This is a genomic window from Luteimonas sp. TWI662 (assembly GCF_039673825.1).
Classification (GTDB): Bacteria; Pseudomonadota; Gammaproteobacteria; order Xanthomonadales; family Xanthomonadaceae; genus Luteimonas.
In genome coordinates, this window is sequence record NZ_JBDJMI010000002.1 from 224,697 (window position 1) to 269,913 (window position 45,217).

A 45,217-nucleotide genomic window follows, 5' to 3' on the forward strand; every position below is an offset into this window, starting at 1 on the left:
CGGGTCGGTCGGCGTACTGGCTCGCCATGATCGTCCCCAGGCGCGCCTGGGTGCGCCAGGGCTGGCCGGCATGCGCATAGAGATAGGCCACATGGTGGCTGGGCTCGTTGCCGTGGGCATACCAGCCGATCAAGCCGGTGATGTCCTCCATGTGCTCGAAGATCGCCGGGTCGACATCGGCCTCGAACACCGCGTCCAGCTTGTCGAGCAGCGCGTCGGCCCCACCGTGGGCGGTCGCCAGACCGGCGACGTCATGCGGCACGTACCAGGAGTACTGCCAGGCATTGCCCTCGGTGTAGTCGGTGCCGTAGCCGCTGGCGGTCGGGTCGAACGGCACCCGGAAGCTGCCGTCGCGGTTGCGGGCGCGCATGAAGCCGGTCTCAGGATCGAAGGCGTTGCGCCAGTTCGCCGCGCGCCGCGCGAAATCGCGCGCGACCGCGTCGCGCCCCATCGCCTGGGCCATGCGCGCGATCGTCCAGTCGCCGTAGGCGTATTCGAGGGTCTTGGAGGCGGCCTCGCCTTCTTCATCGATCGGCACCCAGCCCAGTTCCATGTACTGGCGCAGCCCGTCGTAGGGGCCGTAGGACGCACTGGCGGTCATCGCCTCGAGCGCGGCGTCGGCGTCGAAGCCGCGGATGCCCTTCAGATACGCGTCGGCGATCAACGGCACCGCGTGGTAGCCGATCATCGTCCAGGTCTCCTGGCCGTGGAACGACCACACCGGCAGGATCCCGTACGGGCTGTGGCGGCGGTGCGCGAGCAGCGAGTCGACGAAGTCGGCGTTGCGCTTTTCCGGCTGCACCAGGGTCAGCAGCGGATGCAGCGCGCGATAGGTGTCCCACAGCGAGAACGTCGAGTAGTGGGCGAAGCCGTCGGCGGTATGGATCGCCTGGTCCGGTCCGCGATAGCGCCCATCGACGTCCATGAACAGCGTCGGGCCCAGCAGCGTGTGGTAGAGCGCGGTGTAGGCGCTGCGGCGGTCGTGTTCGGGCGCGTCGATGTCGAGCACCGACAGCGCCTGGGTCCACTGGGCCTTCGCCTGCGCGTGCACGCGGTCGAAGTCGAAATCCGGCACTTCGGCGTCGAGGTTGGCGATCGCGCCGGCCTCGTCGACCGACGAGATCGCCACCTTGACCACGAGCGGCGCGTCGAGCTTGCCGAAATCGAGGGTGCCGACCAATTGCCGGCCCTCGATCTGCGCGCGTTCGCTCGGGGTGCGGTCGGCTGGCGGAGCGAAGCCTTTGTAGAGGATCTCGGTCTCGGTGTTGTGGAAGGCGTGGCCCTGCAGCGGACGCGAGAAGCGCATCGCGAAGTACAACTGCCGGCCCGGCGCCCAGCCGCGGGTCTGGCGAAAGCCGGTGATCGTGCCGTCGGGCATGCGCCGCAGTCGCGACCACAGGATCTTGCCCGGGTAGTCGTACATCGACGTGCGCAGGTCCAGCAGCACGCGCGCGTCCTCGCCCGCGGGGAAGGTGTAGCGATGCACACCGGCGCGGGCGCTGGCGGTCAGTTCGGCGCGCACGCGGTAATCGTCGAGCGTGACCGCGTAGTAGCCCGGCTGCGCCACCTCGTCGTCGTGGCGGAAACGCGAGGCGTAGCCGCTGCCCGGGCGATCGGGGTCGCCGCGTTCGAGCCGCTCGGGTCCGGTCGTGGGCATCAGCAGCACATCGCCGAGGTCGGAGTGGCCGGTGCCCGAAAAATGCGTGTGCGAGAAACCGACGATGCTGGTGTCGTCGTAGCGGTAGCCCGCAGCCCAGTCGTAGCCCTTCTCGCGTGGCTGGATGCGGGTGTCGGGGCTAAGCTGGACCATGCCGAAGGGCACCGTCGCGCCGGGGTAGGTATGGCCCTCGCCGCCGGTGCCGATGAACGGATCGACCGCGCGGTAGGCCTTGTCGCCCACCGTGCCCGGATCGGCCAGCGCCACCCCCGCGCCCAACAACGCGCCCATCGCCACCGTCATCGCTGCCCCCAGCCTGGCCATCGCGCCCTCGTTTGTATCGATTCAATTCGTTCGACCCTAGCACCCGATCCCGCTTTTCGCATGCTGCATTGCAAGATGCCGCCCGACTTCGGCAGCGTCACCATGTCCGACCTTCAATCGGTTCAAGGGACGATCCTGTCGGGCCGGCGGCGCACGGTGCCGCCCGAAGCCACCGCCTCCCCCATCGCACGCATGACATGGCGCGTGCGCGCCCGCCGTTCCTTTTCCAACGTCCCGACGCAGGCCACCGGAGCCGACGCATGAGCACACCCCGTTCCACGATGTCCAATTCCGCCGCAATCGCGGTGGTGAGCCTGATCTTTCTCACCTGGGGCGGCCTGACCAGCCTCAACGACGTGCTGATCCCGCATCTCAAAGCCGTGTTCTCGATGAACTACGTGCAGACGCTGCTGATCCAGTTCACGTTCTTCGGCGCGTACTTCCTGATGTCGATTCCTGCCGGCACGATCGTCTCGCGCATTGGCTACAAGGCCAGCATCGTCGTCGGCTTGCTGGTGGCCGCGGCCGGGGCGGCGCTGTTTTTCCCGGCCGCCCGGCTGCCCTCGTACGGCCTGTTCCTGACCGCGCTGTTCGTGCTGGCCTCGGGCATCACGCTGCTGCAGGTCTCCGCCAATCCCTATATCGCGTTGCTGGGCCCGCCCGAGTCCTCGCACAGCCGGCTCACCTTCGCTCAGGCGCTCAACTCGTTCGGCACGACCGCGTTCCCGTACTTCATCGGGCCGCTGATCCTGGCCGGCACGGTGCTGGGGGCGGACCAGATCGCCGCGATGCCGATGGCCGACCAGATCGCCTACCGCGCCTCGGAGGCACGCTCGGTCGAGATGCCCTACCTGATGCTGGCCGGCGGCCTGCTGTTGCTGGCGGTATTCGTGGTGACGATGCGGATTCCCTCGCTGCGCGCCGAAGGCGCATCGACCCGTGACCCGCATACCTTCCGCGAAGCACTGGCCCACCCGCACCTGCGCTGGGGCGTGCTCGGCATCTTCATGTACGTCGGCGCTGAAGTCGCGATCGGCAGCTTCCTGATCAACTACATGGCCGAGCCCGCGATCGGCGGGCTGAGCGAAGCAGCGGCCTCGCGCTTCCTGGCGTTCTACTGGGGCGGCGCGATGGTCGGCCGTTTCATCGGTGCGGCCTTGATGACCAAGATCGACGCTCGCAAACTGCTCGCGTTCGCCGCGGTCATGGTGTGCGTGCTGCTGACGGTGACGATGACCAACAGCGGCAGCATCGCGATGTGGAGCGCGTTGGCGGTGGGCCTGTTCAACTCGATCATGTTCCCGACCATCTTCACCACCGCGATCGAGCGCCTGGGCACGCTGACCAGCAAGGCCTCGAGCCTGCTGGTGATGGCGATCGTCGGCGGCGCGTTGATTCCGCTGGCGCAGGGTGCGCTGGCCGACCGCGTTGGCATCCAGCTGTCGTTCGTCATTCCGCTGGTCTGCTACGTCTACATCATCTGGTACGGGCTGCGTGGCTCGCGGGTGCGGGGCGATGCGCTCGCGCCTGCCGGCACGCCGACGCCGCGCCCGAGTGCGATGCACTGATGGATCGGACGCGACGCACCATCGCCTGCTTCGGAGAGGCGCTGATCGATTTCCGTGCCGAGTCGGCGACCGCCGGCCAGGCGCGGCGATTCGTCGAGCAGCCCGGCGGCGCACCGGCGAACGTCGCCGTCGGCGTCGCCGCGCTTGGCGGTGCGGCGCGCTTCGTCGGCATGCTGGCGCAGGACATGTTCGGCGACACCCTGGCGGCGGCGCTGCAGCGGCACGGCGTCGACACGTCGCAGGTTCGACGCACGGACGCCGCGCCGACGGCGCTGGCCTTCGTCTCGCTCGCCGACGACGGCGAGCGCAGCTTCAGCTTCTACCGCCCGCCGGCCGCGGACCTGTTGTTCACCGAACGCGACTTCGCCGACGATGCCTTCGCCGACGTGACCGTGCTGCACGCCTGCTCCAACAGCCTGACCGAGCCCGCCATCGCCCAGGCCACTTTGCACGGCATGGCACGCGCCGCACGCGAGGGCGCACTGGTGAGCTTCGATCTCAATTGGCGTCCGGCGCTGTGGTCGGCCGGAACCGATCCGACGCCGACGCTGTGGCGCGCGCTCACACACGCCCACCTGGTCAAGCTCAGCGCCGAGGAACTGACGTTCCTTGCGGGCGACGGCGACCCCGCCGCGACCGTGGGGCGCATTCTGGAAACGGCCGATGTGCTCGTCGTCACCGACGGCGCCGCGCCGATCCGCTGGTGGACGCGCACGAGCGCCGGGACGGCGCCGACGTTTGCGGTCTGCGCCGTGGACACGACCGCTGCCGGCGATGCCTTCGTCGCCGGGCTGCTGTGGCGACTGGCCGACCGCGCGGTCGATGCCGGCAGCCTGGCCGCCGCCTTCGACACTCCCGCGCTGCGCGCCGATCTGCTGGCGCACGCCGCGGCCGCCGGCGCGCTGGCCACCACCCGACACGGCGCCTTCGACGCGATGCCCGCGCGCGAGGCCGTCGACCGCCTGCTCGAGACCGCTGAATGATGTTGCCTGCAACGCCTGTTCCCGACTTCACCTCGCCCCAGACGCTGCGCGCGCACATCGCCGACACGATGGCGTTCTACCGTCCGCGTGCGCTCGACCCGGCCGGCGGCTTCTTCCATAACTTCCGCGACGACGGCACGGTCTACGACCGCAGCCACCGTCACTTGGTCAGCAGCACCCGCTTCGTCTACGACTTCGCGATGGCCGCCGTCGAGTTCGCGGATGGGCCCGATGCCGACCGCGACCGCGCCGCGGCTCTGCACGGCCTGCGCTTCCTGCACGAGGTCCATCGCGACCCGGCGAGCGGCGGCTACGCCTGGACCCTGCGCGACGGCGCGGCCGAAGACCGAACCCATCACAGCTACGGGCTGGCGTTCGTGCTGCTGGCGCAGGCGAGCGCACGCAAGGCCGGCCTCGACACCGCGGCCGCGATGGACGAGACCTGGGACCTGCTCGAGCAGCACGCCTGGGACCCGGTGCAGGGGCTGTACCGCGACGAGGCCGACGCACAGTGGCGCTACGCGCCCTATCGCGGCCAGAACGCCAACATGCATCTGTGCGAGGCACTGATCGCCGCGCACGAGGCCGGCGGCGACGATCGCTATCTGTCGCGCGCCCAGGTCCTGGCCGACCACATGACCCGGCGCCAGGCCGCCTTGTCGGGCGGCCTGGTCTGGGAGCATTGGCACGCGGACTGGTCGGTCGACTGGGACTATCACCGCGACGACCCCAAGCACCTGTTCCGGCCCTGGGGCTTCCAGCCCGGCCACCAGGTCGAATGGGCCAAGCTGTTGCTGTCGCTGCGCGCGCACCTGGGGCCCGATGCGCCCGACTGGCTGCTGCCGACCGCACGCCATCTTTACGACACGGCCCTGGCCCATGGCTGGGACGCCACGCACGGCGGCATCGTCTACGGCTTCGCGCCGCAGGCGCTGCGCGACAGCTCGCCCTACCCCGACGCGCCGCCGCCGGACCTGGCGGCCGCCCCGATGTTCTGGTGCGACGACGACAAGTATTTCTGGGTCCAGGCCGAGGCCATCGCGGCGGCCTGGCGGCTGTACGAGGCCACGGGCGAGGTGCGCTACCGCGACGACTACCTGCGCCTGTGGGCCTACGCCTGGGACCATTTCGTCGATCACGCGCATGGTGCCTGGTACCGCATCCTCGACCGTCGTAACGGCAAGTACGACGATCTCAAGAGCCCCGCGGGCAAGACCGACTATCACACGATGGGCGCCTGCCACGACGTGCTGGCAGTGATGCGCGGGCACACGCGCCGACGCTGACGCCGTTTCAGCTGCGCAAGTCCATGCTGCAGTGCACACCACGCACGGCCACGAACCCGCCTGCCTGCGCAGCCGCCAAGCGGGCGCATCACGCCGCGTCGCGAACGAGTTGACAGCGCTGTCAAAGCCAAGCTAAATGCGCCCCTCGAGCGCGTCCCGATACGCGACGCGCCACTACGCCCTTGGGAGGGGATCCGATGTACACACCGCACCCGCGGCGCGCCCTGTGCTGCGCCATCGCCACCGCGCTGGCCTTCGGCGCCCTGCCGGCCGCCGCCCAGACCACGGCGCCGTCGACCGCCGCCGACAGGGACGAGGCGAAGACGCTCGACTCTGTGATCGTCACCGTCGAGCGCCGCGAGCAGGACCTGCAGAAGTACGCCGGTACCGCGCAGGCGATCTCCGGTGACGATGCCCGCGCCCTCGGCATCAACAACGAACTGCGCAATATCCAAACGGTCGTGCCCGGCCTGAGCATGGCCAACCAGGAAGGCAACCTGGAGATCTTCATCCGCGGCGTGGGTTCGGCCAACAACACCGAACTGGGCGATCCGGGCGCGGCGCCGCATATCAACGGCGCCTACATCGCGCGTCCGCGCGGCCTGGGCGGCATGTTCTACGACGTCGAGCGCGTCGAGATCAACAAGGGCCCGCAGGGCACGCTGCGCGGGCGCAACGCGCTCGCCGGCTCGCTCAACATCGTCACCAAGCGCCCGGATCTCGAGGCGTTCGGCGGCTATGTGCAGCTCGAGGCCGGCAACCGCGACCACCAGGCCGGCGAATTCGCGCTCAACCTGCCGCTCGGCGGCTGGGCGGCGCTGCGCTTTGCCGGCTACAAGGTCGAGAAGGACAGCTCGTTCCGCAATGCGGGCGACCCGCGCCTCGATCCGGCCGGCATCCAGAACGAGAAGGGCGGCCGCGTGTCGTTCCTCTACCAGCCCGACGACAAGCTCAGCGTCTTCGCGATGGCCGACATGGGCAAGGAAGGCGGCACCGGCTATCCGGGCGCGAACATCTGGACCGCAGCCTGCGGCAGCGCCGACCCCGACACCTGCCCCAACAGCCCCGGCCTGTCGCCCGACGATCTCGACCTGCGCAACGTGGTCTATCGCGGCCCGCAGGGCAAGCTCGACAGCACCAACTGGGGCGCGATGGCCAACGTGAGCTACGACTTCGGCCCGATCGTCGCCGAGTACAACACCAGCTACCGCGACGTCGACTACCGCCAGACCAATGCGGCCAGTGAAGGCATTCTGTGGCCGGGTCGCGACGTCAGTCCGCGCGGACCGAACAATCCGGACGGCTTCGACTACGACAACTTCTCGACCCAGTACTGGGAGACGCTGTCGCAGTCGACGACCCACGAACTGCGTCTGTCTTCGTCGGGCGATGGCCGCTTCCAGTGGACCGGCGGCGCGTTCCACTTCAACGAAGACCAGCAGGTTGGCTACCTGTCGCTGACCGACAAGGGCACCTGGTTCTCGGGCACCGAGTTCACGATGCCACGCGTCAACGGGCGCTCCACCGCGCTGTTCGCCGACGGCACCTTCGAAGTCAACGACCGCACCCGCCTCAAGGCCGGTGTGCGCCGCACCCGCGAGGCCAAGTCGCGTTACGGCATCGGTGGCAACTGGGCAATTGGACTGATCGATGCTGACGGCAACAGCGTACCGACGCGGTTGGGGACGGAAGGTTTCGCGCCAGCTTTCATGAAGCGCCCGAACTTCGACGTGACCGGCTTGACCTCGCAGGCGGACATGGCCCGTTTCCTGCTGCAGGGCATCCTGCGGCATGGACAACGCGACAACATTGCCAACCAGATCGGCGGCGTAGCCAACGGCGGCGCTTTCGGCTGCGACACCTCCACCCCGGACTGCCGCTACAGCGTCGCGACGGTCAACTCGATCCCCTCCCAGCAGTTCGGCGAAAGCCGTTTCCAGTTCAACGACTGGCGCGCCGGCGTGGAGTTCGACCTGACCGACGACCACATGCTCTACGCCACGGTGTCCACCGGCCACAAGTCCGGCGGCTTCAACGACACCTTCGACGTCAACGTGATCCCGGAAACCTTCAGCCCCGAGTCGATCAAGGCCTACGAGATCGGCAGCAAGATGAGCCACCGCTGGTTCGGGCGCCCGGGCAACTTCAACGTCAGCGCGTTCTACTACGACTACACCGATCAGGTGTTCCAGGACCTGGCCGTGATTTCGCTCAACCCCGAGGGTGAGCCGGCCGGTTACTCGCTGGTCAACCGCAACATCGGCCGCTCGGCCATCTACGGCATCGAGGCCGAAAGCGTGACGCGTTTCGGCGCCGGCTTCATGCTGCACATCAACGCGCTGGCGCTCGACAGCGAAATCAAGGAAGGCACTGTCGGCGACGCGCGCAGCCAGAACTACGCCGAGGGCGGCGTCACATCGCTGATCGACCTGACCGGCAACGAGCTGCCGCTCGCCTCGCGCTTCACCGGCAACATCCGCCTGCAGCAGATGACCGAGCTGTCGTTCGGCTCGCTCGACTGGCAGTTGCTGGCGTCCTACCGCTCGGCCTACTACCTGACCCAGTACAACAACCGCGACGTGACGTACGTGGATCAGGCCGGGAACTTCGTGCGGCAGGAAAGCGCGGCCGAGGCCGGCTTCCCCGATCGCCAGCGCGGCGAGGTCACGCTCAATGCCGGCATCGGGCTCACCTCGCTCGACGGGCGCTGGCGTTACGAGCTCTACGGCAGCAACCTGCTCAACAACGATGTATCGCAGAAGGCGCTCGTCGGATCGCGGCTCAACATCCGCTTCCTCAATGATGCGCGCGCCTACGGCCTGCGCGTGCGTTACCAGTTCTGAGCCGGGCCGGCGGCATCGCCGGCCACATCAGGAGTCGCGCCCTGCGCCCGGGTTATCGGGCGCAGGCGCGCGCGGCACGAACGGCAGCGCGTTGTGCGCATGCGTGGCGGCAATCGCCGCGTGACCGACCGCGACCGAGATCTGGTTGAGGCCGCTGACCACATCGCCGACCGCATACAGCCCGGGCACCCGGGTCTGCTGGTGCGCATCGACCTCCAACGCGCCGGTGTCGTCGCTCTCCAGGCGCAGCCCGGTCGGCAGCGACGGGCCGCCCTCGTAGCCCAGGTACGGATAAACGGTGTCGAAGCGGTGCACCTCGCCTTCCGGCGTGCGGTAGCGGCAGTGCCGGCCATCGAACTCAAGCGTCCCGCCGGGCGGCAGTACGAGGGCGCCGAGCCCCTTCGCCTGTGCGATGGCCTCGTGCGCGACGTCATCGTCGGTGGGCAGCAGCGCAATGCGCGCAGAATAGCTGCGCAGGAAGGCAGCATGCCCGCCGATCACGGCCCCTGGACCGTAGATCGCGATCGCTTGGTCGCAGGCCTCGTAGGCATCGCAGATCGCGCACAGGCGCAGCGCGCCGCAGGCGATCGCCGCTTCGGCCCAAGGGACCTCGGGCAAGCGATCGGCCAGCCCGGTGGCGAGGATGACCTTGCGGGCGCGCCAGCGCCTGCCGGCCGCGGCGACGACGAATGCCTCGCCCTCCCGCGCGATCGTGTCCACGCAGCCGGTGGTGATCTCGACCGCGAACGCCTCGGCCTGTTCGCGCATGCGACGCAACAGCCCGGTGCCGGACACGCCTTGTGGGAATCCCGGGCAATTGTGGCTCTCGGGAATGTAGCGCGCCCGGCTGCGCCCGCCATCGATGACGACCACGCTGCGCAGAAAGCGGCGCAGATAGGTCGCCGCAGTCAGGCCCGCCGGCCCGCCGCCCACCACCGCGACATCGATGTCTTGGATCATCTGCAGGCTCCCGGACGGGCAGTCGAGACTGACGAGGGCGGCGTGCACCGCCGGTGAGCGCCGCCGCCCCTGCGGGCGGCCCCCTGCAGAGCGCGCAGCACCCCGTTGACAACGCTGTCAGTCTCCCTTCCTAATGCGCTCTGGCCCACGGCGTGTTCCGCGCGCGGTGCGCTGCCCACAATTCGATCGACTTTCGTGAGATCCCTTGGGAGGGGAAGATCCATGAAGCCATTCCGTGCCGCGCCCAAGCCGCGGTTGCTGACGTCCGCCCTGTTACTCGCCATCGCCTCGCCGACGCTTGCCCAGGTCGCCGATCCGTCGCCCGATGCCACCGAACTCGACGCCGTCGTCGTGACCGGCATCCGCGGCAGCCTGACCTCGTCGATGAACCTCAAGCGCGACTCGCAGGGCATCGTCGACGGCATCGTCGCCGAGGACATCGGCAAGTTCCCCGATACCAACCTGGCCGAGTCGCTGCAGCGCATCTCGGGCGTGTCGATTGACCGCACCGCCAGCGGCGAGGGCTCGAAAGTCACCGTCCGCGGCGTCGGCCCGGACTTCAACCTGGTGTTGCTCAACGGTCGCCAGATGCCGGCCTCCAACCTGGGCCCGGGCGGCGGCGGCACGTCCAGCTCGCGCGCCTTCGACTTCGCCAACCTCGCGTCCGAGGCGGTGTCGGAGATCGAAGTGTTCAAGAGCAGCCGCGCCTCGACTCCGACCGGCGGCATCGGCGCGACGATCAACGTCAAGACCGCCCGCCCGCTCGACAATCCGGGCGCCCATGCCAACATCGGCCTCAAGGCCGTGCACGACACCTCGGTCGAGAACCTGCCCGACGCCTATCCGGGCAGCAAGTTCACCGGCGAACTGTCGGGCATCTTCAGCAACACCTCGGCCGACGGCCGCTTCGGCATCGCGCTGAGCGGCAGCTACCAGGAACGCGATTCGGGCTACAGCCAGGCCTCGGTGGCCGACGGCTGGGCGACGATGCGCGGCGACGACACCGCCGCCTGGAACCGCCTGCCGCTGCCGGGCGAGCCGGGCTACGACCGCATCACCAACCGACCCGGCCCGGACACGATCTATGCCCGGCCGCAGAACACCGGCTACAGCGTCAACGGCGTGCAGCGCCAGCGCACCAACGGCCAGGCCACATTCCAGTGGCAGCCGCTCGACAACCTGCGCACCACGCTCGACTACACCTATGCCGAGAACAAGGTGCAGCAGCAGCGCAACGAGCTGTCGGTGTGGTTCAACTACGGTCCCGGCGACAGCGCGTGGACCGATGGCCCGATCGCCGCGCCGATCTACTACGGCGAGGACAACGTCTCGTTCGACGACGACGGCAACCCGCGCTACGCCGATATCGCGATGGGTGGCATGGAGCTGGCCACACGCAACACCCTCGAATCCACCGGCTTCAACGTCGAATGGGACGCCACCGACGCGCTGAAGCTGCGCTTCGACTATCACAACTCCACCGCCGAATCTCGCCCAGACAGCCCCTACGGCTCGGCCGGCGTGCTCGGCACCGCCGCGTTCCAGCGCGCGTCGACCTCGGTCGACTACAGCGGCGAGTTCCCGATCTTGACCATCGGTCTGCCGCCGGGCGTTTCGCAGATCAACCCGTCGGATGTCGTGGTCACCGGCTCAGTCTTTCAGAACAGCTACAACAAGTCCGAGGTCGAGCAGTTCCAGGCGGGCGGCCGCTTCGAGTTCCAGAACTACTCCAACCTCGACTTCGGCGTATCGCTGACCGAGGTCAACAACCGGTCTGCGTCGGCGGTGACCCAGCGCGACACCTGGGGCGGCCTCGGCAGCCCTGGCGATTACGACGACAGCATCTTCTACGCCGACGACATGGCGCGCTACTTCGACGCCTTCCGCGGCCACAACGATCCGCGCTTCACCGGCCGCTTCATGATGTTCGACTTCGACCGGCTGCGGCAGCGCGCGGCCGAAGTCGCTGGCGACGATGCGTACTACCGTGCGCCGACCGAGTTCACCGACGATCTTCGCACCGAGGAAAAATCCAAGTCGGCCTATGTGCAGTGGAGCAGCACGTTCGACTGGTCGATGCCGTTGAAGGTCGCCGCCGGCGTCCGCTACGAGGAGACCGATGTCACCTCCGAGGCCCTGTCCCGCGTGGCCAACAGCATCAGCTGGGATTCGGCCAACGAGCTCTATGTCGTCTACGACGGCGAGCGCCAGTTCATCAGTCAGACCGGCAAGTACGATCATTTCCTGCCGAGCCTCGACCTGAGCCTGGAGGTCGCGCCGAACATGGTGCTGCGCGGCAGCTACAGCCAGACCATCGGACGGCCCGGCTGGCAGCAGATCCAGGGCGGCCTGAGCCTGGCCAACATCGTGCGTGTCGACGGTGGCGACGGCTCCCAGGGCAACCCGGCGCTCGAGCCTTTGAAATCGACCAACTTCGACCTGTCGTTCGAGTGGTACTACGGCGAAGCGAGCTATGTATCTGTGGGCTGGTTCCGCAAGAACATCAAGAACTTCATCAGCGACACGATCGTGCGCGACACGCCGTTCAACCTGCACACCCCGGTCGGCGGCACGTACTGGAACAACGCGGTCGCCAATGGCTGCGGCAACACCGACCTGGTCTGCATCCGCAATTACATCTTCCTGAACCACGCAGGCGACCCGGGCGTCAACTACACCGGCGTCAACGCCAATGGCGAGCGGACCGGCAGCATCGTCGGTCTGCCGGGCGACCCGATCGCCGGCTTCGACATCAGCACGCCGGCCAACCAGCGCTCGGATTCGCTCGACGGCTGGGAGTTCAACGTCCAGCACATGTTCGGAGAGAGCGGCTTCGGCGTGTCGGCGAATTACACGATCGTCGATTCAGGGCTGACGTTCGACGATGCCAGCCTTGGGACGCAGTATCCGATGATCGGCCTGAGCGATTCGGCCAACGTCGTCGCGTTCTACGACAAGAACCGGTGGCAGGTCCGCGCGGCCTACAACTGGCGCGACGAGTTCCTGTCGGGCATCGGCGGTCAGGGGCCCAACCCGAACTACACCGAGGCCTACGGCCAGCTCGACCTCAACGTGAGCTACCAAGTCAACGACCAGCTCTCGCTGCATGCCGAAGCGATCAACCTGACCGACGAAACCTATCGCGTGCATGCCCGCCACACGAACATGCTCCGGTTCGCGACCCAGACCGGACCGCGCTACATGTTCGGACTGCGCTATCGTTTCTGACGGTCGCCCCGGTACGGCGCACGGCTGCAAGCCGCGCGCCGTACCGACCGCCCGCCGTCCCGATATCGCGCAGGTCCCGGAGATGCCCCGACACGTCCCGCTCGACAGCATCGAACACCGCACGCTGGGCGTAGAGACCGCGCGCGGTGCTTCGCTGGGCGATGGCGTGATGCTGGCGCAGACCTTTCCCGGCGAGTTCCGCGACATCCAGGCGCACTACCCGATCGTGTTCCACCAGGATGCGCAGGACCGCATCCAGCCGTTGGCCTTGTTCGGTCTGGAGCGAGGGTACAACGTCTTCCTCGTCGACGGGCGATGGGACGCGGCCTACATCCCACTGGCGATGGAGCGCCAACCGTTCCTGATCGGTCACAGCGAGGCGGGCCCGACGATCCACGTCGATCTCGACAGTCCTCGATTACGCACGGATGGCGGACAGCCGCTGTTTCTCGAGCACGGCGGCTTGAGCCCGTTGCTTGCGCGCGTGCAGACGGTACTGCAAGCGCTTCACGACGGGCTGGCGACGGTGCCCGGGTTCGTCGCTGCATTGGCCGCCCATCAGTTGCTCGAGCCCCTCGCACTGGAGGTCCGGCTCGACAGCGGCCGCACGCTGCGGCTCGACGGCCTGCTGACGATCGCCGAGGACCGCGTCCGCAGCTTGGCGCCCGATACCGCCGGCCAGTTGCACGCCGCCGGTCACCTGGAGGCCATCCACATGGCGATGGCCTCGATGTCGCGACTGCGCGACCTCATCGACCGGACCAACCGTACCGATGGCCTGGTCCGCTGACCCCATCGCCGAGCGGCAGGATCTGCGTCCGGACGCGCTTCCGGACGAGATCCTGCGCAGCCAGACGCCGGTCGTGCTGCGTGGCCTGGTTGCGGACTGGCCGCTGGTGCGCGCCGCACGCGAAAGCGCGCAGGCCGCTGCCGGCTACCTGGCCGATCTTGCGCGCGAAGACGCGCCGCCGGTGGTCGTCACAGTCGGGCCACCGGAGATCGCGGGCCGCTTCTTCTACACCCCATCGCTTGACGGCTTCAACTTCAGGCGCGAGCAGGTGCCGCTGCCGGTGGTGCTGCGCACGCTGCTGAACTATCTCGACGATCCCGCGCCACCCGCGATCTATGTGGCCTCGACGACGATCGACACCTGGCTGCCGGGATTGCGCGGCGACAACGTCGTCGGGCTGGGCGAACGCACACCGCTGGCGAGCATCTGGATCGGCAATCGCACGCGCATTGCCGCACACCAGGACCTGCCCGACAACCTGGCCTGTGTGGCCGCGGGCCGGCGGCGGGTCACCCTGTTTCCGCCCGACCAGCTCGCCAATCTGTATGTCGGTCCGCTCGACCTGACCCCGGCCGGCCAGCCGATCAGCCTGGTCGACTTCGCGGCGCCCGACCTTCAGCGCTTCCCCCGCTTCGCCGAGGCCATGCGCCATGCGCAGGTGGCCGAGCTCGCGGCCGGAGATGCGGTACTGATTCCGTCGATGTGGTGGCACCACATGGAGGGCCTGGAGCCCTTCAACGTGCTGGTGAACTACTGGTGGCGCCAATCGCCGGGTTGGATGGACACACCGATGGATGCGCTGATGCATGCGCTGCTGAGCGTGCGCGACCTGCCGCCGGCGCAACGGGCGATCTGGCGCGAGGTGTTCGAGCATTACGTCTTCGCCCCCGGCGACGCCACCGCCGCGCACATTCCCGATGCCGCACGCGGGGCGCTCGCCCCCCTGGATGCGGAACGCGCGCGCAGACTGCGTGCGCGGCTGCTGCAACGCCTCAACCGCTAAGGAGCGTCATGTCGCCATCGTCGCCGTCCGAGTCCTTATTGCCGCAGACACCCGTGCGGCGGGTCGTGATCGCCGGCGGTGGCACAGCCGGATGGATGGCCGCCGCCGCAATCTGCAAGCTGCTCGGCCGCACATTGGAGGTCACGCTGGTCGAGTCGGAGGATATCGGCACCATCGGCGTGGGCGAGGCGACGATTCCGACGATGCTCACGTTCCACCGGCTGCTCGGGATCGACGAGCAGGCCTTCATGGCGGCCTCGCAGGCGACGATCAAGCTCGGTATCTCCTTCGAGGGCTGGCGCAACACCGACCATCGCTATCTCCACTCGTTCGGCATCACCGGCAAGGACCACTGGAGCGCGGGGTTCCAGCATTTCTGGATGCGCGGCCGCGAGCGCGGCCTGGCCGAGGACTATCCGGCCTACTGCATCGAACTGCAGGCCGCGCTGCGGCACCGATTCGCCCATCTGTCCGACTACCGGATGAACTACGCCTACCATCTTGATGCCGGACGGTATGCCCGCTTCCTGCGCGGCATCAGCGAGACGCACGGCTGCAGGCGTATCGAGGGCCGGATCGGCGAGGTCGTCGCCGACCCGGACTCGGGCCTGATCCGCGCGCTGCAGCTGACCGACGGCCGCACGATCGAAGGCGACCTGTTCGTCGATTGCACCGGCTTTCGCGCGCTGCTGATCGGGCAGACGCTCGGCGTCGGCTTCGAGGACTGGTCGCACTGGCTGCTCAACGACAGCGCGATCGCGACCCAGACCGCGGCGGTCCGCCCGCCAGCCCCATACACGCGTGCGATCGCCGAGCCCTGGGGCTGGCAATGGCGCATCGCGCTGCAGCACCGCATGGGCAACGGCATCGTCTACGCCAGCCGCCATGTCGACGACGACACGGCCCGGGCGCGCCTGCTGTCGAGCATCGAAGGCGAGCGGCTGCGCGAGCCATTGCAACTGCGCTTCCGCCCCGGTCGCCGCCTGCAGAGCTGGCGCGGCAACTGCATCGCGCTCGGCCTGGCGGCCAGCTTCATCGAGCCGCTGGAGTCGACGACGATCCATCTGATCCAGCGCGGCATCGTCCGCTTGCTGCAGGCGTTCCCGCAGGTGCTCGCCGCGCCGGCCATCGCCGAATACAACGCGCGCATGGACGAGGAACTGCAGCACGTGCGCGACTTCGTGATCCTGCACTACCACGCCACCGAGCGGCGAGACTCGGCGTACTGGCGATATGTCGCGGAAATGCCGCTGCCCGACACGCTGCAGCATCGCATCGACCTGTTCCGAGAAACCGGCACCGTGTATCACGTGCCGGGCGAACTGTTCGCCGAGAACTCCTGGATCCAGGTGATGTTGGGCCAGGGCATCGTGCCCCGGCATCGCCACCCCGTCCCCGACCTCATGGGCGATGAAGAGCTGCGCGGCTTCCTTTCGGCGGTCCGCGCCGATGTGCAGCGCACGGTCGATGCGCTGCCCGCGCACCATGACTATCTGCAGCGCTATTGCCCGGCCGCGCCGGCCTGAACGCCCGCCGGCATCCCGCCCCCGGCACGGCGTTCGGGCGACGCGCCCCTCGACCCCGCCTCAGCCCTCCATCTGCTCCAGCGCGCGGCCCTTGGTCTCGCGGACGTACCTGAGCACGAAGCCCACCGAGACGAACGCGGCGACCATGTAGATCGCGTAGGCCGAGGCCAGGCCGATGCCGGCCAGCAGGACCGGGAAGCTCATGGTGATCGCGAAGTTCGAGGTCCATTGCGCGGCGCCGGCGACCGCCAGGCCCGAGCCGCGGATCTGGTTGGGGAACATCTCGCCGAGCATGACCCACATCACCGGGCCCCAGGACATGTTGAAGAACACCACGTAGGCATTGGCCGCGATCAGCGCCACCGTGCCCATGCCGTCCGGCAACTGCAGGTGTCCATCGACCAGCGCGCCGCTGGCAAACACCCAGGTCAGCACCGCCAGCGAGACCGCCATGCCGAGCGAGCCGATCCACAGCAGCGGCTTGCGGCCGATGCGGTCGATCAAGACCAGGGTGACCAAGCAGGCGCCGATGCTCAGCGCACCGGAGAGCACGTTGATCAGCAGCGCATCGCTTTCCGAGAAGCCGACCGCCTGCCACAACACCGCGCCGTAGTAGAACACCACGTTGATGCCGACCAGCTGCTGGAACGTCGCCAGACCGATGCCGACCCAGACGATCGGCCGGATGCGGCCACTCACCCGGTCGACCAGGTCCGACAGCCGCGGGCGATGCTGATCGCCGGCCAGCGAGCGTTCGATCTCGCCCAGCGTCGTCTGCGCCTGCACCGGGCCGTACAGCCGCGACAGCACCGCGAGCGCCTCGCCGTGGCGGCGCTTGACCATCAGGTAGCGCGGGCTCTCGGGAATCAGCATCAACAGCGCCAGGAACAGCAGCGACGGGAACGCCATCATCCAGAACATCCAGCGCCAGGCCGGCGCGCCCAGCCACAGCGCGTCGGTCGATGCGCCGGCGCTGCGGGCGAGCAGATAGTTGCTCAGGAAGGCCGCAAACAGGCCGGAAATGATCGCGATCTGCTGCACTGTCGCAAGCCGGCCCCGGTAGCGTGCCGGCGCCACTTCGGCGATATAGGCCGGCGACATCACGCTGGCCGCGCCGACCGCGAAGCCGCCGAGCACGCGCGCGGCGATGAACATCAACGAGCTGGTGGCCGCACCCGAGCCGATCGCGGACAACAGGAACAGCACCGCGGAAATGATCAACACGCTGCGTCGCCCCCAGCGATCGGCGAGCCGGCCGGCGAAGAACGCGCCGATCGCGCAGCCCAGCAGCATCGAGGCGACCTCGAAGCCCAGCGCGGCCTTGCTCGAACCGAAGGCCTGCTGCAGGCCGTCGACCGTTCCGTTGATGACGCCGCTGTCGAAGCCGAACAGGAAGCCGCCGATCGTGGCGACACAACTGATCAGGACGATGAATCGGGTGTTCTCGGCAGCGCGCGCGGACGCGTCGCCGGCAATGCTTGGGCTGCTCATATCCATGTCCCCGGAGTGGCACGTGCGACGCGGCGGATGCGCCGGCGCCGGTCAGGCTCGAATGCCGAAGATACCGGCTCGACGGCCCATTGTGCGTGCCCCAGCGCACGCTGTGTCCCAGCCATGCCGTCCCGGATGGACGGGAGCGACCGCGGCCGCCCCTTCGGCGCGCCGATCAGCGCGGCGCCGGGCCGGTAGAGCGGCGCAGCTGCAACGTATACGGCACCTCGACCATGCCGGCCTCGTCGCGATCGCGCAGCGCCTTGAGCAGTTCCAGCCCGGCCAATTGGCCCATCTCGCGCGTCGGCTGGCGCACCGTGGTCAGCGCGGGATGGATATGGCGCGAGATCGGGGTGTCGTCGAAGCCGCAGACCGAGACATCGCGCGGCACCTGCAGCCCGAGCTCGTACACCGCGCAGATCACACCGGCCGCCATGTCGTCGTTGGCCGCGAAGATCGCGGTCGGCGGCTCGGGTAGTGCCAGCAGTCGTGTTGCAGCGCGGAATCCCGATTCGTGCGAGAACTCGCCATCCACGACCAGGGCAGGATCGAAGGCCAGACCGGCCTCGCGCAGTCCGGCCCGATAGCCGGCCAAGCGCCAGCCGGTGGCACCGTGTGCGGGGTGCCCCTTGATGTGCGCGATGCGGCGATGCCCCAGCGAAACCAGGTGCGCGATCATCTCGCGCACCGCGCTGCCCTCGTCCACGGTCACGCCGACCCGTCGGTGCGCTTCCATCGGCGAGATGCTCGCGTAGGGCACGTCGAGCTCGTCGAGCCGCGCCAGCAGCGCCGGGTCGTCGGTGATCGGCGGCGTCAGCACCACCCCATCCAGGCGCGACTGCTCGACCATCGCCTCGACGGTGTCGACGATGTCGCGCGCGTCGTAGACCAGCGGCGCGAGCATCAGGTTGTAGTGGTGCGCCTTGCAGGCGTCGAGCAGGCCAAGCTCGACCTCCATCAGGTAGTTGCTCGACGGATTGTCGTAGAGCATCGCGACCAGGTATGAGCGGCGCCCGGCCAGCGTGCGCGCCGAGGGATGCGGCGTGTAGCGCAGCTTGCCGACCGCGGCCTCGACCCGCGCGCGCGTAGCCGCGGCGACGTTGGGCTCGCGGTTGAGCACCCGCGAGACGGTCTTCATGGACACGCCGGCCTCTGCGGCGACGTCCTCGATGCGGACACGCATGTAGTGGAATCCAGAGTCGGTGCGATTTCGCGACAGATTCTGCCAGACCGGCATCGACTTCATGATGGCGGCGCGGGGTCGGTCGCGGTTATGCCGCTCTGCAGCAAACATCGCGGACGGCTTGCGGTATTCTGCGGCGTACATGACAACGCTGTCAGCCAAGCTGACGACCACGTAGCGGAGGGGAACCCGACGATGTCCATCCAGCCCACACCGGCGGCCCGCCGGGGCGCCACTCGACCGGCCGGCCAGCGCCTGCTGGCCCTCGCCGCCGCACTCGCGCTGGCCGGCTGCGGCAACCAAGCGGCACCGGCGGCGGCAGCCAGCGCGACGCCTGGGAACACTGCCGATGCCGGTGCGATCGATCCAGCCAACTGGCCCGAAACGCGCTGGCCGCTCGCCGAGGACGCGGCGCTGGAGCAGAAGATCACCGACCTGATGGCCACGATGACGCTCGAGGAAAAAGTCGGCCAGATCGTCCAGGGCGACATCGCCGACATCACGCCCGACGACCTGCGCAAGTATCGGCTTGGCTCGATCCTGGCCGGCGGCAACTCCGATCCAGGTGGCCGCTACGATGCATCGCCCGCCGAATGGCTGGCGCTGGCGGATGCCTTCTGGGAAGCCTCGATGGACACCTCGGGCGGTGGCAAGGCGATCCCGGTGATCTTCGGCATCGATGCCGTGCACGGCCAGAGCAACATCGTCGGCGCCACCCTGTTCCCGCACAACATCGGCCTGGGCGCAACGCGCAACCCGGAGCTGATGCGCGAGATCGGCCGCGTCACCGCGATCGAGACCCGCGCCACCGGCATGGAATGGGCGTTCGCGCCGACCGTCGCCGTGCCGCAAGACGACCGCTGGGGCCGCACCTACGAGGGCTACTCCGAGTCGCCCGACATCGTCGCCGCGTTCGCACCGGCGGTGGTCGAGGGCATGCAGGGCAAGCCCGGCGCGCCGGACTTCCTCGACGATCACCATGTGATGGTCTCGGTCAAGCACTACCTCGGCGACGGCGGCACCGCCGGCGGCAAGGACCAGGGCGAGACCGCTGTGACCGAAGCGCAGTTGCGCGATATCCACGGCGCAGGCTATCCGCCGGCGATCGCGGCGGGGGCGCAGGCGGTCATGGCCTCGTTCAACAGCGTGCACGGCCAGCGCATGCACGGGCACAAGACCTTGCTGACCGACGTCCTCAAGGACCGCATGAACTTCGGCGGTTTCGTCGTCGGCGACTGGAACGGCCACGGCCAGCTTCCCGGCTGCACGACCACCGATTGCGCGTCGACCTTCAACGCCGGTCTCGACATGGCGATGGCGCCCGACAGCTGGCGGGGACTGTACGAAAGCACGGTCAAGCACGCGCAGTCGGGCGAGCTGCCGATGGCGCGGCTCGACGATGCGGTGCGTCGCATTCTGCGCGTCAAGTTCCGCATGGGCCTGTTCGATGCACCCAAGCCGTCGGCGCGTGCGCTGGGTGGGAAGTTCGAACTGCTCGGTGCGCCGGAACACCGCGAGGTCGCACGCCGCGCGGTGCGCGAATCGTTGGTGCTGCTCAAGAACGACGGCGTGCTGCCGATCGCGCCGAAGCAGCGCGTGCTGGTCGCCGGCGACGGCGCCGACGACATGGGCAAGCAGTCCGGTGGCTGGACACTCAACTGGCAGGGCACCGGCACCAAGCGTGCCGACTACCCCAACGGCGACACCATCTGGGACGGCATCCGCGCACAGGTCACCGCGGCCGGTGGCAGCGCGCAGCTCGCCGTCGATGGTACGTATCGGCAGAAGCCGGACGTGGCGATCGTGGTGTTCGGCGAAGATCCGTATGCCGAGTTCCTCGGCGACCTGCCGAACCTGCTCTACAAGCCCGGCAACGACGCCGACCTCGAACTGATCAAGCGCCTGCGCGCCGAAGGCATCCCGGTCGTCTCGGTGTTCCTGAGCGGCCGCCCGCTGTGGATGAACCGGGAGATCAACGCCTCCAACGCTTTCGTCGCGGCGTGGTTGCCGGGTTCGGAGGGCGCGGGCATCGCCGACGTGCTGCTGCGCGGCGCCGACGGCAATGTGCAGCACGACTTCAAGGGCAAGCTGAGCTTCTCGTGGCCGCGACGCGGCGACCAGTACGCGAACAACGTCGGCATGGAGGGCTACGACCCGTTGTTCGCCTTCGGCCATGGCCTGAGCTACGCCGAGGACGGCAACCTGGCCGCACTGCCGGAAGATGCCGGCGTCAGCGCTGAGGACGGCAAGGACGCGGGCTACTTCGCCCGCGGCGTCCCCGGTCCCGGCCTGCGCCTGGTGGTGACCGGAACCGACGGTCGCGGCGCGGACGTGCTGCACCCGCGCGTCGCCACGCCCGACGGCACGCTGACACTGGCCGCGGTCGACTACCAAACCCAGGAAGGCGCACGCCTGCTGACCTGGACCGGCAACGCGACCGCCGAACTGCTGTCGCATTCGCCGTTCGACCTCAGCCGCGAGACCAACGGCGATTCGCTGCTGCTCGCCACCGTGCGTGTGGATGCTGTGCCCGCCGCCGGTGACGTCACGCTGTTCGCCGGCTGCGGCGAGGGCTGCGAGGCCCGGCTGCCGGTCGGCCCATGGCTGGGCTCGCTGCCGCGCGGTGAATGGACGACGATCGGCGTGCCGCTCAAGTGCCTCACGGCCGCCGGCCTCGACGCCACCCGCGTCAGCACGCCGTTCGCGCTGCGCGCACCCGCTGGCCTGACGCTGGGCGTGGCCGATATCCGCGTCGGCACCGACGCCGCACACCGCCTGGACTGCAAGACCCAGTAAGCGCGCGCAGTCGCTTGCCCCCTTCCCCCGCCTGCCGGCATTGCGCCCGTCAGGGGTGGAAGGCTGGGCCGTGGATTGCCCCTTCCTCCGCTCGCGGGGGAAGGTTGGGATGGGGGCCAACGGCCGTCCGCCAAGAAAATCGGTCTGCGGACCAGAGCCCGCCCGAATCAGCGCCGGCTTGCCCCAGCGTTGGCCCCACCCAAGTCTCCCGCCGCCGGACAGGGTTGCGTGCTCGCCCCCGCGCTCCCAGGCCACATCACCGCAACGCAGCGTGCGCCGCGTCACCACGCCGCGTGACGGCAGCACCCCTAGACTCGACGCACCTGTCTTTTGGAGCGTCGCCATGATCGACCTGCATTACTGGCCCACCCCCAACGGCCACAAGGTCACGCTGTTTCTCGAGGAAGCCGGACTCGATTACACGATCCACCCGGTCAACATCGGCAAGGGCGACCAGTTCAAGCCCGAGTTCCTCGCGTTTTCGCCGAACAACAAGATGCCCGCGATCGTCGATCACGCGCCGGCCGACGGCGGCGCGCCGCAGACGGTGTTCGAATCGGGCGCGATCCTGCTGTATCTGGCCGAGAAGACCGGCCGCTTCCTTCCCGCCGAACCGCGCACGCGCATCGAAGCGATCGAATGGCTGTTCTGGCAGATGGCAGGCTTGGGCCCGATGACCGGCCAGTACGGCCACTTCAACGTCTACGCGCCCGAGAAGATTCCCTACGCGATCGAGCGCTACACCAATGAAGCCAACCGGCTGCTGCAGGTGCTCGACACCCGGCTGGCAGGTCGCGAGTTCATCGCCGGCGATGCCTATTCGATCGCCGACATGGCCGCCTACCCGTGGATCGGCGTCTACGACAAGGCCCCGATCGATATGACGCCCTATCCCGAGATCCGCCGCTGGCACGCCGCAATCCAGGCCCGCCCGGCGACGCAGCGCGCCTACGCGAAAGCGCGGGCGGTCAATCCGGACGCCGGCAAGCCGTTGAGCGAGGAAGAGAAGAAGCAGCTGTTCGGGCAGGGCCGCCGCTGAGGCGACGCATCCGGGGTGCGCACGCCCGACACCCTGCGTAGGATCGAAACTCCACTCCGGCCCCAAGGACGCGCCCGATGCGAGCGATCCCTCTATGCGCCGCGGCCTGCCTGCTCGCCGCGTGCGCATCGACACCAACCGCGGCTCCCGTCTCCGCTCCCCTCGCCGATGCCGCCCGCTGCGACGCGCTCGCCGGCGACGGCTGGCGGCGAATCCCCGCGCCCAAGGTCGCCGCCGAATTGCTTGCGCTGGCCTACGTCGCCACGCCCCCGACGCAGGCGCGCTGGTACGTCGCCAACGACGGCCGGCATGCGGCCTGCCTGCCACCCGATGCCGGCACCTCCTGCGGCCATGTCCTGCACACCTTCCAGCCGCAGATCCATCGAATGTGGAGCTGGTCGGGCAGTGCCGCACGGAGCGAGGCCTGTCCAGCGGGCTGATGCCACGCACAAGGCAGCGCACGAGCAGCCGATACACTCCCCTCCCCGCTTCACTGGATTCGCCATGCGCTCCGTTCTTGCCGCTGCCGCCTTGATGCTCGCCACGACCGCCACCGACACGCTCGCCACGACACCGCCTGCGGACGGTCGTCTCACGCTCGAGGCGATCACCGGCGATGCGCCGTTGTCAGGGCCAACGTTGCTCAAGCCGCAGGTCGCGCCGGATGGGTCGCGGGTGACGTTCCTGCGCGGCAAGGATGAGAACCGCAACCAGTTCGACCTGTGGGAGTACGACATCGCCAGCGGGCAGACCCGCATGCTGGTCGATTCGAAGGTCGTGCTGCCGGGCGAGGAGACGCTCAGCGACGAGGAGAAGGCCCGACGCGAGCGTCAGCGCATCGCCGGACAATCAGGCATCGTCGATTACCAGTGGGCGCCCGATGCGCGCACACTGCTGTTCCCGCTCGGCGGCGAGCTGTATCTCTACGATCTGGCGAAGACCGGGCGCGATGCGGTCCGCCAGCTCACGAATGGCGGCGGGTTCGCCACCGATCCGAAGGTCTCGCCGCGCGGCGGCTTCGTGAGCTTCATCAGGGCGCGCGATCTGTGGGTGGTGGATCTGGCGAGCGGCGAAGAGCGCCGACTGACCACCGACGGCAGCGCGACGATCGGCAACGGCGTGGCCGAGTTCGTGGCCGACGAGGAAATGGACCGGCACACGGGCTACTGGTGGGCGCCCGACGACAGCGCGATCGCGTATGCGCGCATCGACGAGTCGCCGGTGCCGGTGCAGAAGCGCTACGAGGTCTATCCCGATCGCACCGATGTCGTCGAGCAGCGCTATCCGGCGGCCGGCGACGACAATGTGCGCGTCTCGCTGCACGTGGTCGCGCCGCAGGGCGGAACCGCGACCGCCATCGACCTCGGCTCCGATCCGGACATCTATCTCGCTCGTGTGCAGTGGCGCGATGCGCAGCGACTGACGTTCCAGCGTCAGTCGCGCGACCAGCAGACGCTGGAACTGATCGAGGCCACGCTCGCCACCGGCCGCCAGCGCACACTGCTCGTCGAGCGCAGCCGCACCTGGGTTCCGCTGCACGACGACCTGCGGTTCCTCACCGACGGTCGCTTCGTGTGGTCCTCGGAGCGCGACGGCTTCCAGCATCTGTACGTGATGAGCGAGGACGGCCGCCGGGCGACGCAGCTCACGCGCGGCGACTGGCCGGTCGATGCGCTGCTGGCCGTCGACGAGGCCGCTGGCCTGGTGTACTTCCGCGCGGGCATGGCACTGGAGGACGGCAAGGCCGTCGCCCAGCCGATCGAGTCGCGGCTCTACAGCGTCGGGCTCGACGGCCGGCAGGCCTATACCGCGCTGTCGACGGCGCCTGGCATGCACACCGCCAGCTTCGCGCGCAACGCGTCGGTCTACGTCGACAGCTGGTCGAACACCACGACCCCGCCGCAGATCGCGCTGCACCGGGCCGACGGCACGCAGGTCGCCACGCTGGTCGACAACGACCTCGCCGCGGCCGACCACCCCTATGCGCCCTATCGGGCCGCGCACCTGCCTACCGAGTTCGGCACGCTGACCGCCGCCGACGGGCGCACACCGTTGCATTACTCGCTGATCCGGCCCGCCGACTTCGATGCGTCCAAGCGTTATCCGGTCGTGGTGTACGTCTATGGCGGGCCGGCGTCGCAGACCGTGCTCGACACCTGGCCCGGGCGCGCCGACGCGAGCTTCCACCAGTACCTGGCGCAGCGTGGCTACGTGGTGTTCTCGCTCGACAATCGCGGCACACCGCGGCGCGGCCGCGAGTTCGGCGGTGCACTGTATCGGCGCCAGGGCACGGTCGAGGTCGAGGACCAGGTCCGCGGCGTGGACTGGTTGAAGGCGCAGCCGTGGGTCGACGGCGACCGCATCGCGGTCAACGGCTGGTCGAACGGCGGTTACATGACGCTGATGCTGCTGGGCAAGGCGCCGGAGGCGTATGCCTGCGGCGTCGCCGGCGCACCGGTCGCCGACTGGGCGCTCTACGACACGCACTACACCGAGCGTTACATGGGGCTGCCCAATGCCAACGTGGACGGGTATCGCGAGGCCAGCGTGTTCACCCACGCAGGCAACATCCGGCCCAACGCCTTGCTGCTGATCCACGGCATGGCCGACGACAACGTGCTGTTCACCAACGCCACGCAGCTGATGAGCCAGCTGCAATCGGCCGGCACCCCGTTCGAGCTGATGACCTACCCCGGCGCCAAGCATGGCCTGCGCGGTCGCGACGCATTGCATCGCTATCGCACCACCGAGGCCTTCCTGCAACGCTGCCTCGCACGCTGACCTTAGCCGGAGTCTCGCGAATGGTCGCCGTCCCGCCGCCTCTGCCCACCGGTCCTGCTGCCAGCCCGCCCTCGCGCGGCTGGTGGCGGCGGCACTGGAAGTGGGCGTTGCCCGTGGCCATCGTCACGGCGATCGCGCTGGCCGCCCTCGCAATCACGGCGCTGCTGTTCGGGGTGCGCAGCGCCCTGGTCGACTCGGACGTCTACCAGGATGCGGTGGCGCGGGCGCGTGCGGACCGGGAGATCATCGCGCTGATCGGCGAACCGATGACCGAGAGCTTCATGCCGGCAGGCAATATCAACACCTCGACCCTCGGCGGCGGTAGCGGCGAGGCCGGCCTCATGGTGACGCTGACCGGGCCCAAGGGTGCGGGCACGCTGTATGTCGAGGCCAAGCGCAAACGCGGCCACTGGCGCTATGGCTCGCTGTTCTTCATCAAGGCGACGGACGATGGCCGGGTGACCCTGGTCGACCCGGCAACCGGCTTGGGCGAGCCCGCGATCGCGCCCTGACTTCCGGGCATTGCCCTGGTGGGGCACGGGGTCTACGGTGGCCCGATCGCCGCCGCCGGATTTGTCCATGAAGCCGCTCGTCCTCGCCATCGCGCTGACCCTCGCCACGCCGTTCGCGGCCGGCGCCCACGCCGACCCTGCCGCCGCGACGGCATCCGCGGCGCAGCCGTCCGGGCCTGCCTGGGTCGCGCGCAGCAACGCGCTTGCACAGATCCTGATCGACGCCCAGGCACCGTTCCAGCCCGAGTCGGTCGGTTTCTTTGGCGTGCCCGGCTACGACGACCAAGTCGCCGATCTCGGGCCCGACCACGCCCGCCGTTACCGCGAGGCGATCGCCGGGGCGCGGGCGAAGCTGCAGACCCAGCTCGAGCTCGAGCGCGACCCGGATGTGCGCCAGGACCTGCAGATCCTGCTGACCAGCATCGACGACAGCATCGAGGGCAGCCTGCTCGAGGAGCGGTTCCTGCTGCCGTGGACCGATGCGCCGCAGCTGGTGTTCAACGGCATCAACGCCTTGCTCTCGACGCAGACGCCGCCCGAACGGCGCGGCCACGCGCTCGCACGCCTGCAGCGCTATGCAGGCCTTGTGCCCGGCAGCGTGCCGATCACGCAGCTGGCACGCGCGCGCTACGAAGAACGCCTGTCGGACACGACGCGGCTGCAGCCCACGCGCCGCGAAGTCGAACGCGCGCTCGAAAGCGCCGACACCTATGCCGCCGGCATCCGCGAGCTGTTCGCCGAGTACAAGATCGAGGGCGCCGATGCGGCGCTGGACGCGATCGCCAAGGAGATCGCCGACTACGCGCAGTGGACGCGCACCGTCGTGCTGCCCAAGGCACGCGAGGACACGCGGCTGCCACCCGAGCTCTACGCCTTCGGACTCAAACAGTACGGCACCGACATCGACCCGCAGCTGCTGATGCAGCGCGCGCAACTGGCCTTCATGGAGATCCGGGCGCAGATGCAGCAGCTCGCGCCGCTGGTCGCCAAGGACAAGGACATCGCCGCCACCGACTACCGCAAGGTGATCGCCGCGCTCAAGCGCGATGCGATTGCCGACGACCGGCTCCAAGCCAGCTACCGCGAGGTGATCGACGCGATCGATCCGATCATCGCGCGCGAGCGCATCGTCGACGTGCCACAGCGCGCGATGCAGATGCGGCTGGGGTCGGCCGCGGAATCGGCGGCCCAGCCCGCCCCGCATTTCCGCCCGGCGCCGCTGGTCGGCAACACCGGTCAGCAGGGCACGTTCGTGCTGCCGCTGGGCAACCCCGGCGGCGACGGCGAGGACGCAGCCTACGACGACTTCAATTTCGATGCGGTGCGCTGGACGCTCTCCGCGCACGAGGGCCGGCCGGGCCACGAGCTGCAGTTCACCGCGATGGTCGAGCGCGGGGTGTCGCTCGCGCGCTCGATGTTCGCGTTCAACTCGGTCAACGTCGAAGGCTGGGCGCTGTACGCCGAGGCCGAACTGGTGCCCTACGAGCCGCTCGACGGCCAGTTGGTCGCGCTGCAGTTCCGGCTGTTGCGCGCTGCCCGCGCGATGCTCGATCCGATGCTCAACCTGGGCCTGATCGACCGCGAGCGCGCCGGCCGCGTGCTCACCGACGAGGTGATGCTGTCGCCGGCGATGGCGCGCCAGGAGCTCGACCGCTACACCGTCAATGCGCCCGGCCAGGCAACCAGTTACTTCTACGGTTACACCCGCATCCTCGAACTGCGCATGCGCACCGAGTTGGCGCTGGGCGACCGCTTCGACCGCCTGGCCTTCAACAACTTCCTGCTCGACCAGGGCCTGCTGCCGCCCGCCCAGTTGGCCGAGGCGGTGGAGACCCGGTTCGTACCCGCGCAGCGCGCGCAGGCGACACGCTAGCGTCGACCGCTCGCAGGAGCGCCCTGGGCACCTGCGAGCGCGGCTTGGCGCGGTCTGCGCCTACCCCAGCCGCGCGAGCATCCGGCGATGGCCGATCAGCCGGGCCCAGCGCATCCCGACGTCCGTCCAACACAGGTAGGCGGCCTCGCCCGCGATCCGCCACCAGGTCGTCGGGCGCCAGGACAGCGTGGGTTCGGCGGCGCACAGCTCCCAGTCCAGGCCCAGGTGGCCGGCGAGCAGCGCGCAGCGTGCAAGGTGGTAGCGGCTGCTGAGCAGGGTGACCTGGCCCACGGGCGTCCCGGCCGATTGCGCCAGCAGCGCACGCGCGTTGCGCAGGTTCTGCAGGGTGTCGCGCGAGCAGTCCTCCAGCAGCAGCGGCGCATCGGCGGCGATCCCGCGGGCCAGCAGCGCCTCGCGGGCGAGCGCCGCCTCGGTCGGGGCGCCCTGAGGCCCGCCGCCGAGCAACAGCAGGCTGCGCGGCGCACGCGCATCCCACAACGTCGCGGCCCGGGCCAGCCGGGCCTGGAAATCCGCATCGAGCCGGCCTCCGGGCGCATGCTTGCCGAACAGCAGCACGCACTCCCCGCGCACCGGCGCGCAGGGCGCATGGCGCGCAACCCGCCACACGTGCACGACGTAGCCCACGTAGACCAGGCCCAGACTCAGCACGCAGGCGCTGGCCGCCACCACGAGCGCATGCAGCGCGTCGCGGTCGACGAGCAGGCGCAGCTTGTGCAGCAGGCGGGGACGGGACATGGCGCGGGTTTGCGCGACGGCGGTACTGGGGTGCGCCCTGAATTCTAGCCTCACGCCCGGTGGCTATACTCGGCCGTTTCCCAAGACGCCCCCCACGTGCCCCCATCGCAATCGTTGCCGCCGATGCCCCCGGTCGCCATCCGCGCCTACACCGCCACGACCGCACTGGGCCGCGGCGCGACGGCGCAGCGCGAGGCCCTGCGCGATCGCAGGGGGGGGCTGCGCCGCAATGATTTCGGTGCGACTCCGCTGCCGACCTGGATCGGTCGCGTCGACGGGCTGGAGGACGCCCCGCTGCCGACGGCGCTGGCGCGCTGGGAGTGCCGCAACAACCGGCTGGCCTGGCTGGCGCTGCAGCAGGATGGCCTGCCCGACGCGCTGGAGGCCCTGGTGGCGCGCCATGGCGCCGACCGGGTTGCGCTGGTGGTGGGCACCTCGACCGCCAGCATCGGCGCCAGCGAGGAGGCCTACGCACGCGCGGTGACCGGCGACGACGGCACGCGCCGGTTTCCGGACGATCTGGCCCGGCCGATCGTGCATACCCCGCATTCGCTGGGCGATTTTCTGCAGCACGCCACCGGACTGCGCGGCCCCTGCATCACGGTGGCGACCGCATGCTCGTCGAGCGCGAAGGTCTTCGCGCAGGCGGCTCGGATGATCGAGGCGGGTGTGGTCGACGCGGCGCTGGTGGGCGGCGTGGATACGCTGTGCGGCAGCGTGCTGTTCGGCTTCAATGCGCTTGGGCTGGTGTCGCGCGAACGCTGCCGGCCCTTCGACATCGCGCGCGATGGCTTGTCGATCGGCGAGGCCGGTGGTTTCGCGTTGCTCGAGCGCCCGGCGCGCGGCGACGATGGCCTGCAGCTGCGCGGCTACGGTGAATCGAGCGATGCGCACCATATGTCCACACCCCATCCCGAAGGCCTGGGCGCGCTCCTGGCGATGCGCGGCGCACTGGCCCGTGGCGGCATCGACGCCGCCCAGGTCGGCTATCTCAACCTGCACGGCACCTCGACCCCGGCCAACGACGCGGTCGAGGCGCATGCGGTCGACGCGCTGTTTCCCGCCACGCTGCACGCCAGCTCCACCAAGGGCTGGACCGGCCACACCCTCGGCGCGGCCGGCATCGTCGAGTCGGTGTTCGCACTGACCGCGCTCGAGCACGGCCTGCTGCCGGGCATCCTCGAATCGCAGGTGCGCGACCCGGCCTGCGGGCCGCAGATCCGGTTCGACAACGCCCAGCGTACGATCGACTACGCCATGAACAACTCGTTCGGCTTCGGCGGCAACAACTGCGCGCTGCTGTTCGGCAAGGCGGCCGCATGAGCGCGCTGACCGCCACGATCGCCGGGATCGGCTTCTGGAGCGATGGCCTGCCCGGCTGGTCGGCCGCGCAGGCCTTCGCTGCCACCGGCGCGCTGCCCGACGCCGCGCCCGCGCGTCCGTCGCCGCAATTGCTCGCGCCCAATGAACGCCGACGCGCGCCCGGTTCGGTCGCCGTCGCTCTGGAGGTGGCGCTCGCGGCCTGCCAGGCCGCCGGCCGTGAGCCGGCGACACTGCCATCGGTGTTCGCCTCCACCCACGGCGAATTGGCGATCACCGACTACATGTGCGAGACCCTCGCACAGGACCCGTCCGCGATCTCGCCGACCAAGTTCCACAATTCGGTGCACAACGCGGCGGCCGGCTACTGGACGATCGGCGCGGGGTGCACCGAGGCCGCGACCGCGATCAGCGCCTACGACGCCACGTTCGCCCAGGGGCTGGTGGAAGCCATGCTGCAGCTCGCGGCCGGCAGCGAGGCGGTGCTGCTGGTGGCCTACGACGGTACGGCCACCGGCCTGCTGTCGACGATGTCGCCCAGCGAAGGCCTGCTCGGCGGCGCGCTGGTGCTCACGCGCGCCGGCGATGGCCCGCGACTGTCGGCGACGCTGCGCGACGGCGATGCCAGTGCCGCGCCCGGCCCGCTGTCGGCGCGTGCGCCGCACAATGCGATGGCGCAGATGCTGCCCCTGTTCGATGCACTGGCCGCCGGAAGCGACCGCGCGGTCCTGCGCGCCGGTCCGCACCGCGAGCTGGCGCTGGAGATCCTGCAATGACTGCGCCCTCCCTGCACCGCGGCAATGTCGCGGTGGTCGTGCCCGCACTCAACGAAGCGCTGCGGATCGCCGAGGTCGTCAGCGGCGCGCTGGCGCATTGCGACCACGTGATCGTGGTCGACGACGGCTCCGACGACGCCACGCCCGACATCGTCGCCGCACTGCCGGTCACGCTGCTGCGCCACGCCTCCCGGATGGGCAAGGGCGCGGCCTTGCGCGCGGGCTTTGCCGAAGCCCGGCGCCGCGGGCTCGCGGCAGTGGTGACGATGGACGGCGACGGCCAGCATCGTGCCAGCGACATCCCGCGTCTGATCGAGGCCGCCAAACGCCATCCCAATTGCATCGTCAACGGCGCGCGGCTGCGCAAGCGCGACACCCAGCCCTGGTACCGGCGGCTGGGCAATGATTTCGGCGATTGGGGCATCGCCTGGGGCTGCGGCTATCGCCTGGTCGACAGCCAGAGCGGCCAGCGGCTGTATCCGGCCAATGTGCTGGCCTTGCAGGACGTGCCGGGCGAAGGCTTCGTGTTCGAGGCGCAGATCCTGATCTCGGCCGCCCGCGAGCTGGGCTGCGGGGTGGTGTCGGTGCCGGTCGAGACCCGCTACCACAGCGTCGATTCCGACGAGCAGTTCCGCAAGAGCCATTTCCGGCTGTTCCACGACCTCTACCAGATCACCTCGCACGTCGTCGGCCAGGTGCTGGCGCATGGCGACTTCGTCGGCGTCTACCGGCGCAAGCGTCGTCGTCCGCCGGTGATCTTCGATCCCGGCGCGCCTTCGCCTGAACCCGATCACGCGCCCGCTCCCGACTCCCCCCTGGCCGGCTGAGCCGCCACGCGGCCTGCGGTAGGCTGGCGCCAGGCCGGCGCCGACGGCTCCCCCGACGCACACAGGATGTCCGCACCATGGCCACGCCCCCGAAGTCCGATACCGCGACCGTCACCACCGACGTGCTCATCCTCGGCGGCGGGCTCGCCGGTCTGACTCTGGCGTTGCAACTGCGCGATCGCACACCGACGCTGTCGGTGGCGGTGGTCGAGCGCCGTGCGCATCCAGTGCGCGAGGCCGCGCACAAGGTCGGCGAGTCGACCGTCGAGATCGGTGCGCACTACTTCGCCGACGTGCTCGGACTGCGCGAGCACCTGGACACCGAGCAGATCCGCAAGTTCGGTTTCCGCTTCTTCTTCTCCGAGGGCGCCGACCAGGTCGACCGCTGCACCGAGATGGGCGTGAGCCAGTTGATGCCCACCCCATCGTGGCAGATCGACCGCGGCCGTTTTGAGAACCACTTGGGCGAGCGCGCACGCGCACGCGGTGTGCGCTTCGACGACGGCGCGGTGGTGCGCGGCATCGACCTGGCCGACGACGACGGCGACCACGTCGTCCGCGTCGAGCGCGATGGCGAAATCCGCGAACTGCGTTGTCGCTGGCTCGTCGACGCCAGCGGACGTGCTGGCCTGCTCAAACGCAAGCTCGACCTCGCGCAGCCCAACGACCACGATGCCAATGCGGTGTGGTGGCGGGTGGACGGCATCGTCGATCCCAACACCTGGTCGCAGGACGCGCACTGGCTGCAGCGCTGCGATCCGCCGGACCGCTGGCGTTCGACCAACCACATGTGCGGGCCGGGCTACTGGTTCTGGCTGATCCCACTGTCGTCGGGGGCGCATTCGCTGGGCATCGTCTGCGACGCGAAGATGCATCCGCTCGAGACGATGAACACCCACGCCAAGGCGATGGACTGGCTGCGGGTCCACCAGCCGCAGGTCGCGGCCAGCCTGGATCGCGCCGAGCACACGCTGCAGGATTTCCTGTTCCTGCGCCACTTCTCGCACAGCGTCAAACAGGTGTTCTCGGGGCGACGCTGGGCGTTGACCGGAGAGGCCGGCCTGTTCCTCGATCCGTTCTATTCGCCCGGCAGCGACTTCATCGCGATCAGCAATACCTACATCTGCGATCTGATCGGCAAGTCGCACGCCGGCATCGATGTCAGTCGGCATGCCGAGCTGTACCAGCAGCTGTACTTCTCGTTCTACGAGAACACCATGACGCTCTACCAGGACCAGTACCCGCTGTTCGGCGATGCGCAGGTCATGCCGCTGAAGGTCATCTGGGACTACACCTACTACTGGGCGGTCCTGGCACCGCTGTTCTTCGCCGACCGGCTGACCGATCTGGCGACCTTGGGCCGGTTGCGGCCGGCGTTCGCCGATGCGGGCGCGCTCAATCTGGCGCTGCAACCGCTGCTGCGCGAATGGGGCGCACGCAATGCCGGCGGCGCCGCGCCGCAGGTCCGCTCGCTCGACCAATTCGACATCGCCTGGTTCCGCGACATGAACCGCGCGCTGGCAGACCCGCTCGACACTGACGCATTCGTCACGCGCATCGGCGACAACGTCGCGCGCATGCGTGCGTTGGCCGGCGAGATCCTCGCCCACGCGCGCGCCGTACATCCGCAGATCGCCGACCACGGGCTGGCGGCGCTACTGGCCGGCCCGGCGGTGCCTGAGACGTCGCTGGCGCCCCACTGGTACGCCGACGCGGCCTGAGGCTGGGGGGGCGTCCCGGCGCGGCGTCCGGGACGGCCATGACCGGGGACCTTTGGAAGGGCCGGCGGCTTGCTGCAGTCAGCGCACCGGGGGCGGCGGTGTCATCGGTCCCGGCGGCGGCGGATCGGCCACCCAGATCGCGATCCCGCTGGCGTACTTCTGCCGCGGACTGATGTCCACACCGACGCCGGCAGCCGAGAACGAGCGGCCACCGCCGCGGCCCAGGCCGCCGCCGACGCTGACGCCGCCGCTACGCTCGCCATCGGCGGTGCCCTGGAACAGCACACCGTTGGCGCCGAGCTTGGCCGCTTCATTGCGCAGCTTCTGCAATACCGAGTCGGTCTTGTTCTGCTCGCCGTAGGTCAGCGCGCCGCTGCTGGTGTTGAGGATCGCGATCTCCTCGTAATGCCCCGGCGGCGGCCCGTGGTAGATCCGGACCTGGGCCGGATCGATCGGCGCGCGCGGCGTGCCGGTGAGGACGTGGGAGCTGGCGCAGCCGGCAATCGCCGCCACGGCCAGCAGGAGCGACAGGATGCGAACGATGCGCATGGCGGTGCCTCGACTCGTGATGCCCGGATGGGCGCCGGCCGATCATCGCCCGCCCGACCTGAAGCCGGCGTGGATGCGCGGGCTCAGCCGCCCTGGCCGAGCCGGGCGCGGTCCACCGGATGGCGCTGCCCGCGGCCGCGGGTCAGCCCATTGCGCCGTTGATGCCGATCACCTGGCCGTTGATGTAGCCGGCCGCGTCCGAACACAGGAAGCCGACCAGCGCGGCGACCTCGTCGGGCGTGCCCGCGCGTCCCGCCGGCACGATCTGCTTGACCATCTCCTCGGGAAACGCGTCCTGGGCCATGCTGCCGACGATCACGCCGGGCGCGACCACGTTGACGGCGATGCCGCGGCTGGCCATCTCGCGCGACAGCGATCTGGAGGCACCGTGCAGCGCCGCCTTCGCCGCCGCGTAGTTGGTCTGGCCGCGATTGCCGAGTACGGCCGCCACCGACGACACGCTGACGATGCGTCCCCAGCGCTTGCGCGCCATCGGCAGCAGCAGGGGCTGGGTCACGTGGAAGAAGCCGTGCAGCGAGACGTCGATCACCCGCTTCCACTGCGCTTCGGACATGCCCGCCATCGGCGCGTCGTCGTGGATGCCGGCGTTGTTGACCACGATCTGGATCGCGCCGGCCTCGAGCAGCGTCTCGAGCGCGTGGCGTGTGGCCTCGCCGTCGACGACATCGAAGACCACGGCCTCGGCGCTACCGCCGGCCGCGACGATCGCGTCGACGACCGCCTGCGCCCGCGCGCGGTTGCCGTTGGCATGGACGATCACGTGATGACCATCGGCCGCGAGACGCCGGCAGATCGCCCCGCCGAGGTCGCCGCTGCCGCCGGTGACGAGTGCGCGCTTGCTGGAAGTGTTCATGGGGCGATTCTAGCCTCGCCTTCGTGATGCGCTGAAGCGGACGTCGCGGCGGCAGTGCCCTCCGCAACGGTCGCATGCGCCCCTCACGTACCCAGCATCACCGCCGCGCGGCCCTCGGCCAGCAGCACGCCGTCGCACGCGATGCGGAACGCGTACTGCTGGCTGTCGTCGGACTCGACCAGGACCTCGGCCACGCATTCCAGGTCACCGGCCAGGTCGTCGATGCGGGCGACGTGCAGCTGCACGCCGCGCAGCGCGACCAACATGCCCGGCCGCACCCGACCACCCGCCTGGCGCGCGCGCAGGCCGCCGTGGACCGCCATCGCCTGCGCGCCGTACTCGCACAGGTGCAGCGCGCGCAGTCGGCCGTCGCTGCGCAGCGGATGGTCGGGGTCGCGATGGCCGGCGCTGCGCAGCGTCACGCTGGCCGCGTCCCAGGCCACGACCCTGTCCCACAGGCACATCGCGCCCTGGTGCGGAATCATCGACATGATCGCGTCGCGGTCGATACCGGTCATACGGTCGGCGCCTGTTCCGAGCGTGCGGCCTCGATCGCGCCGCGGTGGCGTGCGACCAGCAACGACAGCACGAAATTGAAGACCACGCCGAGCGCGACCGTGCTACCGATCGCGCGCAGCACCGGGATCGACGACAGGCCCAGCAGACTGAACACCAGCAGGGTCATCAGGGTGCAGACCACGATCGCGTGCAGCGTGCGGATCTGGTCGTCGCGGTCGTCGCCGGCATGCTCGAAGAACAGCGCGTAGTCCAGGCCCAGGCCCGCGGCGAGGATCAGCGCGACCAGGTGGAACAGTGTCAGTTCGACGCCGGCCAGGCGCAGCACCGCGATCACGACCAGCAGCGTCAGCAGCGTCGGCAACAGCACCCGCCAGACGCGGCGCGGGCTGCGCAGCGCGATCCACACCGTGGCGATCAGCAACACCAGCGCCACCGCCATCGCGGCCACGACACGGCCGCGGTACTCGACCACCAGCGATTCGGACGCGGCCTTCATGTCCAGCAGGCGCAGATCGACGCCGGGACTGCGCGCCTGCGCGACCAGCGCCTCGAGATCGGACGGGGCGTCGAGCCCGCTGAGCGAGACCAGCGCGGTGCTGCGGCCGTCGCGCTCGAGCAGCAGACCCGAGACCGCGGTCGCGAGCGGCGAGCCGTCCAGGTCCTCGCGGGTCAGCGGCGGCGCGGTCCTGGCGCGGGCGACATCGCCGACGAAGGGCTCGAAGGCGTCGTCGTTGAACGGCGAGCCAGCGAGCGCATCGGCCAGCATCGCGCGCAGCGCCGCGGTGTCGGGCAGCGCGGCCTGACGGGCACGCTGGACCTCGGCACTGGGCAGATAGCGCGCGGCCATGTCGTAGCTGTCGAGCCGCCCATTGGCGACCAGCGCATCGAGGGCGGGGCGCAGCGCCGCGGTCGCCGCGAGCGCCGCGTCGCGCTCGCGCGCCTGCGCGACCAAGACATAACGCACGTCGGGCGCGCCCAGCTCGGCGCGCAGTTCGGCATCGCGCTGCATCGACGCCGCATCGACCGGGGTCAGCTTGGACAGGTCGTTCTGCCAGACCTCGCCCGGCGCGAATGCGATCGCCAGGCCGGACACCAGCGCGAGGACGGCCAGCGACCACTTCGGCCGCGGCAGCGTCTCGATCCAGTGCCAGAGCCGTTGCAACCGCGCCGAGGCGGCGATGTCGGGCGGCGACGGGTCGACCAGCCCCGGCAGCAGGTAGCGTGTGGCGAGCGCGGCCACCACCAGCGCCGCGATCGTGAACACCGCCAATTGGCGCAGGCCATCGACCCCGGAGAACAGGAACGTCGCGTAGGCGATGCAGGTGGCGATCACGCCGGTCGACAGCGCCGGCCACAGGCCGCGCACGTTGCGCCACGGCGACAGACCGGCGCGTTGGTGGCTGAAGAAGTGGATCGGATAGTCCTGCACGACGCCGATCAGGGTGAAGCCGAAGGCGATCGTGATGCCGTGCACGCCGCCGGGAAACAGCAGCGCGACCGCAGTCAACCCGGCGATGCCGGCGCTCGCCAGCGGCAGCACGCCCAGCAGCGGCATCTTCCAGCTGCGATAGGCGATCAGCAGCAGCACGATCAGGCCCAGCGTGTCGACCAGGCCGATGCGTCGCGCCTCGGTCTGGGTTCGGCTGCCGATGTCGACCGAAAACGCGCCTGGACCGACGACTTCGAGCGTGGCCGCGCTGCCGCGCGCCTGCTCGGCGAAGGTCTTGCGGATCGTGCCGACGGCATCGAGCTGGCCGGTCGGGTCGAAGCCGGCCGCGCGGGTCTCCACCAGCAACAGCGCGTGGGTACCGGCGCGGTCGAACCAGACCTCGTGCAGCCGCTGCGGGGCGCCGGCCGGTTGCCAGGCCTCGGCCAGCGCCAGGACCTCGAGTGTGGGGTCGGCGGGCAGCAGCGGCTCGACGAGCCCGGCGGCCGGTGAACCGAGATCCTGCAGCCGCGCATCGAGCGCATCGCGCAAGGTGTCGGCATCCAGCGGCGCCGCGTCGAAGGAGTCGGTCAGCAGGTAGCGGTAGGGCAGCAGGCGCTGGGGAAAGGCCTCAAGCCCCGCCTCGCCCCCGTTGGTCACCAGCGTGAAGCGCGCATCGCTGGCCAGCGCGTCGTGCAGCGCGCGCGACCGTGCGGCCAGTGCCTCGGGCGCCTCGCCCGAGATCGCCAGCATCAGCAGCCGCGAGCCCGGCCCGTCGCCGAGCTCGTCGATCAGCAGCCGCTGCTCGGGCGTGTGTGCATCGGGCAGGAAGCGACGCAGGTCGCCGCTGAACTCCAGCGCCTGCCCGGCCACCCAGCTCAACGCGCCCAGCGCCAGCAACCAGGCGACGGCCAGACCCAACCGCAGGCGCGGCCGCTGCAGCAGCCGTTGGCGAAATCCCGGGCCCCTGCTCAACGCGGCACGTCGTGGCACAGCCGACGCGCGGCCTCAGGCGATTCGATCGCCGCGGCATCGGCCGCGGCCCCGCCCAGCAGCGTCGGTTGGGGGTCGCCTTGCTTGGGCCGCGTCTCGATGCAGCGCAGCTCGGCATCGCGGCCACGCAGCACGATCGCGGTCAGTCGGCTCGCGGCGCGCGGATCGCGCGGCGTCAGGCGCAAGGTCCAGTCCGCGGGCACGCCGTCGGCCTCGAGCGCATACAGCGCCTCGAGCGCGGCCCGGTCGCCGGCAAGCAGCGCGCCGAAGCTGTCCTGCAGCGCCGCCAGCTCGGGCACACGCGCGAGCGAGAACGTCCGCGGCGCGCGCCCTTCGCGCGCGATGGTCGCCTCGCCGGCGCGGATCGTCGTGGTCTCTGCATACGGGCTGCGCACCTCGCGCACCAGAGTGCCGGCGTCGGGGCGGCGGTACTCGCCGACCAAGGCGAGCGGCCGCTTGAGCATCGAGGACGTGCGCAATTCGACGAACGGCGTCGCGCTCGGCCCGGACTGCGTCAGTCGCTGTAGGATCCAGTCGGCATCGACGCTGCGCGGCGCGGCGGCCGGCGGTGCCGGCACGCGATCGCGCGATTGGCCGGCGCGCAGCGGGGCATCAGCGGTCTGCGCCGCGCTCCATGCCGGAGCCAGACACAGCATCGTCAGCGCCAGGCAAGGCACCTGCCACCGACGTGCGGGCATCGCGTTTCCAGAAGTCATAGAAATTGAACCAGTTGTAGGGAGCGCTGCGGGCATGATGCTCCAGACGCGCAGCGTAACGGCGGATGAGCGCGGCCACGCCGCGCATGCGTTCGCGCCGCGGCAGATCGACACCTTCGCTGAAAGGCTCGAACACCAGGTCGTAGCGATTGCCGCCCCGGTACAGTCCGAAGGCCAGCATCACCGGCACCTTCAGCACCGAGGCGAGCAGCCAGGGCGCGACCGGGAAGGGCGCCGGCGCACCGAGGAACGGGACCTCGAGCGTGGCGCCGCCCTCCTGGCTGCGATCGACCAGCAGCGCGACCATTGCCCCTTGCGTCAGCGCGTCCTGGATCGCCAGCGCGACCGAGGGGCCATCGGCGCCGGCGTCGATCACGGTGGCGGCGACCTCGGGATTGAGCGCCTCGAGCAGCTCGGTCACCGCACGGCCGTGCGCGCGGTCGAGCACGACGCGGATCGGCGTGTCGGGGCGCTGGCGCGCGAGCACCCGCAGCACTTCGAAACTGCCCAGGTGCGAACCGAACAGCAGCACCCCGCGTCCGGCTTCGAGATGACGGTGCAGCGTCGGCAAGCCCTCGGTGCGCACGTCGAACCGGCGCGTGGACTCGCTGAGCAGGTAGATCCGGTCGAGGATCGTCGCGGCGAAGGTATGGATGTGGCGCGCGACCTCGCCCAGCGTTGCCGGACGGCCGAACACGCGTGAGAGATACCTGCGCGAGTCGCGCCGCTCCGCGCCCCGCCGCAGCAGGAAGTACAGCGTGATCGGATACAGCAGCGCACGGGCCGGCGTGCGCCCGCAGCATCGGCCGATGTTGCGGATCAGCGACAGCGCGAACCGTCCGCCGCCCTCGCGGCGGCGCTTCCACTCGCTGCTCATGCCGACGCCGGGCTCGCCGCGGCGATCTCGCCCGACGCCAGCAGGGTCCCGTCGCGCTCGACCCGGAACCGCCAGCGCGGCGCTTGTCCTGCGATCGGCTCGAGTCGGATCGCCGCGGTCTGCTCGGGCAGCAACGGCTGCACGAACTTCACCTGCGGCAGGCGCAGCGCGCCCAGCGGGCCATGCAGCGCTTCGATCGCCGCGACCACGCGGTCGAGGATCACCACGCCCGGCACCACCGGCCGGCCGGGGAAGTGGCCGGGCAGGCACGGATGCGCCGCCTCGACGACGATGGCGCCAGTCGCCACCTCAGCGCTCCAGCATCGCGGCGACCGCGGTCTGGGCGTCGTGCGCGACCGCCTGGCGACCGGCCGCGCCGGTGCGGCCGGCGACCGCGATCGGCTGCCCGACCACGGCGCGCATCGGCCCGCGGCGCACACGGAAGAACCCCTGGACCGGCAACACCGCGCCGGTGCCGTGCAGCGCGATCGGCAGCACGTCGACGCCGGCGTCGATCGCGGCCTGGAACGAGCCGGACTTGAACTCGCCCAGCCGGCCGTCGCGCGAGCGCGTGCCCTCGGGAAACAGGCACAGCGTGTGGCCCGCCCCCAGCACCTGCGCGACTTGGCGGCGCAGCTGCGGGCCGGCACGGCGGTCGTCGCGGCTGATGAACAGCATGCCGGTCGCGCGGGCGTAGAGATTGAGGAACGGCACCCGGCGCATTTCCTCCTTGAGCAGGAAACGCAGCGGCACCGGCACCGCCATGAACAGCACGCAGATGTCGAGCAGCGACTCGTGGTTGGCGACCACCAGGTACGGCCGCGACCAGTCGACCGCATCGGCGCCTTCGACCGTCAGCCCGCCGGCCGGCCCGATCAGGCCCGGCGCCCAGCGCGTGCGCGCCATGTCGAGCGCCAACCCGCTGCGTCCGGTGACCGCCTGCAGGCACAGGGCCACGCTGATCCAACCCGCCGTCCAGAGCAGGGTGAACAGGAACTGGAGCGCATTCAACGCGAGCATCGGCAGGGCGGTGAAGGTCGCCGCTCCGGTCTCGGCGCGGGTCTGTCGGTATTCCATTGGGGCGCTAGGATACGGGGATCGCGCCCGGACTGCGCGTGCCCACCGGGTTCAGCGCAGCAGGTCGCGCCAGAACACCGGCCCGAGCCCCACGAGCTTGCGCAGGAAATCGGCGAAGCTGTGGTAGCGGCCCGGGAAGCGCCGCTTGCGGATCATGAACTCGAGCGCGAAGAAACCGCCGATGACCCCGTAGTTGAGCAGGTTGGCGAACCAGGACCACTGCTCGGGGGTGATCGGCCACGGCGAGGCGATCCCGAGGCGTTCGAGCAGCCCGCCCGGGCTGGCGATGAGCGCCAGTCCCAGGTTGGCCGCGCCCATCGCCACCAGCACCGCCGCCCAGGCCGCGGTCAGGCCGCGGGTGTAGCGCCGCAGGTCCGGTGCGATGTCCTGCGCATGCCCTCCCTCGATCCCGGCCACGATCCGGGTGATCAGCGGCTCGACGCCGGGACGCAGCGTCCGCGCGAAGATCCAGGCGATCGCCAGCACGAACACCACCGGCACCAGCAGCAGCGGCAACGCGGCCTGGCCGGCCTCGTACAGGGCGAACGCGCCCCAGCCGGCCAGCGGCAGCGCCACGAACGCCCACCGCCGTCGGTGCAGCAGCGGCTCGACCAGCAGCATCGCGATCAGCAGGCCCAGCGCGGCGAGCGCGCAGCCGTCGTGCTGCCACAGGCTGGCCAGATGGGCCAGGACCGCGTAGCCCAGGGCCAGCAGCAGTTGCAGCAGGGCGATCAAGTGGTGCGGTGCTGCTCGACGTGGGCCGACAGCGCCCGCAGCGAGGCGAAGATCCGGCGGTTCTCGTCGTTGTCCGAGCGCAGTTGGAACCCGTAGCGCTTGCTCACCGCCAGCGCCAGCTCCAGCGCGTCGATCGAGTCCAGGCCCAGCCCGGCGTTGAACAGCGGCGCTTCGGGGTCGATGTCGCCGGGCTGCACGTCTTCCAGGTTCAGGCTTTCGACCAGCAATTGCGCGAGCGCGTGCTCGGCCTCGGTTTGTGCGGACATGCGATGTTCCATGGGTGGGCAGGTCGCCACGATCCGGCATCGGGCCGGGCCGCGCAAGCGCCCGATGCCGCCGCCCCGCGGCGCGGCGCGCCACCGGCCTTCCGCTATCATGCGCGCCTGCTCTCACCGACCGCTGTTTTCCCGGATGACCCCCGCCCCGACCGTCGCCACCGATGCTCCCGCTCTGCAGGCCGACGTGGTGATCATCGGCGGCGGACCAGCCGGCAGCACCGCGGCCGCTCTGCTCGCGCGCGCCGGCCATCAGGTGATCGTGCTGGAGAAGGATACCCATCCCCGGTTCCACATCGGCGAGTCGCTGTTGCCGATGAACATGCCGATCCTCGAGGAGTTGGGCGTGCTCGACCAGGTTCGCGCGATCGGCGTGCACAAGGCCGGTGCGGACTTTCCGCTGCCCGGCCACGCCCGCAGCCACGTGTTCCGCTTCACCCGTGCGCTCACGCCCGGCCACGACGCGGCCGTGCACGTGCGCCGCGACCAGTTCGACCAGTTGTTGTTCGAGCACGCGCGCACCTGCGGCGCCGACATGCGCGAGCGCACGCGTGCGGTGCATGTGGCGTTCGGCGCGAACGGCCGGCCCGAGCGGGTCGATACGATCAACGCCGACGGCCGCACGCTGCAGCTGCGGCCGCGCTACCTGATCGATGCCAGCGGCCGCGATACCGTCGTGGCGGCGCAGCGCCGGATCAAGCGCAAGAATCCGGTACACCAGTCGGCGGCATTGTTCAGCCATTTCCGCGGCGTGGTCCGCCAGCCCGGCATCGATGCCGGCAACATCACGATCGCACGCTTCGAGCATGGCTGGTTCTGGCTCATCCCGCTGCCCGACGATGTGATGAGCGTGGGCGCGGTGTGCTTTCCCCAGTATCTGCGCCAGCGCAGCGCCGACGGCGGCCGCATCGACAACGAGACGCTGCTGATGCGCACGCTGGAAGCCAATCCGACAGTGCGTGCGCGCATGCACGGCGCCCAGCGCATCGCCCCGGTCCACGCCACCGGCAACTATTCGTATGCCGCCACGCGCATGGCCGGGCCGGGCTGGATCCTGATCGGCGATGCGTACGCGTTCGTCGATCCGATCTTCTCGTCGGGCGTGTTCCTGGCCATGGACAGCGCCCGGCAAGCGGCCGCGCTGGTCGATGCGTCGCTGCGCGCGCCGGCGCGCGAGGCCAGGCTGCAACGCGCGATGCAGGCCCGGCTCGATCGCGGCCTGCGGCACTTCACGTGGTTCATCTATCGCTTCAACACGCCGGTCATGCAGCGGCTGTTCTCGGCGCCCCGCAACGATCTGCAACTGGAGCAGGCGGTGATCTCGATGCTGGCAGGAGACGTTTTCGACAATGCGGCAGTACGCTGGCGCCTGTACGTGTTTCGCATGATCTACGCGCTCAATGCGATCGCGATCGCACCGCAGGCGCTGCGCGGCTGGCGCACGCGGCGTCGCCAGGCCCGCGTCGCCTTCCGCGGCGACACGCTGCACGGCGGCAATCCGTGAGCCGCCCCGCACCGGTGACACCGCAGCCGCTGCCGCGGTTGCGTGTGGAGTACGTGCACGGGCAGGACCCGGCGCAGTTGCTCGCCCAGCCCGACGTGCTCGCCGCGTTCGGGTTCGGCGACGACGCCCCCAGGATCGACGATCCGCGCTGGCTGCGCGTGCCGTTGCAGCCGCACGGCGCCGCGCCGATCGAGGTCTGGCACGCGCATGCGCCGGTGCGCAGCGGGCGCGACGGCGAGATCGCCTGGTCGAGCGACGGCGCATTGCTGTTCGGCGCGATCGAGGTCGACGAGCCCGCCGGCCACACCGGTGAGGGCGATCACAGCGGTATCTTGCTGGCGGCCGAGCACGCCTACCGGCAGCTGACGCGGTTCGTCGAGGCCGGCGACCATCCGCACCTGCTGCGGATCTGGAACTACCTCGATGCGATCACGCTGGGCGACGGCGACACCGAGCGCTATCGCCAGTTCTGCATCGGCCGCGCCCGCGGCCTGGACGATTTCGACACCTCGCACCTGCCGGCCGCGACCGCGATCGGCCGCTGCGACGCGGCGCGCACGATCCAGATCTACTGGCTGGCCGCGCGCGCGCCCGGCACGCCGGTGGAAAATCCGCGTCAGGTCAGTGCCTATCGCTATCCGCGTCAGTACGGGCCGCAAGCGCCCAGCTTCGCGCGAGCGATGCTGCCACCGGAGGGCAGTCCGATGCCGTTGATGCTCTCGGGCACGGCCAGCATCGTCGGGCATGCCTCGCTGCACGAGGGCGAACTGCTGGCCCAGATCGACGAGACCTTCACCAATTTCGACGCGCTGATCGCCTCGGCGCGCGCGCGCCGCCCCGGCCTGCCCGGTGCCTTCGGCGCCGGCTCGCGGCTGAAGGTCTATGTGCGCGATGCCGAGGACCTGCCACTCGTGGCCGACGCCCTCGATGCCCGCTTCGGCGACGACGTGCCGCGGGTGCTGCTGCATGCGGCGATCTGCCGGCGCGAGCTGGCGGTGGAAATCGACGGCGTCCACGACCTGGGCTGACCGGCCCATGCGCAGTGCAACCGCACCGCGCCCCTGCGACCCGGCGTCGCAGGGCCCGGCGCCGGTGGCGGCGTAGAATCGCCGGATGATCAGACTCGATACCCGCATGCGGCGGATGCGCCGCGACGATTTCTCGCGCCGGTTGATGCGCGAATCCACGCTCACCGCCGACGATCTGATCTACCCGGTCTTCGTGCACGAGAGCACCGGGCGCGCGGCGGTCCCGTCGATGCCCGGTGTCGAGCGTCTGTCGATCGACGAACTGCTGCGCGTGGCCGAGGTCGCGAGCGAACTGCGCGTACCCGCGCTGGCGCTGTTCCCGGTCACCGCGCCGGAGGCCAAGTCGCTCGACGCGGCCGCCGCCTGGGACGACGCGGGCCTGTGCCAGCGCGCGGTGCGTGCGCTCAAGGCACGCTTCCCCGATCTGGGCGTGATCACCGACGTCGCGCTCGACCCCTACACCACGCATGGCCAGGACGGCATCATCGACGAGGCCGGCTACGTGCTCAACGACGTGACCGTCGAGGCACTGGTGCGGCAGGCGCTGTCGCACGCGCATGCCGGCGCCGACATCGTCGCGCCCAGCGACATGATGGACGGACGCATTGGCGCGATCCGTGCCGCATTCGAGGCCGACGCCCACGTGCACGTGCGCATCCTCGCCTACGCCGCCAAGTACGCGAGCGCGTTCTACGGCCCGTTCCGTGATGCGGTCGGCTCGGCCGGCGCGCTGGGCAAGGCCGACAAGGCGACCTACCAGATGGACCCGGGCAACTCGGACGAAGCGATGCGCGAGATCGCGCAGGACCTCGACGAGGGCGCGGACATGGTGATGGTCAAGCCCGGCATGCCGTACCTGGACATCGTGCGCCGCGCCAAGACGGAGTTCGCGGTGCCGGTGTTCGCCTACCAGGTCAGCGGCGAGTACGCGATGCTCAAGGCGGCCGCCGCCAACGGTTGGCTCGACGAGCGCAAGTGCGCGCTCGAATCGCTGCTGGGCTTCAAGCGCGCGGGCGCCGACGGCGTGCTGACGTACTTCGCCCTCGACGCGGCCCGCTGGCTGCGCGAGGGCTGACCCCCGCGGGGCCGTTGCCGGTCTCCCCCGCGGACGGGGCATTGCGTGCAGTTCTGCCCTCAGCGCTTTCCCCCGCACGAGAGGGGTGAACTGCGCGCTGTGCCGCTTCGCACCCTCCACCGTTGACGGGGCATTGCGCCCTTCACGGGTGGAAGGCTGGGATCGGGGCGCTTTTCGGCGCGAGCTCCGTGCCCCCACCCGACGCGCTGCGCGCGCCGACCTTGTAAGTTGCTTTTGCGGTCCGGGAGTTGGCATTTTTCGGATCGCCCCGTGCCAGACCGTCCGACCTTTGATCGATCAGATCGTGGGGGAGCTTGGGTCGGCAT

The 45,217-nt window shown here is 69.8% G+C and carries 38 protein-coding genes (1 of these 38 running past the window's edge); 22 read left to right on the top strand and 16 right to left on the bottom strand.

The window, feature by feature from the left end; genetic code table 11:
• On the bottom strand, positions 1-1,981 hold the 5' portion of the coding sequence (locus ABE488_RS03495) for a GH92 family glycosyl hydrolase (protein ID WP_346447181.1). The gene continues 368 nt to the left of window position 1, outside the view; the window shows 1,981 of its 2,349 coding nt (coding positions 1-1,981); its start codon is at positions 1,979-1,981; its stop codon lies off the left edge, out of view.
• A gap of 60 nt (positions 1,982-2,041) precedes the next feature.
• Between ABE488_RS03495 and ABE488_RS03500 the strand changes: the two genes are divergently transcribed.
• The 5 genes from ABE488_RS03500 (at position 2,042) to ABE488_RS03520 (ending at position 8,661) form a co-directional block, all read left to right on the top strand.
• Complete coding sequence (locus tag ABE488_RS03500; RefSeq protein WP_346447182.1) at positions 2,042-2,245, top strand: hypothetical protein; 204 nt, start codon at positions 2,042-2,044, stop codon at positions 2,243-2,245.
• Positions 2,242-3,549 carry a sugar MFS transporter gene (locus ABE488_RS03505; RefSeq protein WP_346447183.1) on the top strand — a complete coding sequence of 436 codons (1,308 nt, stop codon included), beginning with the start codon at positions 2,242-2,244 and terminating at the stop codon, positions 3,547-3,549. The genes ABE488_RS03500 and ABE488_RS03505 overlap by 4 nt, the downstream gene beginning before the upstream one ends.
• Entirely contained in the window at positions 3,549-4,532 is a 984-nt protein-coding gene (locus ABE488_RS03510) for a carbohydrate kinase (RefSeq protein ID WP_346447184.1), read from the top strand. The genes ABE488_RS03505 and ABE488_RS03510 overlap by 1 nt, the downstream gene beginning before the upstream one ends.
• A complete protein-coding gene (locus tag ABE488_RS03515) occupies positions 4,529-5,818 on the top strand; it encodes an AGE family epimerase/isomerase (RefSeq protein WP_346447185.1) in 1,290 nt (429 codons plus the stop codon). Before ABE488_RS03510 ends, ABE488_RS03515 begins: the two co-directional genes overlap by 4 nt.
• Before the next feature lie 197 nt (positions 5,819-6,015).
• Positions 6,016-8,661, top strand: a complete 2,646-nt coding sequence (locus ABE488_RS03520; protein WP_346444231.1) for a TonB-dependent receptor — start codon at positions 6,016-6,018, stop codon at positions 8,659-8,661.
• Positions 8,662-8,688: 27 nt separating this feature from the next.
• Here the strand turns inward: ABE488_RS03520 and ABE488_RS03525 are convergent, their stop codons facing one another.
• Positions 8,689-9,621 carry an NAD(P)/FAD-dependent oxidoreductase gene (locus ABE488_RS03525; RefSeq protein ID WP_346444230.1) on the bottom strand — a complete coding sequence of 311 codons (933 nt, stop codon included), beginning with the start codon at positions 9,619-9,621 and terminating at the stop codon, positions 8,689-8,691.
• Positions 9,622-9,843: 222 nt separating this feature from the next.
• Between ABE488_RS03525 and ABE488_RS03530 the strand changes: the two genes are divergently transcribed.
• The 4 genes from ABE488_RS03530 to ABE488_RS03545 all read left to right on the top strand — a co-directional run bounded on the left by ABE488_RS03530 (position 9,844) and on the right by ABE488_RS03545 (position 16,168).
• Positions 9,844-12,849: a TonB-dependent receptor gene (locus ABE488_RS03530; RefSeq protein WP_346447186.1), complete on the top strand. Its 3,006-nt coding sequence runs from the start codon at positions 9,844-9,846 to the stop codon at positions 12,847-12,849.
• A gap of 82 nt (positions 12,850-12,931) precedes the next feature.
• Positions 12,932-13,639, top strand: coding sequence for a SapC family protein (locus tag ABE488_RS03535; RefSeq protein ID WP_346444228.1), 708 nt, complete (start codon positions 12,932-12,934; stop codon positions 13,637-13,639).
• Complete coding sequence (locus ABE488_RS03540) at positions 13,623-14,642, top strand: cupin-like domain-containing protein (RefSeq protein WP_346444227.1); 1,020 nt, start codon at positions 13,623-13,625, stop codon at positions 14,640-14,642. Before ABE488_RS03535 ends, ABE488_RS03540 begins: the two co-directional genes overlap by 17 nt.
• An 8-nt stretch (positions 14,643-14,650) precedes the next feature.
• Positions 14,651-16,168: a tryptophan halogenase family protein gene (locus ABE488_RS03545; protein ID WP_346444226.1), complete on the top strand. Its 1,518-nt coding sequence runs from the start codon at positions 14,651-14,653 to the stop codon at positions 16,166-16,168.
• A 60-nt stretch (positions 16,169-16,228) separates the two neighbouring features.
• Here ABE488_RS03545 and ABE488_RS03550 read toward each other — a convergent pair whose 3' ends face one another.
• Together ABE488_RS03550 and ABE488_RS03555 are read right to left on the bottom strand one after the other, a co-directional pair.
• On the bottom strand, positions 16,229-17,659 hold the full coding sequence (locus ABE488_RS03550) for a sugar porter family MFS transporter (protein WP_346444225.1): 1,431 nt from the start codon (positions 17,657-17,659) through the stop codon (positions 16,229-16,231).
• 175 nt (positions 17,660-17,834) lie between these two features.
• Positions 17,835-18,842, bottom strand: coding sequence for a LacI family DNA-binding transcriptional regulator (locus ABE488_RS03555; protein WP_346444224.1), 1,008 nt, complete (start codon positions 18,840-18,842; stop codon positions 17,835-17,837).
• Between the two features lie 195 nt (positions 18,843-19,037).
• Here ABE488_RS03555 and ABE488_RS03560 point away from each other — a divergent pair, with 195 nt between their 5' ends.
• From ABE488_RS03560 to ABE488_RS03585, 6 genes are all read left to right on the top strand, one after another.
• The gene (locus ABE488_RS03560) at positions 19,038-21,638 is read left to right on the top strand and encodes an exo 1,3/1,4-beta-D-glucan glucohydrolase (RefSeq protein WP_346444223.1); all 2,601 of its coding nucleotides are present in this window, start codon (positions 19,038-19,040) and stop codon (positions 21,636-21,638) included.
• A 343-nt stretch (positions 21,639-21,981) separates the two neighbouring features.
• Positions 21,982-22,677, top strand: a complete 696-nt coding sequence (locus tag ABE488_RS03565) for a glutathione binding-like protein (RefSeq protein ID WP_346444222.1) — start codon at positions 21,982-21,984, stop codon at positions 22,675-22,677.
• 77 nt (positions 22,678-22,754) lie between these two features.
• Positions 22,755-23,117: a hypothetical protein gene (locus ABE488_RS03570; protein WP_346444221.1), complete on the top strand. Its 363-nt coding sequence runs from the start codon at positions 22,755-22,757 to the stop codon at positions 23,115-23,117.
• Positions 23,118-23,181: 64 nt separating this feature from the next.
• Positions 23,182-25,458 (top strand): S9 family peptidase, encoded by a 2,277-nt coding sequence (locus ABE488_RS03575; RefSeq protein ID WP_346447187.1) that lies wholly within the window; start codon positions 23,182-23,184, stop codon positions 25,456-25,458.
• A gap of 20 nt (positions 25,459-25,478) precedes the next feature.
• Positions 25,479-25,970, top strand: a complete 492-nt coding sequence (locus ABE488_RS03580; protein WP_346447188.1) for a cytochrome c oxidase assembly factor Coa1 family protein — start codon at positions 25,479-25,481, stop codon at positions 25,968-25,970.
• Between the two features lie 67 nt (positions 25,971-26,037).
• The gene (locus tag ABE488_RS03585) at positions 26,038-27,843 is read left to right on the top strand and encodes a DUF885 domain-containing protein (protein ID WP_346447189.1); all 1,806 of its coding nucleotides are present in this window, start codon (positions 26,038-26,040) and stop codon (positions 27,841-27,843) included.
• Positions 27,844-27,903: 60 nt separating this feature from the next.
• Here ABE488_RS03585 and ABE488_RS03590 read toward each other — a convergent pair whose 3' ends face one another.
• Positions 27,904-28,599, bottom strand: coding sequence for an ElyC/SanA/YdcF family protein (locus ABE488_RS03590; protein ID WP_346447190.1), 696 nt, complete (start codon positions 28,597-28,599; stop codon positions 27,904-27,906).
• A gap of 123 nt (positions 28,600-28,722) precedes the next feature.
• Here ABE488_RS03590 and ABE488_RS03595 point away from each other — a divergent pair, with 123 nt between their 5' ends.
• The 4 genes from ABE488_RS03595 to ABE488_RS03610 all read left to right on the top strand — a co-directional run bounded on the left by ABE488_RS03595 (position 28,723) and on the right by ABE488_RS03610 (position 33,243).
• Entirely contained in the window at positions 28,723-29,922 is a 1,200-nt protein-coding gene (locus ABE488_RS03595) for a beta-ketoacyl-[acyl-carrier-protein] synthase family protein (protein WP_346447191.1), read from the top strand.
• Positions 29,919-30,695 (top strand): beta-ketoacyl synthase chain length factor, encoded by a 777-nt coding sequence (locus ABE488_RS03600; protein ID WP_346447192.1) that lies wholly within the window; start codon positions 29,919-29,921, stop codon positions 30,693-30,695. The genes ABE488_RS03595 and ABE488_RS03600 overlap by 4 nt, the downstream gene beginning before the upstream one ends.
• Complete coding sequence (locus ABE488_RS03605; protein WP_346444211.1) at positions 30,692-31,522, top strand: glycosyltransferase family 2 protein; 831 nt, start codon at positions 30,692-30,694, stop codon at positions 31,520-31,522. Before ABE488_RS03600 ends, ABE488_RS03605 begins: the two co-directional genes overlap by 4 nt.
• A 77-nt stretch (positions 31,523-31,599) precedes the next feature.
• Entirely contained in the window at positions 31,600-33,243 is a 1,644-nt protein-coding gene (locus ABE488_RS03610; RefSeq protein ID WP_346447193.1) for a tryptophan 7-halogenase, read from the top strand.
• A 78-nt stretch (positions 33,244-33,321) separates the two neighbouring features.
• On the opposite strand, the gene ABE488_RS03615 is transcribed toward ABE488_RS03610, so the two are convergent.
• From ABE488_RS03615 to ABE488_RS03660, 10 genes are all read right to left on the bottom strand, one after another.
• On the bottom strand, positions 33,322-33,792 hold the full coding sequence (locus ABE488_RS03615) for a hypothetical protein (RefSeq protein WP_346444208.1): 471 nt from the start codon (positions 33,790-33,792) through the stop codon (positions 33,322-33,324).
• 142 nt (positions 33,793-33,934) lie between these two features.
• A complete protein-coding gene (gene fabG, locus ABE488_RS03620; RefSeq protein ID WP_346447194.1) occupies positions 33,935-34,666 on the bottom strand; it encodes a 3-oxoacyl-ACP reductase FabG in 732 nt (243 codons plus the stop codon).
• Positions 34,667-34,749: 83 nt separating this feature from the next.
• On the bottom strand, positions 34,750-35,184 hold the full coding sequence (locus tag ABE488_RS03625) for a phosphotransferase (protein ID WP_346444204.1): 435 nt from the start codon (positions 35,182-35,184) through the stop codon (positions 34,750-34,752).
• Positions 35,181-37,586: an MMPL family transporter gene (locus ABE488_RS03630; protein WP_346447195.1), complete on the bottom strand. Its 2,406-nt coding sequence runs from the start codon at positions 37,584-37,586 to the stop codon at positions 35,181-35,183. Before ABE488_RS03630 ends, ABE488_RS03625 begins: the two co-directional genes overlap by 4 nt.
• Entirely contained in the window at positions 37,583-38,260 is a 678-nt protein-coding gene (locus ABE488_RS03635) for a LolA-related protein (protein WP_346447196.1), read from the bottom strand. Before ABE488_RS03635 ends, ABE488_RS03630 begins: the two co-directional genes overlap by 4 nt.
• Complete coding sequence (locus ABE488_RS03640) at positions 38,217-39,197, bottom strand: acyltransferase (protein WP_346444199.1); 981 nt, start codon at positions 39,195-39,197, stop codon at positions 38,217-38,219. The genes ABE488_RS03635 and ABE488_RS03640 overlap by 44 nt, the downstream gene beginning before the upstream one ends.
• Positions 39,194-39,505 (bottom strand): hypothetical protein, encoded by a 312-nt coding sequence (locus ABE488_RS03645; protein WP_346447197.1) that lies wholly within the window; start codon positions 39,503-39,505, stop codon positions 39,194-39,196. Before ABE488_RS03645 ends, ABE488_RS03640 begins: the two co-directional genes overlap by 4 nt.
• Before the next feature lies 1 nt (position 39,506).
• On the bottom strand, positions 39,507-40,217 hold the full coding sequence (locus ABE488_RS03650) for a lysophospholipid acyltransferase family protein (protein ID WP_346444301.1): 711 nt from the start codon (positions 40,215-40,217) through the stop codon (positions 39,507-39,509).
• 108 nt (positions 40,218-40,325) lie between these two features.
• Positions 40,326-41,009, bottom strand: coding sequence for a ketosynthase (locus ABE488_RS03655; RefSeq protein ID WP_346444195.1), 684 nt, complete (start codon positions 41,007-41,009; stop codon positions 40,326-40,328).
• Positions 41,006-41,275 (bottom strand): phosphopantetheine-binding protein, encoded by a 270-nt coding sequence (locus tag ABE488_RS03660; RefSeq protein WP_337243785.1) that lies wholly within the window; start codon positions 41,273-41,275, stop codon positions 41,006-41,008. The genes ABE488_RS03655 and ABE488_RS03660 overlap by 4 nt, the downstream gene beginning before the upstream one ends.
• A gap of 145 nt (positions 41,276-41,420) precedes the next feature.
• On the opposite strand from ABE488_RS03660, the gene ABE488_RS03665 reads away from it, so the two are divergent.
• The 3 genes from ABE488_RS03665 (at position 41,421) to hemB (ending at position 44,891) form a co-directional block, all read left to right on the top strand.
• Positions 41,421-42,788, top strand: coding sequence for an NAD(P)/FAD-dependent oxidoreductase (locus tag ABE488_RS03665; protein WP_346447198.1), 1,368 nt, complete (start codon positions 41,421-41,423; stop codon positions 42,786-42,788).
• On the top strand, positions 42,785-43,816 hold the full coding sequence (locus ABE488_RS03670) for a pteridine-dependent deoxygenase (protein WP_346444192.1): 1,032 nt from the start codon (positions 42,785-42,787) through the stop codon (positions 43,814-43,816). The genes ABE488_RS03665 and ABE488_RS03670 overlap by 4 nt, the downstream gene beginning before the upstream one ends.
• Positions 43,817-43,901: 85 nt before the next feature.
• Complete coding sequence (gene hemB / locus ABE488_RS03675; protein ID WP_346444190.1) at positions 43,902-44,891, top strand: porphobilinogen synthase; 990 nt, start codon at positions 43,902-43,904, stop codon at positions 44,889-44,891.
• A 142-nt stretch (positions 44,892-45,033) separates the two neighbouring features.
• On the opposite strand, the gene ABE488_RS03680 is transcribed toward hemB, so the two are convergent.
• A partial coding sequence (locus tag ABE488_RS03680; RefSeq protein WP_346447199.1) for a hypothetical protein occupies positions 45,034-45,217 on the bottom strand: 184 nt, incomplete at its 5' end.

What these genes read in the sequence shown, in the direction of transcription:
- ABE488_RS03545 (WP_346444226.1), top strand. Translation starts at nt 14,651, where the DNA reads ATGTCGCCATCGTCGCCGTCCGAGTCCTTATTGCCGCAGACACCCGTG.
- ABE488_RS03505 (WP_346447183.1), top strand. Translation starts at nt 2,242, where the DNA reads ATGAGCACACCCCGTTCCACGATGTCCAATTCCGCCGCAATCGCGGTG.
- ABE488_RS03600 (WP_346447192.1), top strand. Translation starts at nt 29,919, where the DNA reads ATGAGCGCGCTGACCGCCACGATCGCCGGGATCGGCTTCTGGAGCGAT.
- ABE488_RS03510 (WP_346447184.1), top strand. Translation starts at nt 3,549, where the DNA reads ATGGATCGGACGCGACGCACCATCGCCTGCTTCGGAGAGGCGCTGATC.
- ABE488_RS03615 (WP_346444208.1), bottom strand. Translation starts at nt 33,792, where the DNA reads ATGCGCATCGTTCGCATCCTGTCGCTCCTGCTGGCCGTGGCGGCGATT.
- ABE488_RS03650 (WP_346444301.1), bottom strand. Translation starts at nt 40,217, where the DNA reads ATGCTCGCGTTGAATGCGCTCCAGTTCCTGTTCACCCTGCTCTGGACG.
- ABE488_RS03515 (WP_346447185.1), top strand. Translation starts at nt 4,529, where the DNA reads ATGATGTTGCCTGCAACGCCTGTTCCCGACTTCACCTCGCCCCAGACG.
- ABE488_RS03585 (WP_346447189.1), top strand. Translation starts at nt 26,038, where the DNA reads ATGAAGCCGCTCGTCCTCGCCATCGCGCTGACCCTCGCCACGCCGTTC.
- ABE488_RS03560 (WP_346444223.1), top strand. Translation starts at nt 19,038, where the DNA reads ATGTCCATCCAGCCCACACCGGCGGCCCGCCGGGGCGCCACTCGACCG.
- hemB (WP_346444190.1), top strand. Translation starts at nt 43,902, where the DNA reads ATGATCAGACTCGATACCCGCATGCGGCGGATGCGCCGCGACGATTTC.
- ABE488_RS03530 (WP_346447186.1), top strand. Translation starts at nt 9,844, where the DNA reads ATGAAGCCATTCCGTGCCGCGCCCAAGCCGCGGTTGCTGACGTCCGCC.
- fabG (WP_346447194.1), bottom strand. Translation starts at nt 34,666, where the DNA reads ATGAACACTTCCAGCAAGCGCGCACTCGTCACCGGCGGCAGCGGCGAC.
- ABE488_RS03540 (WP_346444227.1), top strand. Translation starts at nt 13,623, where the DNA reads ATGGCCTGGTCCGCTGACCCCATCGCCGAGCGGCAGGATCTGCGTCCG.
- ABE488_RS03665 (WP_346447198.1), top strand. Translation starts at nt 41,421, where the DNA reads ATGACCCCCGCCCCGACCGTCGCCACCGATGCTCCCGCTCTGCAGGCC.
- ABE488_RS03565 (WP_346444222.1), top strand. Translation starts at nt 21,982, where the DNA reads ATGATCGACCTGCATTACTGGCCCACCCCCAACGGCCACAAGGTCACG.
- ABE488_RS03660 (WP_337243785.1), bottom strand. Translation starts at nt 41,275, where the DNA reads ATGTCCGCACAAACCGAGGCCGAGCACGCGCTCGCGCAATTGCTGGTC.
- ABE488_RS03580 (WP_346447188.1), top strand. Translation starts at nt 25,479, where the DNA reads ATGGTCGCCGTCCCGCCGCCTCTGCCCACCGGTCCTGCTGCCAGCCCG.
- ABE488_RS03520 (WP_346444231.1), top strand. Translation starts at nt 6,016, where the DNA reads ATGTACACACCGCACCCGCGGCGCGCCCTGTGCTGCGCCATCGCCACC.
- ABE488_RS03640 (WP_346444199.1), bottom strand. Translation starts at nt 39,197, where the DNA reads ATGAGCAGCGAGTGGAAGCGCCGCCGCGAGGGCGGCGGACGGTTCGCG.
- ABE488_RS03590 (WP_346447190.1), bottom strand. Translation starts at nt 28,599, where the DNA reads ATGTCCCGTCCCCGCCTGCTGCACAAGCTGCGCCTGCTCGTCGACCGC.
- ABE488_RS03555 (WP_346444224.1), bottom strand. Translation starts at nt 18,842, where the DNA reads ATGCGTGTCCGCATCGAGGACGTCGCCGCAGAGGCCGGCGTGTCCATG.
- ABE488_RS03625 (WP_346444204.1), bottom strand. Translation starts at nt 35,184, where the DNA reads ATGACCGGTATCGACCGCGACGCGATCATGTCGATGATTCCGCACCAG.
- ABE488_RS03605 (WP_346444211.1), top strand. Translation starts at nt 30,692, where the DNA reads ATGACTGCGCCCTCCCTGCACCGCGGCAATGTCGCGGTGGTCGTGCCC.
- ABE488_RS03535 (WP_346444228.1), top strand. Translation starts at nt 12,932, where the DNA reads ATGCCCCGACACGTCCCGCTCGACAGCATCGAACACCGCACGCTGGGC.
- ABE488_RS03635 (WP_346447196.1), bottom strand. Translation starts at nt 38,260, where the DNA reads ATGCTGTGTCTGGCTCCGGCATGGAGCGCGGCGCAGACCGCTGATGCC.
- ABE488_RS03500 (WP_346447182.1), top strand. Translation starts at nt 2,042, where the DNA reads ATGCTGCATTGCAAGATGCCGCCCGACTTCGGCAGCGTCACCATGTCC.
- ABE488_RS03575 (WP_346447187.1), top strand. Translation starts at nt 23,182, where the DNA reads ATGCGCTCCGTTCTTGCCGCTGCCGCCTTGATGCTCGCCACGACCGCC.
- ABE488_RS03610 (WP_346447193.1), top strand. Translation starts at nt 31,600, where the DNA reads ATGGCCACGCCCCCGAAGTCCGATACCGCGACCGTCACCACCGACGTG.
- ABE488_RS03525 (WP_346444230.1), bottom strand. Translation starts at nt 9,621, where the DNA reads ATGATCCAAGACATCGATGTCGCGGTGGTGGGCGGCGGGCCGGCGGGC.
- ABE488_RS03595 (WP_346447191.1), top strand. Translation starts at nt 28,723, where the DNA reads ATGCCCCCGGTCGCCATCCGCGCCTACACCGCCACGACCGCACTGGGC.
- ABE488_RS03570 (WP_346444221.1), top strand. Translation starts at nt 22,755, where the DNA reads ATGCGAGCGATCCCTCTATGCGCCGCGGCCTGCCTGCTCGCCGCGTGC.
- ABE488_RS03550 (WP_346444225.1), bottom strand. Translation starts at nt 17,659, where the DNA reads ATGAGCAGCCCAAGCATTGCCGGCGACGCGTCCGCGCGCGCTGCCGAG.